We start from the raw sequence: 57,671 nt of genomic DNA, 5'->3' as shown, positions 1-57,671 counted from the left end.
ATTACAAAAACTTCCCACAGAGAGCGAGGAGTGGCAAAAGAGAGCCGCAAAGGCCGCCAGAGCGGTTTTACGAATTATAGACTTAGAGCAGGTTGAGAAATGCCCTCCGGAGAATAATCATTATATATCCGCCTATTGCAGGCTGACACTCATGATGGCGGATCACATCTATTCCGGCATAGGTGAACCGCACAAACGAGAAACATTTGATAAATCGGATAAAGTGCTTGCAAACAAAACAGGCGATCCCCCCCAGCGGCTGGACGAGCATATAATCGGCGTTGAAAAGATGTGCCACCGTATCCTTTTCGAGCTCATGGGAGTTGATAACGCCTTTTCACGTATAGCCCGTCACAAGCTCTTTCGTAAAAACACCAGAGAAAAAAGGTTTATGTGGCAAAACGATGCTTTTGCATTGGCCGAGTCGGTGCGTGAAGATTCGAGAGAGAGGGGATTCTTCGGTATAAATATGGCCTCTACTGGTTGCGGCAAAACCATTGCGAATGGTCGGATAATGTATGGTCTTGCGGATCAGGAGCGTGGAGCGAGGTTCACCATAGCGCTGGGGCTTCGTGTTCTGACACTCCAGACCGGGCAGGCCTATAGAGAGATGATGAATCTTGATGAAACGGACCTCGGGATACTCGTCGGCGGTCAGGCGTATCGTGATTTATATGAGGAGAACGAGAACTTTAAGGGGAGTGAATCCGCAGAGGACCTGATGCCGGAAAACAGTTATGTCCATTATGAAGGCGCATTGGACACCGGAGTTTTAGCTGAGTGGCTTTCGGGCAGGAGAGGGGCAGTAAAGCTCCTCAGCTCACCTGTTCTTACATGTACCATAGACCACCTGATCCCGGCATCCGAAGGGATAAGGGGTGGCCAGCAGATTGCCCCCATGCTTCGCCTTATGACCAGTGACCTTGTTTTGGATGAGCCGGACGATTTCGATGTGGGTGATCTTTATGCGCTTTCGAGGCTGGTATATTTCGCTGGTCTGGCTGGGAGTCGTGTTTTGCTTTCCTCTGCGACTATAACACCATCTATCGCCGAAGCGCTGTATAGGGCATATTCCAGAGGCCGTATAGAGTTCAATAGAAACCGGGGGAGGTGTTGTGCTCCAGTCTGTGCGTGGTTTGATGAGTATGGCTGTACCTCGGACCGGCCCAGTGGTGTGAAATCGTTCATTGAAAAGCATGGCGATTTTGCAAAGCGAAGAATTGAAAGGCTCAAGAATGAGGTTGTACGCAGGCGTGGTGTACTGATTCCTTATGAGCCGGGTGACAATAAAGATAACTCCGGTGAGGCGGAGACGAGACTTGCCGAGCTTGTGGGGGAGCAGTCGGTAAAGTTCCATAATGAGCATCATACAGTGACAGCAGAGGGGAAGCGTATGAGCTTCGGCTTGGTGCGGATGGCGAATATCCGTAACCTTGTTAAAACTGTCCTCTCTTTTGCAAGTCTCGAGCCTCCGGAGGGTGTATGCTTCCATTTCTGCTGTTATCACTCCCGTTATCCGATGATCATGCGCTCGAATATAGAGTTTGTATTGGACGAAATACTCAACAGAAAAAAAGAGTTCAGTCCCGAGAGTAACGAGTTTTTGGCGGAGGCACTCAAGAAGGATGGCATAGATCATATATTTATAGTCTTTGCCTCTCCAGTGGCGGAGGTAGGCAGGGACCACGATTACGACTGGGGAATAGTGGAGCCATCGAGCATGCGTTCGATTATTCAGCTTGCCGGAAGGATCATGCGGCACAGGGAGGTGAAGTGCGAAACACCGAACCTGGGGATACTTAGGAAAAATATCCGTGGAAAGTTTAGCATGCCCGGGTTTGAAAGGTATGGTTTTAAGATAAACAGCCATGACCTCAGCGAGGCTTTAGAGCCAGAGCAGTATGAGGTGATCAGCTCGATTCCCCGGCTATTGGAGCGGGATGTGGAGGACAGATGTGATAACCTGAGCGATTTCGAACATTATGTTCTGCGCAGTCATTTAATCGAGTCTAGCAAGGTACGTCCGGCTAAGAGTTTTTGGGCTACTAAGGCTTATCTCACAGGTGTGATACAGAGTAATACACGCTTCAGAAAGGGTAGTCCTGAGACTGGCTATTTCCTTCAGATTGATGAGGACGGGGAAACATGCTTTTGTGTGACTCCCTATTCGCTGGATGAAATGAGTCAGGCAGATTCGGATAGCACCGCAAAGAGAGACAGCTCCTTTAATCGTGTGGATCTGGAGACACCTGAGCGAAGCAGTACATTTATAAACCTGGATTACACCGATCTCTTAGGGCGTATTGCTGATGAGAAAAACCTTTCGTTAGAGGAAGCCTCACTTCGATATGGAACCTTCGGAGTAAGGGAGAGCGCTAGGGCTCTGCACTTCAACGAGCGTTTAGGTATATGGGATGACTGAAAGCTGGAACTGCCTTGCGGCAGTGGATATATAAAATACAAAGATATAATTCTAAGCTGTCTTCTCGACAGTGATCTATTATACACAATAGCTTATCAAGATCAATTCAAAGAAGGTTCTAAAACACAAATATATAGGCATGTACACGTATAGGGTTATGTGTTAGTCTTGTTGTGAATTAAAATAAGGAGGCGCTTATGCGAGACGACCCGGATAAGGATAGTTTGCCCAAAGATGAGACCGTTAGTGGTGTCATAGAGGCCTTTCTTCTAGAAAAGAAGGAAAAAGAACTAAAACCTGAGAAAAAAAAGCTAGAAAGTGAAGATGATTTTGAGAAGAGGGTGAAGATCCTGGAGAAGATCGATAAGATCAATGAGAAATTTACCCTCGAAAACTGGCTTGAAAATGCGGCTAAAGGAGTTGAGCCGGATAGACTTTCATCCTTAAGACTTGTTACTCATGCGCCTAAATACACTCACAAAGATGCTAAAGCCACAGGTGTGTTTTTACAGAACCCTCTATATAGCTCAGACGAGCTTGTAGGGACACATTCACTGAATGAAAAACCTTTGGATTGTATGGGAAACGCTGCTTATCTTGGAACATTTCCACTTTATAGATCCACAGTTAATGGAGTTCCAATATATGAGCTTTTTATGCGAAAAGATCCTGAATTGCTTAATGCATTATCAGATGATCCAGAAAAGTCAGAGGAGCTTTATAAAGCATTCTATCAAGCTCTCAACATAGGTGAACCCTATGCGGACACTCTGCTGAAACAGCTGTACTTCCCTGTGGGTTATTCATACCATCTCCTAACGCCCCTGTATCCTTCTGTAGTTGTTCATTATGTGCACAGATGTATGAGTGATATCAGGTTCTCCAAAGAAATTAAGGAGATTAGGGATCTGAAATCTAAAAATAAACCACACAGTTGCGGATACCGTTACTACCCTGATCTTGCTTTGCAGGGGGTTGGTGGCTCAAAGCCGCAGAACGCCAGTCAGCTTAACAGCCAGCGTGGTGGGCAAGGGTATCTGTTGCCCTCACTCCCGCCAAAGTGGGTATCAAAAGATACAAAGCCGATTCTGTATATCGAAGACCCCATTGAGAAGGTTTTTTCCAAAAGGAAAGATGTCTGGAGCCAGTTTAAGGGATACCTGCGCATATTGAAAAGGTATGAAGATCGTACAAACCTCGAGATTAGAGAAATGAGCAGCAAATATAGAGAGGCTCTACTGGACGAACTGACCCTTTTCACCTTTGAGATGCGACAACTCGAGCCTGGTTGGAGCAATGATGAAAACTGCCGATTGAACCAGTCTTTCAGGTTGTGGCTCGATTCCGGCATGGAAGTGGGTAACCTGGATGAGGAATATCAGAATATCGACTGGGTAGAGGATGTGGCTACGGCCTATGTGAAGTGGTTCACAAGAACCTTCGATAAAGAGGCTAAGAAGGCTAAGTATGAGAAACCTCTGGGAGATGAAGACATCGTTCAGGTTCGCAAAGAGGCTGCCGAAGTACTGAAGGATCTGGCTAGGGGGTTTGATAATGAGTAAAAAGCCCAATACACTCGTAACTCTGCCCCATGTTCGCATACAGAATGCGAATATGATCTCAGGTCCCTACTCATGGGGATTCCCTGCTGTGAGCAACTTTCTTGGCTTTGTCCATGCACTGCATAGGAAGCTCGGCGGTGCCGAAACCTCCTTCGATGGTGTGGGTATAGTCTGCCACGATTATGAGGCGCAGGTTTATCAGCCTGTTCCCTATGTTCCGCATCAGCTTAAGATAACCCGTAACCCCTACGATAGTAATGGAGACCCCTCCAGTACTCTGGAGGAGGGGCGTATTCACCTTGATGTAACACTCGTTATAGGCGTTTGGACTGCTGATACTACCGAAGCAGGACTTAAGGAACTGGCAGAGAAGGTTCTGGAAGCTTCTCAGTCTATGCGAATAGCCGGAGGTTCCGTTCTGCCACGGAGAAAAGAGGACCCTAAACCCTATGCCAGCCCTCTTTCTGATATTGATGATGAGAGAAAAGAGCAGATTGCTAGGCTGAAACGCAGGCTTATCCCTGGCTTTGTCCTTGTAGAAAGGGGAGATATTCTCAGCGAAAGGCTCAAGGAGATGCGTGTTGAGAACCCTGATTCAACAGCCCTTGATGCACTTCTGGATCTCTGTGCAGTGAAGGTTGAGCCGGAAATGTCGCCGGAGGAATATGAGGATAAGAAAGCAGAGAACGAGGATAAGGATTTCAATGTTACGTGGGGATTCCGCAGAGAACGCCCCGGCTGGCTTGTTCCTATCCCGGTGGGCTTCCTACCCATATCCGAGCTCTATGAGCCGGGTGTGGTCAAGAATGCCCGTGATAATGAGGTTCCCTTCCGGTTTGTGGAGGCGGCCTATTCCATGGGCGAATGGCTCAATCCCTTAAAGCTCAGGAATGCCGAGGATCTCATGTGGTACTACGAATCCGATCCCGAAATAGGGACATATCTTTGTAAACAAAAAAATAAATAAAATTAAGGAGAAATAATTATGAGTAATGTAAAGACACCGACAGTATTGGCGTTTGACAGGAAACTGGATGTATCAGATGGACTTTTCTATGCAGGAAACTGGGAAAACAGAGGAAAAGAAGGGTGGGAGACCATCCCCGTTCGTGAAAAGGCTGTTCGTGGAACAATCTCAAACTGGATGAAGACGAGTAAGCAGGACCCTGCGAAGATGGATGCCGCTGTGCAAAGCCCGAACCTGCAGACAGTGGATATTGCCGCACTCCCCGATACTGCGGATACGCTCAAGATTAACTTTACCCTCAGGGTCCTTGGCGGAACAGGCAAACCTTCAGCATGTAACGATTACGGCTACATGGCAAAGCTTAAAGATATTGTTGATGAGTATAATACTGAACACGGTTTTGGGATACTCGCGGAAAGGTACGCCCAGAATATCGCAAACGGCAGGTTTCTCTGGAGAAACAGGATAGGTGTTGAGGATGCCGAGATCCATGTCTCCAGAATCAAAAAGGGTGAAGCTGTCGAAAAATGGGTTTTCGATGCCCACAAGTTCTCCTTGAAGCGTTTTGGCGATAACAAAAGCGAGGACTTCAAGGCGCTTGTAAAGACAATAGAAGAAGGTCTCACCAGCGAGGACAACTATGTTCTCCTCGATATAACTGCCTACTCCCGTTTCGGTAGAGGGCAGGAGGTTTTTCCTTCCCAGGAACTTTCCCTGGATAAATCTAATGTAAAGGGAACAAAGAGCAAACTTCTTTATACTGTAGAGGAAACCGCCGCCATGCACTCTCAGAAGATAGGCAATGCAATCCGCACCATAGATACATGGTATCCGGAGGCGGATGAGCTCGAGCAGGGACCCATCGCCGTTGAGCCCTATGGCTCTGTTACATCCATGGGCAAGGCTTTCCGTCAACCTAAGATAGGTAAGAAGGATTTCTATAACCTCCTTGATAACTGGATGGAGAAGGACAAAAAGCCCGAAGAAGAACAGCAGCATTACATTATGGCAGTTTTTGTTCGAGGCGGAGTTTTTGGAAAAGGAAAGGAGAAGTAAGCCATGACCCACTATGTTGATATAAAGGCGGTGCCTCCTTCGGAGGTAACTGTTCCGGTGGTTCTTAACAAGGTTTTCTCAAGGTTTCATAAGGCCTTGGTTCAGGAGGACAGCCCCGAGCTTGCCGTCAGCTTTCCTAAGGAAGGTGTGAAGGACACAGGCTCACCCCTTGGCGATGTCATTCGTGTCCACGGGGAAGAGATGAGCCTTAAAAGGTTCATGGAGACAGGCTGGCTGGGTGGCATGCGTGACTACGTTCAGGCAGGGATGGTGAAATCTGTCCCCTCCGGTGCGGAGCATGTTGCTGTGCGCAGGGTTCAAGTTAAGAGCAGTATGGAGCGAGTCCGCCGCAGACAGATGAAACGCCACGGCTATACCGAAGAAGAAGCTAGAGAAAAATACCCCGATTCAGCAGAGAAAAGGACAAGAAAGCCCTTTATCAATGTAAAAAGCGGGAGCACAGAGCACAGTTTTCGCCTCTTTATCCAGCAGAAGCGTGTTAATGAACCCGGCGAGGGGGGCTTTAATAAGTATGGCTTAAGTAAAGGGGGCACAGTACCCCTTTTCTAACCCTTTTTTCAGAGCATTTTTTAAAGGGTTCCCTATCAGTGATTTAGGGAACCCTGAAAAAAAAAGGGTTTTTGCAACTAAATATTAGATATGGTATAGGTAGTATAGGTTTGCCCGATTTTGGGAACTGTTCACTGCCGCACAGGTAGCTTAGAAATGGACCGCATCAGCCCTCGTACAGCTTACGCAGTTCACTGCCGCACAGGTAGCTTAGAAATGCGCAGAAGGACGGCGGCCCTTCATGGTACGGTTCACTGCCGCACAGGTAGCTTAGAAAAGATGAATCTTCCGGGGGTGGATGATGCCTAGGTTCACTGCCGCACAGGTAGCTTAGAAAGGCAGGCAGATGCTTTTGCTGTACGAGTGCTAGTTCACTGCCGCACAGGTAGCTTAGAAAGAAGCGCACTGCGCCCATATCTTGTGATACCAGTTCACTGCCGCACAGGTAGCTTAGAAATTGAGGGTGGGAAGAAGTATATCAGGACAAAAGTTCACTGCCGCACAGGTAGCTTAGAAAACTGGAAGATTGTTGCCTGGTGGTCGTGTTCTGTTCACTGCCGCACAGGTAGCTTAGAAATCTTTGACAGCCAGGCAAGGACATTAGACGAGGTTCACTGCCGCACAGGTAGCTTAGAAAGTTATCAAGCTCCCCTTCAAGAGTTTTTTCAAGTTCACTGCCGCACAGGTAGCTTAGAAAGCAAGACCGCCGGGCGGCTTAAAGCTGAAGGGGTTCACTGCCGCACAGGTAGCTTAGAAATCATATTCAATAAAGCGTTCTTCACTATTAGTGTTCACTGCCGCACAGGTAGCTTAGAAATCTTAGATCAGCGCCTTTGAGATCGGCGTGCCGTTCACTGCCGCACAGGTAGCTTAGAAAACCGGCACAGGGAAAAGCTTGATCGGGATGTCGTTCACTGCCGCACAGGTAGCTTAGAAAATTCCACCGTAAAAAAGATGCGATCTCTAATAGTTCACTGCCGCACAGGTAGCTTAGAAATGCTGTGGTGTTGTTTTCAGTGATTACAGCGAGTTCACTGCCGCACAGGTAGCTTAGAAAGAAAGGGGCTTACTGGGAGATTGAAGAGGCTTGTTCACTGCCGCACAGGTAGCTTAGAAAATATCGTCGCACTCGCAACAAAATCCGGAGCTGTTCACTGCCGCACAGGTAGCTTAGAAATTTGTTTTGCGCCCGCCCCGCCCCGCAGGGGCGTTCACTGCCGCACAGGTAGCTTAGAAAAGCTCCGGTCCTATCCTTCCAGCTCCGGTCCTGTTCACTGCCGCACAGGTAGCTTAGAAACTTAATAGCAAAGGGTTGTAACAAGGGATACGGTTCACTGCCGCACAGGTAGCTTAGAAACACCGGAACTTACTTCAACGAACCTATCCGCAGTTCACTGCCGCACAGGTAGCTTAGAAACTTCGCAAAAGATTTGACCGCTTTCTAAAACAGTTCACTGCCGCACAGGTAGCTTAGAAATCTGATAGGTGTTATTAATAGTTACAACGTAAGTTCACTGCCGCACAGGTAGCTTAGAAATGTATATGAAACCATAGCTTTTACAATATAGCGTTCACTGCCGCACAGGTAGCTTAGAAAAGATACTTGTGTAGCCGGTGAGTTTATAATGAGTTCACTGCCGCACAGGTAGCTTAGAAACGCTTGAGCAAGCGGGTTCGGCTTGCTTTCTCGTTCACTGCCGCACAGGTAGCTTAGAAAAATGTCAACAAGCCTAGCAAAGTTTTTTGAAGGTTCACTGCCGCACAGGTAGCTTAGAAAACGGGAAGGACAACGTTCTGGGTATAATAACAGTTCACTGCCGCACAGGTAGCTTAGAAATGAGATTAGCTTTCTTCCCACCCTCGCTTTTCGTTCACTGCCGCACAGGTAGCTTAGAAAGGATATGTTTGATGACAAATTCTTGGAATTTGGTTCACTGCCGCACAGGTAGCTTAGAAATTACCAGCACCGACCGATTTTGTAGCACCTGAGTTCACTGCCGCACAGGTAGCTTAGAAACTGGCACGCTGATCTTTGGTGTGCTGATCTCGGTTCACTGCCGCACAGGTAGCTTAGAAACCACATATTTATCAAGGCAAAAACGGCAAACGGTTCACTGCCGCACAGGTAGCTTAGAAAAGACAATGCTACTACTCCGCCCATAGATATTAGTTCACTGCCGCACAGGTAGCTTAGAAAACACCCCGTACGCCCAGTGCCGTATGACATCATGTTCACTGCCGCACAGGTAGCTTAGAAATGTATCATCTGTTATTTCGACTTTGACGGTCGGTTCACTGCCGCACAGGTAGCTTAGAAAATATCGAAAAGTATATGAAGGTGTTTATCCTCGTTCACTGCCGCACAGGCAGCTTAGAAAGAAATCGAGCTTGCGACTAAATATGTCTTTGTGTTCACTGCCGCACAGGCAGCTTAGAAAAAATACACCATCATAATGTGTATCTAGCATTTGTTCACTGCCGCACAGGCAGTATTTTCATTATCAAGATTTGTTTTTAAGGGCCTGGATTCAATAATTAAGTGCAACTTTTAAGTAGTGGTCAAAAGAGGTCAGGTGCGTTAGCATCGTAGCTCTTTAACCACCACGTCAAAGGAGCACCGAATGAAGAACTATACACACCTGACCCGTGAACAAAGGTACCAGATTTATGTGCTGAGGAAAACCGGACATTCTCAGACGGACATAGCTGATTTGCTTAAAGTACATAAATCTACCATCAGCCGAGAGTTACGCAGAAACACAGGAGGTCGTGGTTATCGCCCAAAGCAAGCTCATCGCAAAGCTATTGAACGAAGAATGGACAAGGTCCCAAGACGGATTGCACAAACTGAATGGTATTTTGTTGAACGTCTTCTGCGTGAAGACTGGAGCCCTGAGCAGGTGAGCAATTGGCTAAATCAAAATTATGGAATAAACGTAAGTCATGAGCGTATCTACCAGCACATTCTTGAAGATAAAAGTCATGGTGGAACACTTTATACTCACCTGCGTTGCCGAAGAAAACGCAGGAAGCGATATGGTGTTTATGAACGCAGAGGAGAGATACATGGCAAGTTAAGCATTGAGCAGCGTCCAAGTATTGTAGAAGAGAAAGCGAGATTCGGAGACTGGGAAGTGGATACAGTTATAGGAAAAGGGAACAAGCAGGCGATTGTTTCTCTTATTGAGCGGAAGTCTTATCTGACACTTATACGCAAGGTAGAAAGAAAGACTGCTGTACTGGTGACAAAAGCGGTTATAGAAATGTTGAAACCGATATCACACCTAGTCCATACAATCACTTCCGATAACGGGAAAGAGTTTGCAGGACATGCCGAAATATCTGAGATACTAGGGGCTGAATTCTACTTTGCTCATCCATATGCTTCGTGGGAACGCGGAATAAACGAAAATACAAACGGACTCATTAGGCAGTATGTACCAAAGAGTAGGATGCTTGAAAGTGTTGATGATATAGAGATTCAGAATATTATGCAGAAACTAAACAACAGACCAAGAAAAGCAACTGGATATAAAACTCCTAACCAGATACTATTCTCTATAGACCCCGTTGCACTTGCTAGTTGAATTCAGGGGGGTTTCAGGGGAACTTTTTACATAAAAATATCCACTGAATTAACCAGGGAAATTCGTGATCCTGAGAATTTCCCTGGTCTGATTTTATCTATGGAATTTACCATCCATGGAAATTCCATTGTTGTTCGGGCAAGGAGACCTTACCCTCTCGTACTTCCGGCTACATAAATTGAATAAAATTCAATTTAACTCCGCCTTCAGGGCTTCCATCCTTGGAAGCCTTTTATGCATCAACCTTAAAACTGCTCCCAAAATGGGTTTTTAAGGGGATTCTAAGGGGAAAGTTTTCCCTAAAAATTTCCCCTTAGTCTTTATTTTATTTATGGAATTTACCATTCATGGAAATTCCATTGTTGTTCGGGCAAAGAAACTTTGCCCTCTCGTACTTCCGGCTACATAAATTGAATAGAATTCAATTTAACTCCACCTTCAGGGCTTCCATCCTTGGAAGCCTTTTATGTATCAACCTTAAAATTGCTCACAAAAAGGGTTTTTGAGGGGTGCGGGGAACTTTGTTCCCTAAAAAGTTCCCTGCGTTCTTTTCCTTTCATACTATAATACTAAATTAGGCACAAACTTATTTGTCTTGCGCTTATGCGCCACATACTTTTTAGAAAAGTATGCAAAACTATTCCCTCAGGGTTTTTAATCCGTCATTGTTATCAGCATTTTAATAAAATACTGATAACTGATAACGGTTCCCTCGCTTCGCACTTCCTTTTCCTGAATATTTCCTGATTCTGAGGAGGTTATTAACTTATCACAGATAACCGAAGCCATTATTCATACATTCAGCACTAGTTATCGTGCGGGAAATATTCCGGGCGGAAAAGTAAGCACTTGCTCGGCTTAAAAACATTCGGGGAAGAAACGAAAGGGACGTGGACGCAATATCATAGTGTCGTGAGTTATGATTGCTGGCAAAATAGGTTCACACGGGGCACGTTGTTTTGCTCGCACCGGGCACGTGACAGCATGCCTCTGGCGAATTAATCTGGGAAAATCATAATTCCAAAAAAACCTTTATTATATAATCGTCATATCTTTGGCTTTTTTTATGGCGCCTTTCTTGGATTTCACATGCAGTTTTGAGTATATGTTCTTGTAGTGGGTGTGTACTGTATAGCGGCTGATTCCCATCATTTCGGCTGTTTGGTTATAGGTATACCCTTTATCGGCGTATTCGAGGACGGTTTTTTCTCTGTCTGTGAGCAGTCCGCTGTTGTCGTCCCCTTCTCGAAAGAACTGCAGTACACGTCTTGCGATTTTGGGGCTCATGGGCACTTCGCCGTTGTACAGTTTTTTGAGGTGCTCAAACAGCTCAACGGGTGATGAGCCCTTTAGGATGTAGCCTCTGGCGCCCGCACGGAGTGCATCGAACAGGACTCGACTGTCTTCGTGGACAGTATTAACAAGGATAAGTGCTTCGGGCTGTTTCTCTGTACATGTTTTAACGACGTCCAGACCACTGAGTTCTTCGCCGAGCTCAAGGTCCACAACGGCGATATCAATATCCTTTTTATCTGTGATTTTGCAAAACTCTTCGTGGGATGATGCAACGCCCACCAGTTCGTATTCGTCGGAGGCGTTGTAGATAACACGCATAACCTCAGCGTAGTTTTCGTCATCTTCCACGAGCAGAACCCGTATCTTTTCATTTGCCATTTTTATAGCCCCGATGAGATCTGTACATTTATTGAGGTTCCTTTCTCTGATGAAATACTAATATCGCCGCCAAGGCCTTCTATCCTCTTGATCATGTTCTTAATTCCCCGGCCTCTCTTATTGTCTGAACTAAAGCCTTTACCATTATCTTTGATAACCAGTTTTATATCATTTCCGTCGAAAGCAATAAAGGATTCAATTGCAGCCGCTTCCGAATGTTTAACACTGTTCACCACGCTTTCTTTAAAAAGTCTTATCACGTTTATATAAACTATAAAGCTTACGGATGTTTCGCCATGCTCATTTATATCCTCTGTGTGAGTAAAGTCGATTCCTGTGCCTTCTGTGAAGATGTTTCCGATGTGCCTGAGATCCCCTGTAAGCTCATTCATTGTGGGTTCATCTCTGTCGTAGGAGTTCAACATAAGCCTTATCTCTCGGCTTGTTTCTGTAGCTATACTATTGATGTTGCTGAGCGAAACCTTCATTGACTCCTGATCGCCGAAGGGTGGTGCAGAGATAGCACTGATTACGGATATACTCCCACCGATACCGTCGTGGATATCGCTGATAAGAACCTTCTTTTCTTCAATCTTGTGGATGTCATCCTGCATCTTCAGGTAACGAGTGTGGGCGGTTATATCAGATATATAAAGCATATAGCCGGCAGTGTTGCTTTCATCATCGGTGAAGATGTACAGACTGAGCGAATATACCGCCGAGCCGAGCTCCACATATTTAGAAACCGAACGTTCGAAAAATGAAAATACCTCTTCCATCTCCAGATTCAGTGAATTGAGGAAACCCTTAAGCGTAGGCTTCTCGTTTTTTATGAAGTCGCTGGCCTTCCGGTTTGATTCAACAAACCTGCCTAGCCTGTCGAAAACAAGCACACCTGCATCGATATGGTTCACAACTGCATCCTTGGCGAGCTTTGTTATATCCAGAAAGCCGAAACGGTGGATAAGAAAGTAGTGGATGACAGAGGTAAGAACGATTGTATAGGCAAAAATATCCATATGGGTCTGCCCTGTTACAAAGGGGAGACCACCCACAACTGCAATGATAATGGCCACAAGCTGTGTAAGATGCATAAAACGCTTTGACCCGGAGGACTGTACAGCCTCGTATAGATAAAGAATCATAGTTATGAATATCAGCAGATAGATATAGCCGAGGTAACCTGTAAAAAACCAGATGCCAAGCTCCGGTTTCATAATGGTTACGCCGTAGGAGAGTGTGTGGAGTTCTGCTCCGGTCCTGAAGTAGTGGTTCAGGCTCCCCCATACCATATAAAGGTTAACTACAGCACCGATTATGGAGAAAACGCCCAGCCACATGGGGGGTAGTCTGCGCTGGGTTATCATGTAGCTTGCCGCCAGCCAGGTTGCGGGGACTATGCACATCCCAGAGACCTTTATGTTGGCCCAGAAAACCTTCATCTCAATGGTGACGGACATCGTCTGGAATAGGTATCCGGTGACATAGACAAGCATGCTGAGCATGTATAGCCCGAAGAATCGGTATACGGGCTCTTTGTGGTATTTTAGTGTTATGACAGCTATATACAGTGCTAGTGCGAAGATGAAGAGGACAGGGATGGAGGTTAAGTCTAGCTTGAGGCCGTATAAAGGGGGCATATCTAACATCCAGTATTGCTGTATTGGCAAATTGGCCGTTTTTTACTTATATCATATAGCCCGGCTTTTTGTCATGTTTAGAATAACATAAGCGAGAGAGTGTCCAAAAAAAGGACCCCCGAAAAGGGAGCCCTTTGAGTTTGTTTACTTATTGAACGGTGCCGAGATGCCTTTATGCAACAGTTAAGTGTGAAAGATTTTATAAATGTAGACATATTCTCAGGAAATGTCAAAAAATAACCCGCACACCTGTGAAGGCGTGCGGGTTGATTATATTGATGCGCTGTTATCTTTACTTTGCCGTCTGCAGTATCTTCCTTGATACCTCGGGGGTGACATCTCCCCTTTCGGAAAGGGCTGTCATGCCGTGCTTTTCAAGGTTTGCGATTATTTTGTCGATATCCTCATCGCCGAGATCGTAGCTTGAAAGATCCGTGGGTATGTCGAGGCTGTGGAAGAATTCCTCTGTTTTCTGGATAGCCTTGTCGATCTTCTCATCGTCGGAGCCTTCGGTTATGTTCCATACCCTTTCTGCGTACTGGAGAAGCTTTTCACCCTTATCCTGTTTCTTCACCTTCCAGAGTGCGGGCATAACAACGGCGAGGGTTTTTGCATGGTCTATTCCATAGAGAGCTGTCAGCTCATGGCCGATCATGTGGGTTGTGTAGTCGCCGGGAACGCCTGCGCCGATGAGACCGTTGAGCGCCATGGTGGAACACCATACGAGGTTTGCCCTTGCGTCGTAGTCCTCGGGGTTGTCCATGGTCTTCCTGCCGATCTCGATGAGTGTCTGGAGGATCCCTTCTGCTGTTCTATCCTGAAACCTTCCCTCGGCGGGGTAGGTCATGTACTGCTCTATGACGTGTACAAAGCTGTCCACAATACCGTTTGCCACCTGTGTTGCGGGGAGTGTGAAGGTGAACTCGGGATCGAGTATGGAGAACCTGGGGTAGTTGAGAGGGCTCATTACGGGCAGCTTGTCTTCGCCGTCGCTCACAACTGCGCCCATGTTCATCTCTGAACCGGTAGCGGGGAGTGTGACAACGGTTCCGAGGGGGAGCGCACTCTCAGCGGGAACACCCTTAAAACCGAAGCTGAGGATCTTCTTCTCTTCGCCTACGTAGTTGTTTGCCGCAAGGGCGATGAACTTCGTGCCATCCATTACCGAACCGCCGCCAACTGCGAGGAGGAAGTCGATTTTCTCCTTGCGGACAATCTCAACGGCTTTCATGAGGGTGTCGAACTTAGGGTTGGGCTCGATCCCTTCGAAGAGGAAAACGTTTCTATCGGACTTGGCAAGCTCCTCCTGAACCTTGTCCAGCACGCCGTTCTTTTTAACGCTTCCGCCGCCTATGGTTATGAGTATATTTGCATTTTTAGGAACAAGACCATCGAGCTTTTCGGTCTGTCCTTTTCCAAAAACAATCTGTGTCGGGTTGTAGAAACTGAAGTTAAGCATTTTTACCTCTCATTGATGTTATGATTTTTCAGCCTATCAGAATATAAAAGCTATGCAAAGGTGAGCGAGTGTAAGAATTATATCATTTTACAGCACTCAGTCCTTTAAGCAGGCTTTTGTGCTTAGCTATACATTATATCACATTATCTATGGCTAATTTGGTTTGTTTTTCTGACCAAGTTCTCAGTTTACCAGTTAATTACGTTAAGCATCGACTCAGCATGGGGCTCGAAGGCTTGTTGTCTTGTGAATATTTAGAAAAGTTGGGTTATAATTGTCATATATATGCACATATGACCTATATGGGCAGTGGGGGACTGTTATGACTAAATGTATTAGATTGTTGTTTATATACTGTTCTGCATTCATTATGGCATCATGCGGCGCTTCCATTGATGATATTACGCAGGACTCAGAGGTTGAGCCCGTTGTTGTGGGTGTGGACGAGCTATCTGGCCCTGAAATGTCAATGGCGTCACTTTTCGGATACAGCAGTGATGATAACATGTTTTTCAATCAGCATATCACAACGGGCATGGGTCTTGAGTTAACGAAAGGCTCATGGGATAAGCACCATAAATGGCACCCTATGACAAGCTTTGAACTGGATGGCCGCTACTACATAATGGGGCATAAGGAGAAGGACAATTCATGGTTTATCCAAAGAGTTCTTCCTTCAGGGGATCTTGGGAAAGAGACGGATAGAGGCAGTTGGTCCAGATACTATAAAACCCTTAAGGCACTTGAGGTTGACGGCAAGGTGTTTATCTTTGGCCAGTCTGAGCATGATAACAACCGGTGGTTTCTTCAGGAGGTTTACGGAAATGGAAAGCTGGCCTCCCACGAGTCCGATAACGGCCACTGGCACCATTATTACGGTGCGGTGACACAGGTTCCTGTCTCAAACAGGATGTGTCTTTACCATCAGGATGATAATCACGAGCATGGCAGGGGGTACTTTTGGTCCATAGACTGTATTAATTCGAAGGGGCATCTCTGGAATAAGGACAGCGGCTACTTTGAACATTACTGGCCGACTGTTACAGCGTACAGGCTCGGCGGCAGAACCCATATATTCGGTCACCGTAAGAGATGGACAGGGCATGGTGACTGGTTTCTCCAGCACGTTACCCATACGGGGAGTATGGGTGCCCAGACCGACAGCGGAACATGGAATAACTACTACAAATCGATAACTAGCTTTGAATACAAGGGGAGATACTACCTTGTCGGGCACAATACAGATAAGCATTACTTCATCCAGCATATGACCCACCACGGAAATATGAAGGAGGAGACAGACCACGGAAGCTGGGCACACTTCTATGACTCCCTGCTTTCTTTGGGTTTTGATGAACTTTATTTCAACAAAAAGAACTGGATGGGGAGGCTTAATGAAACCATCGGAGATAGAAAGCTCTCCCAGATTGCCATGCCAGGCTCCCATGATTCTGGGATGAATGCGGACGATAGACACGACTGCCACGATGCCTTTGAGTGTAATACTGTTACACAGCTGGGGGACATTGAGCATCAGCTCCATCACGGTGCACGCTATTTCGATATTCGGCCGACCCTTCAGTACAGCGATTACGGCAACAGATGGTGCACCGCCCATACGACAAACGTGAACGGCGCCTCCTTGGGGTGTAAAGGTGAGTGCAGAGGCTCCATAGTCGATACACTTAATAATTTCTTTGAGGATGAAGACCACAGCAAGGAGCTGGTTATTCTGAAAGTGTCACACTGTAGTTCATACCCGGGGCTGGATTTTTATGATTGTTCCGATGAGCAGCTGGAGGTCTTGGCCCACTCCCTTGCGGAGGATCTTTCCGAATATGTTATAAGGTGCGACGGTTGTGATATCCGGGAGATGACCCTTAACGAGATCCTTGAACACGGCAATATCTTACTTGTATTCACAAGCGGACCGAGGGACAGAAACGCAGGGGTGTTCAGCTGGGGGTACGGCGGCGGTACAGACTATTACCTCTCCGACAACTTTTCCAACACGGAAGATTTTCATCATATGCAGAAGAATCAGTACGATAAAATGAGGGACTCTAAAAATCATTCAAGCGATAAGCTTTTCCTGCTCTCCTGGACCTTAACTCTCAGCACCAAAGACGTTGTGGGGTGTACGGTTATGCCGAATACAAGCATATTGAACCTTGCCTATAAGGCCACACCCAGAATCTTTGAGTATATAAACGAATGGAAGAAGGATGGCGGAATAACTAAAAAGTATTTCCCTAATGTTATCTATGCTGATGCAATTGAGGGCACAGCGGCGAGTGCTTCGATATTTCTTAACTCTGTTTATGATCATTTGCCGGAGTAAGGGCTGATTTTTTTGAGTTTGAGTATACAATGGAGTGGTGTAAATGCCGCTCCTTTTTTGTTTAAACCGTTAAGGATGGGTTGTCTTTCGCAGGTGGTATATATATTCATTGATATAAACGAATGCTTGCAATATTATTTATTAAAGGAGACACAATGGAAGACAGGTGGAATGAGTTTGCAGGTTTTCTGGAGAAATTCAGCGGCCTTTTCTGGGAGCTTGAGCTAAAGCGTTCTCGGATAACCTTCCTGAACGATACCGAGCTTGAGGTTCTGGGTGTGGATACTGGAAGGTTCCTTAAGGATCCGATTCTCCGTGAGAAGCTCATCCACGAAGACGATAAAGCGAAGTTCGAACGTTTCCTCTCCTGTATGAAAGAGAACAGAGATGCCAGCTGCACCTTCAGGGTGAGTTCGGGGAGTGATGAATGGCGCTGGCTAAGGATCGTTGGCTCTCCGGCAGTTTCAAACGGCGGCTACTATTATGGTGTTCTCCTGGACGTTCATGATTCCATCGAAGAAGCTGTTAATGCTGAAAAAAAGAACGAACTTGATTCGTTCTCCATTGAGATGTTCGACTTCCCAGTGCTGCTGGCAGACTTTAAAACGAAGAAGATCCTCTCGGCGAACAGTGCTGCGAGGATGGTTTTTAAGACCGAGCATGAAGAGGTCACAAAGCTGGAGATGGAGGATATCCTCTCGATCCAGTCCTTTCATAATATCAATGATATACTCGAAAGCGTAAGCTCCAAAGGCTCCTGGAACGGCCAGGTTTATTACAAGAGAAAGCCCGATGAGGTGTTTACTGCCAAGTCCAAGTTCAGGCTTATCTACTGCAACGGCAGGTGGATAATCCGCCTCTCAATCATAGATATACAGGATTTTCTCAAGGATGGTGCGCTGGACCAGAAGGTTGAGGAGAGTGAGCTTGCCCGTTATTCCGAGGAGCTTGCACAAAGGATAAAGTCCCTGGATGACCCCGATGAATTCCTTGATGTAATGCTGAACAACCAGCCAGACGGGGTGGGGTACGAGGCGATAATCTTCTCGGATGTATATTCAAAGAAGAACAAGGTTGTTGTTTATCATGCTGGTGACATCTTCTCCACCCTTAAGCAAGGTGAAAGCTTCGCATATATTGGAACCATCGCCCAGGACATGAACCACTTCAGGCTGGAGCATCTCATTGTGGACGATACCCTCGACAGCATCAAGTCCATCGACTGGGCACTTTTCATACCGAAGGGTGTGCGGTCATACTTCGCAAAAGCCTTTTATATCAGGGGTGTGGTTCGTTCTGTTATGATCCTCTGCTCCTCCAGACCCAATGCCTATCATTCGGATAATCTTCCTTTCTATAAGGCACTTTATAAGCCCTTTGAGGTTGGCACCAAGTGCTGGCGCAAATCAAAAAGATAATACCGTTTTAAAACAGAAAAGGTCTTATTTACACGCCGTTGTCTAATCGTGAACCACGTTTAATTGATTATATAAATATTCTCTATAGGCTCATAACTGGCTCTGGATATGGTCCTAAAATAGTCATCTGGTTGGACCAGTTTGTATTTACTAGCCACATTATCAGCAAATATGATAAATAATCTTGACATAAATGCTCCTGCACATATACTCTTAATTAGTCTTAAAATTAAATAGCGTTCTATTTAGTTGCAGGAGTGTAATATGAGAAGGAAGGAGACAGAGCAGAAACTCGCCCGCTATATCATCGAAGAAAACATGAACAACGGTCAACGTTTGCCGGCGGAGCGTGTATTGAAGGGTATCCTGGGCACAAGCAGGAATACCCTGCGTGAGGTTCTGCACTCCTTCAGCAGTATCGGTATTCTCGAACTGAAACCGAGAAGCGGTTATAAATTAAAATCCAAGGAGCTTCTCGGAAAATTTGCCTCCGGCAAGGATATGAAAGAGCGCTGTACGGATTTCATCGCATTTCAGCAGGCTGTACTCCCCGGCATGTTCAGCCGTCTTATGGAAGATATCTCCGAAGAGGTTATCTACTCCTGCGAGGCCATCCTCACAAAGGCCGCCACAGTAACCCTTGAAAACAGCAGGGAGGGGCTGGCCGAATCATATAAAGAGTTCTACCTCCTTCTCTCCTCGGGTACGGATAATGAGTTCGTTGAGAAGTTTCTTGTCTCTACGGGGTGTCAGTTTGAGGAGATGATAAAGGCCTCTTCACCCAGAAAAACAGATTACAGCGGTTTCTTCAGCACATTCACTTCTCTGGTCAAAGCGATGAAAAACAAAACGGAAAGGATCGAAGATCCGGTATGCAGGCATCTTGATGCCATAGAGATGTTTCTGCTGCCGGACAGGAAGGATAAAGGGACTGAACACCCACCGGGCGAGGTTCTCGGTGGCGTTTTCAACAAGCATAAGCATATTAACGGAGGTTAGGCATGAAAAGAAGGACATTCCTTAAGGGTCTTGGCGCATCGGCCGTGGGGCTTGGCGCAGCGGCAACTCTTGGTTCACCCTCAAAGGCACTTGCGGCCAGAGGCAAAGAGGATATAGGCGAATGTAAAAGCCTGAAGATAACAGTTCTCAGCGAAACCAGCTGGTTCAACAACGACCAGTTCAAAAAGGATATCGTAGACAACGGCGGAGCCAGCACAAACCAGTACGCCATCCCCTGGGACAGGGAAAACTCCGGCGGCTATGCCGCACTCCTTGAGATAGAACAGCTCGACGGCACAGTGAACAAGCTCCTGCTCGATACCGGCTGGAACAACGAATGGATGGACTACGTATATGAAAGGCACGGCATCGACAAGATGCTCAAGTCCGGCGAGATCGATACCATGGTTCTAAGCCACTGGCACCTTGACCATTTCTGGGGAATCGAGTCTACCCTTAAGCATAACGACAAGATTACCATGTACGGCCCCGAAACAATGTACGAAGAGGATGAAAAGCTTCTCTACGGCGGCAAGCATGAGGTTGCTGGTTGTGAAAACAACGTACCCTTCAAGGGTAAGCTCATTAAGACGAACCCGAAGGAGTGGTACAAGCTTATGCCCGGTCTGGCCGTTAAGGAGTTTGATGTGCCGATCCTTCTCAGGGTGCGTGGAGAAAACGTTATCTATGTAAACGTTAAGGACAAGGGTATCGTAACGGTAACCGGCTGTTGTCACCCCGGTCTTCTCACCCTTTACAGCACTGCCAGAAGGAATATCAAAGGTGGCGAGAAGATATACGGATGCTACGGCGGACTCCACATATCCCTCTTCGAGAACTGGGATCCCAAGTTCGACGATATCATCAAAGGAGCCGAGCGCTTCGAGCCCGTTAAGATGGGCTGTAACCACTGCACAGGCTGGATATGGGCGGAGAATGCGGCCAAGGCAGGTCTTCCCATCGTTAAGGGTACAAACACCTATAAAACATACCCCAAGCAGTCCTCTGTGGCGAAGGAATCCAACGTATTCCTCACCAACGGAGACACAGTAACCTTCTAAACCCGGCTCTTCGATACGGTGCGTCTGCCCCAGCAGGCGGGCGCACCCCTTATTCACACAACAGGAGGCATCTATGAGTGACGGCAGGCAGTTCAATTATATTTACGGCGTTATTGCCTTTCTGGTGATGATTGTTGTTAACTTTGCGTTGTGGAGGCTTTTTTTCGCCCCCACCAATGGAGTGTTTAAGCTTTTTACACCGATGTATGGTCTATCTTTGGCGGCTTTCTTTATGTTTTCCGTCATGATTGTTGCGGATATATTCGAATACAGAGAAAGGGAGAATAATATCGGCAAGGGGCTTATGCTCACTGCGGTTTCCCTTGTTATCTTCTATGCGGGATACTACGGACTCTTCTGGAATGTTCTTGGAAAATACGGTGTGACCTACTTCAGCCCCCAGGCGATAGTTTCCGCCGGAGGAACCGGAGCTGAGATATGGAACGCAAGGGAGAACGCATCCCTCGCCATACTTTATGTTATAACAGCACTTATATGGGTCAGCATAATATGGAACACAGGCCTTAAGAGCTTCCCATGGCAGAACGATACAAAATGGGTAAGGGGTGTGAGCCGCTTCTTCGGTGTGGCAACGTTTTCTGTGTTTGTTTATGCGATCTTCTTTCACCCGAACGTTACGGCGCTCTTCGTTCCCAAGCAGATTTACGCAGGCGTTCTCCCATGGTGGGAGGATGCGGCGATGACCTCAAGCTCCTTCTATCACCTCGGCTGGATGTTCGCTGGACTCTTCGTTCTTATGTTCATAGAGGACTCCATGGAGGGTTTCCCCCTCGATAAATTCAGCAGCGGCGAGGAGAAGCGCTGGGTATCAGGCATAGTTTCCCTTGTTATCGCAGTTGCGGCGGGCTTCGTGATCCTCTATATCATCGAAGCTATCCTGAACTACTACTGGTATGAGCCTTTTATGGGTGGAAACTACACCGATGACCCACGGTTCAGGCATCTGCATGTGGCTGAGATCTCGGCATTCTTTATGCTCGCCCTTCTCATCATCAAGGTTTATTTCAACAATATTATCAACCTCAAGAGCAGTGCTCTCAACTATCTGGTGCGCTTTGCCGGGGTTTTTGTTCTGGGCATGGTCATCTACTTCTTCTATTACAGCGATACCATAGGGCCCAAGTATATGGACAGGGTTCCCGGTGTTGGAAGTATCGATGACACATCTCTCTGCTGGACCATCATGTCCATGGCGATAATTATGGTTCATGACAAGTTCTTTAACGGATTGCCGTTAAGGAGGAAGGATGGATAGAAGAAGCTTCATAAGGACGATGCTGAAGGACAACATCAAGTCTGTAAAGGAAAGCATATCGGAGATCAATAAGGTTCGTGATGATGTTACCCAGACGATCACCGAGGCTTTAGAGGATATTGACGAGCCCGGTTTCTTCGATTCCTACGAGATGAGTTACTCCCTGACCCTTGCCTATCCGAGAGATATGTTCGAGCAGATGGCGGATAAGGAAGGGATACCCCATGAGGGGCGTGAGACTCTGGAGATCGTGAAAGACCTCCATGAAAGAGGTGTTATATGAGTACGATAGACATAAATCTCGCCATTAGGGATATCGTGGACCATTCTGTGAGCCATCTCACATGGTACGAGCAGGCCTGCTCCGATTTCGGTTTCAAAGGTATAAGCCAGCTCTGGGAGGATGAGCCCTCATGGTACTTCTGGAGCGATGAGATCCCCGGGGCATTCCTGCTCCGTTTCGTGGACGGGGAGATGGTGGAGGGGGAGGGATTTGCGTCCCTTGTTGTGCACTACTTCCCCGACAGGAGCGATGCCGGATCCGTTTCCAGGCTCAGTGATGAGGAGCTTAAGCTTTTTGAGGATGATTCACTATACGACAGTGAGAGTTCATCACCGAGATTTGAGGCTTATAACAGCTTTCTCGCACATTTCAAGGTGGCGGAGCTTGGGGTGCTTTTTGATGGAGACAAATGTGTAAAGATGCTCAGCCTCGCCCGGACAGAGGAGTGGAAGGAGGAGAGCGGTGTTTTCTTCCAGATGTTGATAAGCATATTTAACTTCTACTGGAAGAGCCATCACACTTCGGAGTTCTCACTCTCCCAGGAGGGTGCGGATGTAACTCTCCTTGTGTATGACTCAGACTCCTTTGGGGTCTTCAGGCAGAGCTTCGGCATTGAGGAGCAGGAGCTTAGGATCGACACAGACAGGCGGCTTACGGAAAGGATAAAGCACGTCTCCCATAAAAACTATAAATGCTCCGCAAACGGGGCATGCAGTTGTCACTAGGAGGATAATATGAAGAGGTTTCTTGTTACAATGTTCATGGTTATTGTGCTGGCAAGCATATCTGTTGCGGCTTTCTCCGCTGATTCCAAGGCAAAGGCGAAGATGCTTGAGGAAGGTTATGCACTAAACAGTAAATACTGTACAAGCTGTCATGATTCCGTGGCGGACCCAGAAAAGAGCGGAATGACAAGGGACACATGGTTCCTTGTAATAAATATAATGCATAAGTACGGCATGGAAGGGCTGAGCGAGGATGATAAAGCTACACTGGTGGATTATTTCTACACCATCAGAAAAGGTATTGAGAAATCTGCCGGTTAGGCGACTCTCCTTAGTTTGTGCGTAGTTGCAGTATTGCCGCCCCCTAACGGGCGGCTTTTTTATTATAATTGTAAGTTGAGGCAGTATGAAGATGAAAAGATCTATCTGTTCGGTGATAACGATAATCTTTATCTTGTCGTCAGTTTGTTTCGTACCCTGTGCGGGGGCAGATATAAAATCCTGCACAGATTCCATCGAATCATTAACCGAGATGGACAACGTTTCCATAGGGCTGGAGAAGGGTGCAAATGTTATATATATACTCAAGAACGGTTCGATGGAGATCTACGATTCTGCAGGGGAGATGGTATATTCCGCATCCGAAGATTTCAAAGCATCTATAACCTCAGGCAAGCTCACTCTTTTCGATGAGGAGCATAACAGGATAGCAGGCGAATCCTCCAGCTTAGATAAAAAGCTTGCGATGGGAAGCTACCTTCTGTTGGTGGACAACTCTGGTTCAAATAGCTATGAAAAACTCTCTGTTTCGATGGACTAAAAGACCCTAATAACGATATAATATGTGATATGCAATGCCCCGGCGGGCTCATCCTGCCGGGGTTTTTTTATGCCATAGGCATGGTGTTGCCGTCATCATAAAAGGTATGTGCACGAGGGGTGTATACTATGTTTTTATGCATACAGAGCATAGGAGTAAATCCGACTGGATGTTTCTGAAATCGTCTTACTGAGAGTTTTCTTCCTGAATATCTTGTAAAATATAAAGAATGGGATTATTTCTAGTGGAACGTATACCTGCTCGCTTTAGATGAGATTTAATACCCCGGAGGATTTTTTTGGATATTGTTATCCTTATACTGCTGATACTGCTTAACGGCGTTTTTGCCATGTCGGAGATTGCCCTTGTAACAGCCCGTAAAAGCCGGCTTGAGAAACTGGCGGAAGAGGGGGACCGCTCTGCGGCCACTGCCATCAGGCTTGGTGAGGAACCTACACAGTTTCTTTCAACCCTGCAGATCGGTATCACCGTTATTGGGATTATGAACGGTATCGTAGGTGAGGCAGCGCTTGCCGAACCATTTGCACTGTTTTTGCAGGGCTTCGGTCTTGGAGTTGGAAGCAGTTCGATAATATCAACAACCGTGGTTGTTATCTCCATAACTTATCTTACCATCGTTATCGGAGAGCTTGTTCCCAAAAGGCTTGGGCAGTTCAATGCAGAAGGGGTTGCCAGAACCATTGCAATGCCCATTCAGCTGCTGGCACGTCTCTCCAAGCCCTTTGTTTTCCTCCTCTCAGTCTCTACGGACGGTATCCTGCGGATTATAAGCAAGAATGAAGTGAGTAGTGCTAATCTCACCGAAGAGGATATCCATGCGATGCTCATGGAGGGCTCTCAGTCCGGAGTTATCGAGAAGCAGGAGCATGAGATGGTCAGGAATGTTTTCCGCCTTGACGACAGACAGATAGCATCTCTGATGACACCCAGGAGCGAGATAATATACCTTGATATTGAGCAGGACTTCGAGGCTGAGCTTGAAAAGCTGATAGCCTCCGACCATTCCCGTTTCCCCGTTTGCCGCGGCGGTCTGCACGATCTTACAGGCATAATAACAGCCAAAAGACTCCTGCAGCGGAAGGATGGGGACGATGACTTGAATGTTATAAAAAACAAGCTCCTCCCCGCTGTTTACGTACCAGAGTCCCTCACAGGGATGAAGCTTCTGGAGCAGTTCAGGGAATCGGGTGTTCAGATGGTGTTTGTCGTGGATGAATATGGCGAGATATTGGGGCTTATCACTCTGCAGGATCTCCTTGAGGCACTGGCGGGAGAGTTTAAGCCCACTGATCCCGAGGATGTTTGGGCTGTGCAGAGGGAGGACGGTTCATGGCTTCTGGACGGACTTATACCTATCCCCGAGCTGAAGGACAGGCTGGATCTCAAGTATGTCCCCGACGAAGAGAGGAATGGTTATCACACCCTCAGCGGTATGGTTATGTGGCTTGTGGGGAAGGTTCCCCGTACCGGAGATGTTGCCATGTGGCAGAACTGGAGGCTTGAGGTTGTAGACCTTGACGGAAACCGTATAGATAAGGTGCTTGCCAGCGAGCTTCCAAAGCCGAAGATCGCCGAAGAGTGAGAGGCAGCCTCAGCCGGGCATCTTTAGGTAACTGTTCAGCACTGTAGTTTGAGTTATTGTTTTGAGCCTGTCCTTTAGTATGTGCGCATCTATTAGTAAGTGCGCCCGGTGAACATCTTCCGGCGTATCGTTAAAACCTTTGCTCATCCCCCTTCGAGCAGATGCTTCTCCTTGATAAGGACTTCCAGCTGCTGGCTTTTGATGTCCGACTTAAGGACAAGGGGGCTATCGTCGAACCGGTAAAGCCTTATGGTGTTCCTAATTTCCGGAATGTCGCCAAGGACCGTTGTTGCGCAGTTGGTGAACCTGTCGAATATGCTGTTTTCAAAGGTGCATTCAAAGGAAGTTGGGAAAAGCGCCATGAAGAATATATTCCCCTCAACCAGATCCTGAAAGAAATGGGAACCGAATGAGAGCTCCGGCATAAGCCCCCCCTCTTCAAACTCTATCTCGCCAAGGGCACACATGTTATTAATATCCGAAAAGTTTACAGGAACCCCAAGACTCGGGGTTGATGTTCCCCATCTCCCGGGACCGAGGAGTAGGGTTTGGCGATTACTTGTTTTTATCTCGTTGTTGATTTCCCTTATCCCCCTTACGACTGAGAATCTTTCATTGTCGTTCAGCCGGGAATACTCAGAGGGATTAACAAAGACTATTTGATTAAGGTTCATGAGTGTGTTCCCGCCCATGAAATTGCTTTTGGAACTGAAAAGAGGGGTGTAGCTTTTAAGGTCTTTCTCGTCAAAGCCCGGGTCCTTTGTTATGATACTCGTCTGATGAGGCCTGCATTGCACAAGATTGATCATGAAAGAGCTGTCATCTGTGAAGTTAAGTGTAAATTCGATATCCACAGGATATTCGTATTCACCTTCAAGGGTATTCATCAACCTCGTCATATCCTTAGTGAAGTCTGTCTGTTTCAGTAGTCTATCGAATGTAAGGAGCCAAACATCCTTTTTCGGTCGCCTTCTTTCAGCAAGCCTTCTTTCCGCATCCCTGTCATGGGAGGCAATGTTATTCAGGTTAAAAGGAAAGTCTTCGTTGTAGAGGTCGTAAAGTGATACTGCATTCTTTCCGCTGTGTCTGGTATCAAGAACATCAAGGTCTCTTTGTGAGAATCTCTTGATATCGTCGGTGCTGTTGAGGGGGTTCATGTCAGGTGCATTTAAGGCAACCACACGGGGATAATCATCCTTTACCCTGTTCACAGCTCTTGTTCCCAGTCCGGCCACAAGCCTCAGCATTCCGGAATTTGGGTCGATATCGTCATGCCAGACATAGGTGTTGTATGAAAGGCCCACTCCCGCTACATGGGGGTAGTAGAAATATCCGTGAAAACTGCCGGAAACCCTCTGTATAAGGATACCCATCTGTTCATCCTGATCTGCCAGCCCCTTGGTAATTCTATACTCAAGAGCCTCTGTGCACATAGCACTGGCGTATACCCTTTTAAGATTGTATATAAACTCCGAAAGCCTTGTCTCAGGCGTTCCTTGAACAGAACAGAAGAAGCTTTCGTATTTTCCGGCGAAGGCATTGCCAAAGCCGTCCTCCATAATACTGCTCGAGCGCACAACTATTGGATACTGGCCGAAATAATCCAGCATAGAGCTGAACTGTTCGAGGATCTCAGCAGGGAACTCACCCCCAAGCATGAGTTCCTCAAGCTTTTTGCCAGCCTCCAGATAGCCCTTTTTTGTCCTGTGTTCTATGTATAGATTCCACCATCCGTTATGTATTATGAATGTATGGAAGACGTCCGAGCCAATGAAGTATGAATCGTGATCCTCGAGGAGCCTGCCCCATTTATCTAAATCGTTATTCTCCAGTATTTTCCTTGCCAGAAGCATACCGGTGGATTTGCCGCCTATGAAGCCGGTTCCTATCATTCTTGATTTGATTGCAAGGATATCTCGGATAGTGAAATGCTTTTTAACAAGCCTGAGGATCTTCTCATCTCTGCCGATGATGTGCCTTGCGATTGTGTCAAAGACGTCCGCTCGTTTCTTGACATCTGTGGATGCCTCCACCTCCCTTGCGTGAAGCATCATTCTGTCCCATGCGTCCAGCTTCTTGTGGGGAACCGAGTTTATGGAACAGAGGCTGTGTGAGAGTCCTGTGGCTTCGATGCTGTTCACCACAGGCTTGAAGTCACCTTCCTCTGTGAGCTTGTGGGGGAGGAACATGGTCGGGGAGCTTCTTCCGAAAACCTTATGCGGATGGACGTATGATGTCTCTGAGTAATTGTAGAGCTCTATAAAAATCTGTGTCGTATCTTTTATCTTGTTGATTGTACTGAAGGAATGGTAGTTTTTGAGCGTTGCAAAATATGCAAGTGCCTTCATTTTATAAAGATACGGGCATGTCACAAGGAAGAGATTTGCCACCATAGTGTCCGTTGCCCAGTGGGAGAGGAGTGCAGATAGGCAGTCGAAAACGAAGTAAGCGCCTTCCCCTGCCTGGTTTATCTTTTCGTGTATCTGTTTAGAGAAATTCTCAAAACCGACGGTGGCATCAAGCCTGTGTACTATGACGCCTTTCTCTTTATGGTCGATTACATGAGGGTGTTCCGCAAAGCGGATGTAGTGGATTTCATGTCCGCAGCTCAGAGCCTCATCCACATATGGCTGAACAAACTTTGAGTACTCATTAACGGAAGGGGTGTGCCATACAACATTGTCGCCGGCCCACAGGTAATTCAGTATATGATCAAGGCATTTCTTCCCTGTGCTGATTTGCTGCTGATCAATATTCATGGCACACCCATTGATTATTAATTCTTATATAAGACCGAGGGATATCATAGCATCTGCGACTTTGCGGAAACCTGCAATGTTCGCACCGGTTATATAGTTTCCGGGACACCCGAATTCTTCTGCCTGCTCATAGCAGGAGTTGTGGATATTCTTCATAATATCCTGAAGCCTCTCTTCTGTGTACTCAAATGTCCATGAGTCTCGGCTTGCGTTCTGTTGCATTTCCAGGGCAGATGTTGCTACACCGCCAGCATTTGCAGCTTTCCCAGGCCCGAAGAGGACGTTATTATTAAGGAAGAAACGGGCGCCGTCGGGTGTTGTCGGCATGTTAGCGCCTTCCCCTACGGCAATAAGACCGTTTTTGACAAGTATTTCAGCATCAGCCAGGTTCAGCTCGTTTTGGGTTGCGGAAGGCATCGCTACCTCGCAGGGGATCTCCCAGATGTTTCCTCCCTGCTTGTAAACTGCATTCTTGCGGTATTGACAATAATCCTTGATCCTTCTGCGCTCAATCTCCTTGAGATTCTTTACAAGCTCGAGATCGATACCGTCTTCATCGTAAATATATCCATTTGAATCAGAAAGGGTTACAACCTTGCCACCGAGCTGATTGATCTTTTCTGTGGTATATATTGCAACATTACCGGACCCTGACACCGAGCATGTTTTGCCTGCGAGGCTGTCGTTTCTTGTTTTAAGCATCTCATTCACGAAATATACAGCGCCGTATCCAGTGGCCTCTGTACGCACTAGGGAGCCTCCCCAGCTTAGTCCTTTTCCGGTAAGGACGCCTGCCTCATATCTGTTCGTTATCCTTTTGTACTGGCCGAACATGTAACCGACCTCTCTGCCGCCAACCCCTATATCACCTGCGGGTACATCTGTGTATTCGCCAATGTGCCTGTAAAGCTCTGTCATGAAGGATTGACAGAAGCGCATGATTTCATCGTCGGAACGTCCTTTAGGGTTAAAATCGGATCCACCCTTTCCGCCGCCTATGGGTAGTCCGGTGAGGGCATTTTTGAAGATCTGCTCGAATCCGAGGAATTTAATGATACCCAGGTAAACGGACTCGTGAAACCTCAGTCCCCCTTTGTATGGCCCAAGTGCAGAGTTGAATTCTACACGGAAACCTCTGTTAATGTGTATGTTTCCTTTATCATCAGCCCAGGGGACCCTGAAAATGATCTGGCGCTCAGGCTCGCATATGCGCTCAATGATTTTATGATCAGCATACTCTGGATATTTTTCGATAACCTGTCCCAGTGATTCAAGAACTTCCGCTACAGCTTGATGAAACTCGACTTCGCCCGGATTTCTAGAAATTACCTGCTTATAGATATCTTTAATCTTCGGTGTCATGTTCTCCATATGTGTCTCTCCTTCTATCGTTATCCTTGAGTCTATATTTGTATTATATTTTAAGCTGAATTGTCATTATGAAATTAGATATTATTGTAAGAAAGATTACAATAACTTTATTAGATAGGTAAAACAATAGGTCTGCTCCACACTACTTCCGAAGTTTCCTGCGGGATGACAATACCCTAGAGCTCCTTACCCAAGAAACATATGGAACGCCTATTTCTGGCGTGACACTTGCATGCAGTACAATTTTGTACAAGAATATTTCACCCCTCACTGGCTGAGAACCCCTTTAACCGTATGGAGCAGGCATCCCTTCCTGACTGTATCTGAATAGTGAACCTCATTAAATATCAATATCTTGTATCGAATGGTTCATTCCGGCCATTATGCTGAATGCACCGAAATGACACGGTTTGCAGAATTGTGCAGAAATGCCGGAGTATCTGTCTAACGGTTTTGCACGTGTAGCTATTATACTTAAATGGCAGAACAAAGAGGTGCGAAATGAAGATTACAAAGAGAGGAACACAGGGTTCTTTACATGGTCCGCGCGAATATTTCACAGGCGAGGTTCGTATCGATCCTTTGTTTCTGGAAGCGGAGGAACCTTCAAGGGCTACAGGAGCTCTTGTCACTTTCAAGCCTGGCGCCAGGACAGCATGGCATGCCCATCCGGCGGGGCAGTCCCTGATTATAACATCTGGCGAAGGCCGTGCCCAGAGTGCGGGTGGCGATATCCGGACTATACAGGCAGGTGATGTCGTATGGTTTCCTGCCGGTGAGAAGCATTGGCACGGTGCTTCACCGGACGCTGAGATGTCTCATATCGCTATCCAGGAAAAGATTGAAGACTCCTCTGTGGAATGGATGGAGCATGTGACCGACAATCAGTATCACGGCAATGAGGTGAATAATGAAAATACGTAAGTTAATGACAATAATGGCCACAGCGGTTATCACATTCGCTGCGGCGGCTGGAGCCCATGCAGAGAAGTATGAGGCGCTTTCGGGTAAACAGTTGAGTATAATAGAGATATCCGCATTCACGGCCAACGGTAACCTCGAAAAACTCGAACCCGCTTTTGTGGATGGTCTTGAAGCAGGACTCACAGTTAATGAGATCAAAGAGATGATCGTCCATATATACGCCTATGCCGGCTTCCCAAGAGCACTTAACAGCCAGACGCTCTTCATGAAACTTATGGATAAGAGAAAGGGGCAGGGGATTAAGGATGAGGAAGGAAGGTCCGCAAGTCCCGTTCCGGAGGATCTTAACAGGGATCTCTACGGTGCAAAGGTTAGGGCGAAGCTCTCCGGTGTTGATGAGATACCCCCGGAGGCGAAATGGCAAAGGTTCAACCCTGTCATGGATCGGTTCCTGAAGGAACATCTCTTTGCTGATATATTTGTCCGTGATGTTCTTAGCCATAAAACAAGAGAGCTGGTTACAATCTCTGCACTGGCAAGCATCAGCGGGACAGCTGGGCAGCTAAGGTATCACCTTAATGCTGCTATGAATGTTGGCAACAGTGAGAAAGAGTTAAAGGACTTTGTTTCTGTTATCAAGGATAAGGTTGGTTCCAAGGAAGGGGGAATCGCAGAAGAGGTTCTCTCTGACGTGCTTGAAAGCAGGAAATAAACTTTGAAAGCCCGCCTACACACCCGGGCGGGCTTTCTTCTTAACTTCATATAAGGATTTTAATAATGAAAAAGCTAATATTGACCTTAATGCTGGTTGCTTGTACAGCGTCAGCTTCTCTGGCAGACGGCAGTTTGGTGAGCTTTCCCGATGACTTCAAAGAGGGGGTCTTGTACTTCACCAGGGACAGGGGGGCGCTCACCGAGTATCTCTACACTACCAGGAAAGCTATTGAAGCGGCAAAGGCAGACGCACCCTTTCCCAGTGGAACAGTTATAACCCTTGTGGAGTATTACAGAGACAGTGGTGAGCTGAAACGCTACGTTGTTATGGAGAAAAGAGCGGGATGGGGGAGTGAATACCCTGAGGATATAAGAAACGGCGAGTGGGAGTATCAGGCTTTCAACCCTGACAAAACCGTACAGAAGGATGAGTCGTTAGAAAGATGTTTCTCATGCCATAAGTCAATGGCTGATAACGATTATGTATTCACCGTAGACGAAATGAAAGACGAGTAGCGCAGCGGTGATAAAAAAAACAGGAACCGCTGTGGTAAAGATTTTTAATGACGAGGATTTGAGTCCTGTTCCACAGCGGCGCCTTTATTGGTTAAACTATTCCTTCTCTATCTTGCACATCAACGCAGAGTGGGGCCAGCTTCCTATCTCCGGACTACAGAACTCGTGATCGTCCGGGCATAGTATATTCGCATTGGATTCAAAAACGCCGAACAGCTCAGGGAGAGCCTCCTTCCGCTCGGGGAACCACCATGAATGTTGCGCATCCACCATGTCCGGCTTCATCGCATCACTGAGCTTAACACGCTGTCGTATCGAGCCGAGGGGTGTTGATATCACTGCCCAGTCACCCTCAGAAAGGCCTAACCTTTCAGCAGTTTCCGGATTTATAGAAACCAGAGGTTCTGGCATACGTTTCCGGGCCTTTTCTATCTGCCTCTGCTCGGAATGATACATTGGCATGAACCGGCTTCCCGTTATCAGTACAAGGGGGTATTCCTTAGAGATCTCCTGATTAGGGCTCCATTTTGGTTCCTTGTATCTGGGCAGAGGGTCTGCTCCGAGCTTTTCAAATATTGATGATTTCAGCTCAACCTTTCCTGAGGGGGTTCCGAAACCGTATTTTTCATATCTGCGGTATTCCATATCGCCGAAGAATCCGTACTGCTCCACAAGCTTATTGAAGTTCAGCCCCACTGGTTCGAGGCAGTGGTCGTAAACCTCTTCGATGGTTTTCCATGGCCAATGTTCTTCCTGACCAAGACGTATGCCGAGCCCTCTATAGAAGTCGTAGCTGTTTCTCCTTTCATACAAAGGCTCAACACCTTTCGGACATGCAACGCAGAAACGGTTTGTGAGCCAAAGCTCCGATGTCTCAACGGTTGAAGCCGCTGGGAATACATAGTCTGCCATGGCCGCAGAGGGGGTCATGTAGTAATCGACAACAACATAAAGCTCCAGTTTTTTTAAAGCCTTGAATACTTTATTTGTGTCAGGCAGGGCGAGAAGAGGGTTATTTGCCAAAGTAATGGCAGCTTTAACCGGGTAGGGCTCTTCAGTTATTATTGCATTCATAACCTCTCTGGCGTGGGCAAGGTTTGAATGCCATCCCTCCGGAGGAGCCATGTAGCCTTCGGGCAGTTTCTCGTTTGCCGCAGAATTCATCTCCCAGCCGGGAAACCCGAAGAAGGGGTATTTATCTGCGCCGATCTGCTTCTTCCTCTGGCTTTCGGGGAGGACGTCGTTAGCTTCGAGGTATGTCCAGTCTCTTATTTTGCCCACATCGCCGGCTAGGGTGAAAACCTCTCCGCCGGGGATTTCAAGGTTTCCTGTGATCGCTCTTAGGATAGCCCTTCCCCTTGCGCATTGGGTGGAGTTTATGCCCTGCTTGTCTAAGCCCAGTCCGAAGGGGATTACTGCGGGGCTGGTTATTGCGTACATCCTTGCAGATTCAGCAATAAGCTCAGGTTCAATAGAAGTGATCTCAGAAACCTTTTCAAGTGTGTATTCCTCGACCTCCTTCTTCAGTTCTTCGAAACCGGTTGTCCAGTTTGAAACGAATTCATGATCGTACAGGTTCTCTTCTATGATTAGCCTGATCCATCCAAGCATTAGTGCAAGGTCTGTCCCTGGACGTATGGAAAGCCAGAAGTCGGCTTTCTCTGCTTCCTTTGTCTTTCTGGGATCTATGACAATGAGTTTTGCACCGTTATTGCGTGCATGAACGATGAAGGGGTAAAGCAGGTTTGGGTTCGACTGGGAGGCGTTACATCCCCAGAGGACTATACATTTTGCTCCCGGAACCTCACTGCCGAGTATCATTCCGCCGTAGGTGGCGTATTCTGTGGCGTAGCTCGGGCACATACATATGTTATTTACACCGCAGGTGTTCGGCGAGCCGAAGAGGTTATAAAACCTTCGGCAGTCCCAGTGGTATGTCCGTTTAGTGCCATGGGTGAAGGTGAGTGTCTCCGCTCCGTATTTATCCTTAAGCTCAGACAGTTTCTCTGCGACCTCGTCAAGGGCCCGGTCCCATGATATACGCTCCCATTTACCCTCCCCCTTCTTTCCGACACGCTTCATCGGGTAGTTCAGGCGGTCGGGGTGGTAAAGGTGGTCAAGCATAAGTTTGCCCCGTTCACATAGTTTACCTTTATTTATAGGATGGTCCGGGTCTCCGGTTACCTTGACAACCCTGTCACCTTCGTAGTGAAGAAGGGTTCCGCATCTTGGATGACAGAGACCGCAGTAGCTCCTGCGAACTTTGTTCATGTTGTGCCTCCTGTTGTGAGTCTCTGGTGCATTGAATAAAAGGCTTTCTGGTGCGTAAGTTTCGCTTTGGCCTGCTTCTCAGCGTATTATTCATAATACTAAGCCTAGGTGATAATAGACCGATAGTCAATTTAAAATAGACTCGTGGTCGAAAAAAGTTGAAAAAGAACGCTCATATGGGTATAGTAGCCTTGGTGAAAATATTATGAAAAACACTCAGGAAACCGGGTATCAGGCACGGAAGCAAACCAGAAGAACAGGGGCCCCTTCCGGCCCCAGAAAGGCAGAGGAAAGGCGTGCAGCACTTATTGATGCTGCGTCCCGTCTTTTTGTGGAGAAGGGCTACAGCCATACCACCATGGAAGAGATAGCGTCGGCGGCCTCCTTTGCCAAGGGGACGCTGTATCACTATTTCGCAAACAAAGAGGAGCTTTTGAAGGCTCTGCGTGGGGATTTTGAAAGGAAGGTAATGGCAAGGATCCGCCCCGCTGTTGAGAGTTGTGGGGAGGACGACTGGATCGGAAGGCTGAAGGCGTGGATACATTCAGCCGTTGATGCCTATTTCGAGATGCATGAACTCCATGATACGGTTATTTATGGCTCCGGTATGCCCTTTCGCAACGCTATGGCGGATGCGGAGATAACCCGGTATCTGCAATCCCTGATTAGTGAAGGAGCTCAGGCGGGGGCATGGGACGCGGGGGATTCCCATTGGACTGCCGTTGTTATGTTCTACAGCTTCCGTGGGGGGTGTGATGAGGCGATCCTCGGAGCACAGCCCGCAGAAAGGATACCCGAAAAGCTGTTTGACCTCTTCTGCCGGATTCTAGGCATCAGAGACTGAGCCATAACCTTAAACGGATTAAAGAACCGCCTTGTGATTCAGTTCCCCTTTTTTATCCTTATTGTACCTGACATCTCTTTGATATTCTCTGTCCCGGATACCGCTTTGCCAAGCTCATACAATCCTGATGCTGACCCGAAGTCCTTATAGAACATCACAACATCACCCCATGGGGCAAAATAAGCCAGGCTCCCCTTTTTGCTGTCTGCCTTTGGGGTATTTTCAGTGCTGAGCTTCTCCGGCGGATAGAAGATCTTCTCATCATTGCTGTAGTCCTCCACCTTTATATCCATAGGGAGCTGGTCATACAGCTCTAGAGCCGCATCACTACCGTTCAGCTCGAAAACTGTAGTTTTTCCGTTTGATTCAACACTTATCCTCATCGCATTATTACTCCCGTCTGTCTTGTCTTCGATTCTCTCAACGGTGATACTGCCGGACATGTGTTCGATTACCTCTTTTCCGGCAAGGTTAATCCCGAGTCTGTGCATATTGTCGCCAGCGTAGAAGTCCTTGTAGAGCATGAACACATCGCCCCACGGGGCGTAGTAGCTAAGTTCACCCTTTTTACCGTCGTGGTAAGCCTCTTTGGCTGTAACACTAAGTTTCTTCGGAGGATAAAACATCCACTGGGCATCACGAAAGTTTGTGAGCTCAAGCTTGAGGGGGAGTTGTTCGTAAAAATCCTTTGCCCCCTTCGTATCGTAAAGACGGAATTTCGCTGTATGCTCGCCTGAGGTTATCCGCACCTTCATATTCGAAAGGGGGAGGCCGTTTCTCATCTCCGTGGACAGGGCTGTGCCGGTTGTGAAGAATGCCGCGAGTACAATTATAAGGGCAATAAGTATCTTTCCGTTCATAAATCATGCTCCGTTACTGAGAATATAGCATCTTGTAATTTTGATATCTCTGCCGATTCATATATTGGGCCCCGCATGGAGCGGGACCCGTCAGAGAAGGAACTGCTATTTCAGGTTTTCATCAAAGAACGTCTTGAGTTTATCAAAGGGTATAAGATCCATCTTGTCATAAAGGTCTACATGCCCTGCACCGGGAACGACATAAAGCTCCTTCGGCTCAGCCGCCATTTCATAGGCATCCTCGGTGAAGTAGCGTGAGTGAGCATTCTCACCCATGATGAAGAGGATGGGGCGGGGTGATACCTTTTCAATATGGTTAAAGAGTTGATAGTTCATAAAGGAAGCATCGCTAACCATTGTAAAGTGAGTAGTGGATCTGGGGTGGAAGCCTCTGGGCATCTTGTAGTATTCGTAGAACTCCCTTGTGATGGGGTCGGTGTCCTCATCGATGTAGTCCGGGAGGCCGAGAGTTTTCACTTCTCCACCGTTGAATTCCTTCCAGCGCTGTTCACCTATGGCATCAAGATGAGCTCTGCGCTGTTCTTCGGTCATGGAGTCCTTCCATCCCTTTGCCTTAACCCTGGTCATATCGTACATGCTTACAGTGGCCACAGCCTTGATGCGTGTATCAACCTGGGCAGCACTGATTGAGAAAGCTCCGCTTCCGCATATTCCGATGGCGCCGATTCTTTCTCTGTCAACGAAGGGGCGGGTTCCGAGATAGTCTACTCCGGCGCTGAAGTCCTCTGAGAAAACATCGGGTGAGGATACCTGCCTGGGGTAGCCGCCGCTCTCACCGTTGTATGAGGGGTCGAAGGCGATGGCAACGTAGCCGAGTTTCGCCATTTTCTGTGCATACCTTCCGGGGCCCTGCTCTTTAACCCCTCCGTAGGGAGGGCCTACGACCAGTGCGGGGTGTTTCTTCGATCTGTCCATCCCCTTGGGAGTGTATAGGTCGGCTACTATCCTTATCCCGTATTTGTTGTGGTAGGCTACCTTCTCGTGGTAAACCTTGTTGCTCTTGTTGAAGGTTTTGTCCCATCCTTCGGGATTTTCGGCGTAGGCTATGCTTCCTGATACGCCAACCAGCCCTATACTAACCGCTGCCATCATTACGAGCTTTGTAAGAAAGGTCTTTGAAATGAATCCTTCTTTTCTCATCATTAATCCTCCAGATAACTTTTTTGAGTCATTTGTTCTTATGCAGATAATATATATCCGGAGGGGGAGGGGGCGTTAGACCGTTACTGCAGAATAATTGCATAATCCTGCACATCTTGCCCGAAGGTTACTCTTTTGGCTGACTTATGCTACTGCATGTTCATGAGCTTGATGTCACGCAGGGGAGGGTTGCCGAACATCCTTTTGTACTCTCTGCTGAACTGGGATGGACTTTCATAGCCCACCTCAAAGGCCGCATTAGAGACATCCATCCTCTCTGTCAGCATCAGTCTGCGCGCTTCATGGAGCCTTATCCACTTCTGATACTGCAGGGGGCTCATATTCGTCATCTCACGGAAGTTGTGATGAAGGGAGGAGGCACTCATCATGACATGGGATGCAAGGCTTTCGATTCTCAACTGTTCGCTGTAATTCTCTTTAAGCCAGTCAATCGCACGGGCTACCTGATTCTCTCTGCTTCCGTTCCGGGCAATATCACGAAGCCTCGGACCCTGCTCACTCCCGAGAAGTCTTATCAGAAGCTCCTTATGATAAAGGGGAGCGAGGATTTTTATCTGCTCCGGCTCCTTAACAAGGTTTACGAGGTTAAGGAAGATATTCAGCATCGGCTGAGTCACCTCGCCTACGGCCATACTGGCGCATGGTTCCTTGCATGGTTTGCTCGGAAGATCCGTATCCACAAGGAGATGGGCAATTGCCTGTTTATCCAGATGGCATGTTATGCCTAGATAGGGTTTATCCTCGCTTGCCTCTAAGATGTTTGCGATGATGGGGAGATCGAGTGAGGATACGAGAAAATGATTGTCATCGTAGATGTACGTCTCGCTGCCGAGGACAACCTGCTTCCTTCCCTGTGCTATTACGCATATGCTTGGGTCGTGCATGTAACTCACAGGCTCTGTGGGGTAGTTCCATCGATGCAGGATCACTCCGGGAATGCCGGTTTCAAGCATATTCTTCCCTTTTGTCAGTTCATCAATGGTGTCTGCAAGTTGCCTTTGAGCCGTGTGATAATAGTTGTTGTCCATGTTGCACCCCTTATGATGAGGGTAATATAGATAAATATCTGCACTTTACAATACACAAGGGCTGGTTTCTGGAGTATCAGGCAATAATTCAGTAGTATCAGGCAGAGGCGGGTCGGGATGATTTGGGAGGGCGGCAGTCCATCTTATTTCTGTGGCAATTATTGCACAGGAGGCAAATAATGTATAGACAGATGTGGCTGTTCGGGGTTATGGATGTGTTAAAGAGGTATTGCGTATTAAGAGATTCATATAATTGATGAGGTGATAAATGTTTGTGGAAAATCTTGAGAATATCGATTCAGTTGAGATGAATATTGAAGGGGCTCTTAATGTGATGAAGCAGGCCGCTGTGGGCAAGAAAGAGGGGTGGGGCGATCATGTTATGCGTGTTTTCACCATAACTGACAAAGGGCATACCCCTAAGCATTCCCACGAATGGCCGCATATTAACTATATAATCGAAGGTGAAGGTGTTCTGCATATGGACGGGGTTGATCATCCTGTCAGGAAAGGCTCTGTGGCGTATGTCCCTGCCGGGACAGAGCACCAGTTTAAGAGTGCCTCGAGCGAAGTGTTCAGGTTTGTATGCATAGTGCCGGAGGAAGGTGAGGGCTGAGATCTGCCAACGGAACCATTATTTAGCACTATTTCCGCTGGGGTAATATACTGATGGTGTTTGTGGAGATGACGATATCTATCGATACCAAAGCGCTTATCTTCAAGCTTATCGATGTCAAAGCCCATCTGATTGACAGAGCGCCCCGCCCGGCTTATTTTTTTAATAAAACCGCCGACGGAGGCGCCTATGGCTACTGTAAGTGAAAGATTTTCCATTCTCACAAATCCTTATCTTATCTACTTTTTCAGCTATATAATTGCGCTCTTCGCCCTTCTTCTTAACCACACGAACGGTGTAACACCGTTGCACCTCATTCCCTTGGGAGCCTTTTTCTCAGCATTACTTGTATTCCCCTTCCTTTCGATACCTATACATGCAATTTACTTTTTCCTTGAAGGGATCAACGATTTAAAGCACTAGTACATATCTCAAGCGACTTTCTAAAACCTTCCGGCGCCATATCTGCGTAGAACGCTGCGCTTATGTTTCAATCCATGCACCCGCGAGGGGTGCGAATGTAGCACAGCTCAGCAATGTGGGATTTTCTTTGGGATATTCGGAGTGCGCAAATCATCTGAAATACAATTAGAAAAAAAGCAATATTAAATAAATGGAGGGTGCGTCGTCGAAAAGCAACCGTTCTCCGTTTTTGAGCTTCTTCGTATCTCATTGATTTAAAATCGGTTGCATCACACTTTCTAAACCGCTCTCAAAGCTGGAAAAGGAAACCTATTAAGCCCGATTTCCTTTCTCTGTTTTTTCGGACAGGTTGTAAGCGAAATTCCCCTCACCATTTTTGATGTCGAAAACCGAGTCCGAACATTGCAATTTTGATGTTTTGATCATCCGAATTCTCCGGAACTCGTATGATCTTCGGATTTTGTGGATTTATAGGGCTGCGGTACTACGCGGGTATTTGGGAATTGGAAGAGGCCTCTATATGCGTACAAAGTTTGTGTGTACAAAAAGCCATCCATCTGCAGAATCTTCGAGGCGGTCTACAGTCTCTATCTTTTGCTCTACTGCAATGCCCTGAATGCATAACTGTATCTTTTCTTGTATGAATTAGGGGATAGTCCAGTTGCCAGCTTAAAGATTTTCCCAAAGGTGCTGCTGTCTTCATACCCCACGGTGTAGGTGATTTCATCAAAGGTTGTCCCGCCTTTTTCAAGGAGCTGTTTTGCATGTTCAATTCGGATTCGCTGAATATATCGTAGGGGCGAATAACCCGTGGCATTTTTAAAACGACGCTCAAAGGTTCTACGGGTCATGGCCGCTTTGTCGGCCAGCAGGTCCACGCTGATTGGATTCCTAAAGTTCTTCTCGAGCCAATTCTGAATTTTCAGAACCTCCTTGTCCCCATGAATCTTTTCGATCCGGAACATCAGATATGGAGCCTGAGAACTGCGATCCATATCCATCACCATGACTTTTGCCGTTTGAAAGGCAGCCTCTTTTTCAACGTATTTCGCTATGAGATACAGCGCCAGATCTCCCCCGGCGTTCGCACCGCCAGCGGTAAAAAGATCGCCTTCATCGGTAATCAGTTGATCTGTGTCTAATTTGATATTTGGGTATTGTTGGCGGAACCGGTCGGCATATCCCCAGTGTGTGGTTGCGTGTTTATTTTTTAGAAGGCCGGTTTGTGCCAACAGAAAGGTGCCCAGGCAGAAACTGGCGATATGCACGCCTTTTTGGTGCGACTCGATGAGCCATGATATGGTTTCAGGCGCCAACGTCAGATCCGCATCTGAGGGCGGAATGATGATGGTTCCGCTTTCCTCGGCTTCATGAATGGACATGTCCGGTTTAACATCCGTCCCGAAGTAGGTTCTGACCGGATTTCCGTCAAACGTCACGGTCTTGACTTTAAAAAAAGGGGTCGGCTCTTTTTCATTCAGCATATTCCAGAAAACACCGGCGGCGTTAAAAATATCCAACGGGAGTGCGAGAGATGAAAGCATGACATTGTCATGCAGCAATATGGTGATGTTTCTCATAACCTTTCCTCTGGTTGGCGCATGTGAACCTTTTTATGTCGTATATGCCACTTTCGCAGCATAAGCACAACTGTTAATATGTGAGAACAAATGGAGAGAACGTATGAACTTTAAAGAAATGCATAATCAGGACAAGCCGCTCATCCTGTGCAACGTATGGAATGCGGCCAGTGCACAGGCGGCAGAGAAAGCCGGATTCTTGGCCATCGGAACCTCAAGCGGGGCGATTGCCGGATCGATGGGTTATGAAGACGGCGAAGTAATCACGCTCTCTGAAATGATGCATATCGTCAAAAGTATCGCTCAGGCCACAAGCCTGCCTTTTACGGTGGATTTTGAGTCTGGATACAGTACGGATCCTGCCGAAGTTGCGCGGAACATCGAGGCCCTTGCGGAAATCGGTGTGGTAGGTATTAACCTTGAGGACAGTCGCGGAAGTGCCGACCGGTCTTTGATACCTGCGGAAGTATATGCGGAAAACCTCGAAACAATTCGATCGCTGCTCCAAGCGTCCGATACCGAAATGTTTATCAACGCACGAATCGACACGTATATCATGGGCGTACCCGATGCGCTTGCCGAAACACAGCGCCGCATCAAACTGTACGAAGAGGCCGGCGCGGACGGTGTTTTTGTTCCTTTCGTTCAAAGCACCGATGATATTTCCGTGTTGGCCAAGTCAACAGACCTGCCCCTCAATGTATTGCCACTGCCCCAGTTCCCTGACTTTGACGGCTTGAGCAAGCTGGGAGTGCGCCGGATCAGCCTGGCGGATTTCCTGTTCAAGCATATGACCACGGCCATGGAATCCGCGTTTAGTGAAGTTGCGAACGGGGAATCGTGTTCGAGTCTCTTTGCAGGACAGAAATAAGGATCATTTTGACGCAGATTGTAATAGCAATCTTATCACTAATATGAAATAAAAAAGGCTCATGCCATGCAGTCTTCACCACAAAAACTTTCTCCCGAAGGAGGAGCACAGCAATGAGCCATAAGCATCTTAGCATTAGAGATCGAGAAATACTAGAGCGTCTACTTCGCCAGGGATACTCACAACGTAAAATATCCGCAATATTAGGCATTACACAATCTGCTGTAAGTCAGGAAATCAGTCGTAATAAGGATTGCTGTAACAGATATCGAGCTAAAGCATCCCACTCTCGAGCCTTACGTAGGCGCAAAAAGACTAAGGGCGGATTTCGTAAGGATAAGGGATTTTTGTTAAACTATGTCCGAGAGAAACTAGAACAACACTGGTCACCGGAGCAGATATCCGGTCGTTTAAAGAGAGATTATCCGTGTGAGTCAGATAAACATATATCATTTAAGAGCATATATTTATGGGTACGCAAGGGTATTGACCATGAGTACAGGGATGTTCCCTTACGTGGCTACCACAAGTATTTCAGGACACACCGAGGTCGTAAACGCACTATAGGTATAAAGGCAGGAAGTCGTTCAGCCAAGACAGACCTTCCTCGCATTGAGGACCGTCCAGAAGAGGGTTTTGGAGTATGGGAGAGCGATCTTATAAGTGGTTACAACAAAAGCGGTTATATAGCAACTTTTGTAGAGAGAAGTACTGGTTTTATATGGGCTGAGAAACTTGAGAACAAGTCTATAAAAGAATATAACCGCTCAGCAATAGAGTGTATAAGGCGCTTTGGCAGCTCTAAGTTTAAATCCATAACAGTAGATAGAGGTAAAGAGTTTTACGGTTATAAGTCAGTAGGAGTACAGTTCTATTTCTGCAATCCGATGAGTCCTAATGAAAGAGCACTTAACGAAAACATGAACGGGCTTCTTCGGCAGTATTTTCCGAAGAGAACAAGCTTTAAAGATGTAAAGAGTGAAGATGTATACAGGGCAGTAGAAGAGATCAACAATAGGCCTAAGAAAAGATTTGGGTATATGACAACTATGGAAGTACTTGATAGCATGGGCATAGAGATGTGATAAGATTCAATTTACAATTCGCAGAAAAAAGTAATCAAAGGAAAAGAATGACCGCACATACCACAAGCATAGATGAAATCATGGAACTTGAACGTGAAACGTGTCGACGATTCCGATCCGGAGATATCGATTTTTGCATGGACCAGTTCGCCGAGAACGTAGCGCTGCTTAACCCCGGCTCAAAAATTCTTGCCGGGAAGGAACACGAACGGGCGGCTTTAACAGCAGCGATGGAAACAGAAGGCCTTGAGATGTCCTGGGAGCCGACGGAAGTACATGTCAGCGCATCTGAGGATATGGCCTACGTCATTGGAATCATTAATATCAAAACACCGGACAATGTTGTGATGACGGAGAAATACGTGACGATCTACAAGAAGATCGATGGCCAATGGAAACTCGCACTGCAAATCCGCAACTCTAACCAATAACGAATAATGAGGCACCCAAAGGAAGGAGACACTCAGCATGAACGAATTGAATAACAAAAAGCTGCAGGCGGAAAATGAGATGGACGATATCATCAAAAGAAGGGTTTATGGAAACGGAGTCACCGAAATTACCGAGGAGCTGCGCGAAAAAATGATTGAAATTATTTCGTCCTGCAAGGATATGGCCATCTCAACGATCCGTGAAGACGGCTGGCCGCAGGCCAACACCGTCGGCTTTGTAAACATGGATGAAAACATCTTCTTTGAAACGTTCGCAGGCTCGTCCAAAGCGAAAAATATTGAACGGGATCCTCGCGTCTCCATCGCCATCTGGCCACCCTATGAAAATGTGGGCAATGGTTGTGGGATATCCATGGCGGCATATGCCGAAAAAGTAACCGATGAAGCCACTGCGAAGGAGTGCAGCCGGTTGTTGCTCGAAAAGATGCCGGAGCTTGCTGAAATTTCCTATAACGATGGCGATCCGGTTTTTCCCGACCCCAACATCACCAAGTATCGCCTTCGCCCGGTCGTGATCTCAATCCTCGACTTCGAGAAGGGATTTGGCCATGCTGATTTTGTTGTGATGAATGAAGAATTCGAACGATGAAATTAGAAGTCACATCCTGGAATCCGTTTACCGGCTGCACTAAGATTTCGCCAGCCTGCAAAAACTGCTATGCGGAAATGTTTGCGCAAAAGCTGCATAAATGGGGAACCGCCGGATATGAGGACGGATTTAAATTTACAGTCCATCCCGAGCGCCTGGAAAAAGCGGTGCCGCTGCACCGGAAAAAACCGACGCTCTACTTTATCAACAACATGAGTGATACCTTTCATGAAGACGCGCGTAATGAAGACATCGACCAACTGATTGACCTCATCAAACAGGCTCACTGGCACAACTTTTATTTCCTCACCAAACGCAGTGCTCGCATGAAAGCCTACTTTGAAAAGGACGCCGCGCCCGACAACCTGTGGCTCGGCGTAACCGTTGAAGACCGCAAACACGGCCTGCCACGACTCAAAGACCTGCAAGAAACCAACGGCAAACATAAGCATATCTGCTGCGAGCCCTTGCTAGAGGATCTCGGCGATATCGATCTATCGGGAATCGAACTGGTGGTCGGCGGAGGAGAGAGCGGCCCCAACGCACGTAAAACCGAACAGACCTGGGCGGAATCGCTGGTGCGTCAGTGCGAAACGCAGAACGTGCACCTCTACTGGAAGCAGTGGGGGAAATATGCCCCAGACGGCACCACCGGCTCCAAAGCCAAAACCGGATGCAAGATCAACGGCAAAACCTATCTCTCATTTCCCGATAACCTGATGCCGCAATTATCGGAGCTTTTTTAGTGAATAACGTCCCCGGCCCTGCCGCGATGGCCGTCCTGCTACTCTGCCTCGCGGAGGGGCCATTCAGGGGAAGGACATAGGAAACAAGGTACTGTAGCCCAGCTCATCAGCTAAAAGCGCAGGAAAAATCATGCGCCATAAAGCCTACGACGGTGTGCTCCCATGGTATGAGCGAGAGGCAGCCTAAATATTTTAAACTTAACCCGACACATTCTCTGCCTCTCCGGTAAGTAACTCTCGAACCACAACCCAAAGGAGAAAGCGAATGGATATAAACGATTTGTTTGAAGGAATTGCAGACGCATTTCGCCAATATCAGGAAGAAACAGGGATGTCTGTTTCCGGACTTGGCGAGAGCGCAGCTGAAAAAATACAGAGAACAGAGAAGCAGATGAGCGAAGAAATCGAGGTTAATCGGTCTTCTGGGGGAGAATTGCCAGAAGGTAAGTTCGAGTAGCGAGTGTCATAACCGTTTTGTTTTGAAAAAGATAAGGCCAGCGCCCTTTTAGTGGAGAGGGCATTGGCCTAAAGAAAGTGGTGGAGGCGGCGGGAATCGAATTATGGATGTAAATATTTGCTAATGATTGGTTCTTTAGGTTTGATTATGCGAAAGTACTGTAAAAAGTACTGTTGTATATTCGATGTTAGAGCCTTTTGCTGCTTGTTTCTTATATATCTTAAATAGCAGTCAGTATGGAATTATTCAAGTAATAATATCACCGGATAGCAGCCAGCTCACCGGCTGTCTCAATATACCATTCAGCGTTGCTTTTTATTACTGAGACCAACTCAGCCGCAAAGTCCTGCTCATCACTTTTTAGGCACATCTCATTCGTTAGTGACTCAAGCTGAAGAACTGTCTCCCTTGCGAGCTTCATTAACGCCCTTGATACAAAACGGTTCTGTAGGCCGCAAGAATCGCACATTTCAGCTAAGTCATATGCATAGACCTTTTCATTAAAGGTGTTGCCTATTGCTATGGCGAGGTTACGGTTGTATTTATCTCCGTAAATGGATACGCAAAGCATATCGTAGAACGGCGCAACATGTACGCCCTCTTTGCTGTAATGCCAGGAGATATTTTTGCCGTGAGCATCACAGTTTCCGATTATCAGGTTAAAAAGAACCCAGTTTAATATGTCCCTTGTTGCTGCGGCAGGCACACTGCATGCCTCCGCCGATGAGAAAAGCTTTGGTAGCGTTGCGCCCACACGGTAATCCTTAACGTCTCTTCCGTCACCGTATGCCCTTTCATACTTATAATGGGGCGGTATATCCAACATCTGGCAGCCGTCAATTACATGCAGTCTATCGATTCTTTTATCGGCGGGATTCCTGTCAAAACGCTTTACAGAAAGCACTGGTTCGCCAAGTCTCAATAATTCTGTCTGGGCCGCTGGAAGCTTTAGCTTTGATGCAAGAGTCATGCATATATGTTCGTTAAGAACCATATGCTCATTGGGGTTCTGCCCAAATTTGAGAATATGTGTCGAGGCTAGATCTCCTTCACCAAGGCCGTATTTCCCGTCGCTGTTGATCATAATAGGAAGTTTTTCCTGAACACCAGCAACGGAGAGCCTCGGCTTGTTGTCCCATATAGTTATGGACTTCTCTTTTCTTATAGCGATTCTTTCTTTTAGTTCAGCAATATTGATCTCTCTGAAGGAAGTACTTTCAGAATGCTCTGTTTCAGGGTGGAAGGTGAGGGCACCTGTGGTTTCTATACCAATAGCCCTGATAAGCCCGAAAATATTGGACTTCGATACGTGCATAAGGTTAGAAAGCTCCTCCAATCCCTGTCCCTCTGGAAGAAGATTCATAAGAAAACGCTGAATTGATAAAGAACCTGCGCCACTGAACACGTGTGGGGACAGCTTGATACTTTCATCATCCAGGCTCAATTCGAAGCTTTGCTCCTGAGCAGAGTGGGAGAGATAACCGATGTCTTTACCGTTAAGCTTCAGGAGGAGCCTGCCTATCATGCTTCGATCCTAAGCGTTATTCCAAGCATTTTACATACCTTAAGGACTGTGCTTAACTTCATATCCCCTTTAGCGTTTTCTATCTTCGTCATAGTGCTTACTGATACTCCGCATATAGCCGCAGTATCATGAATAGTAAGGGAGCTGTTAGTTCTTGCCGCTCTGATAAATTTGCCCAGTATCGTTGCATCTGTCAGCTTTTGTGGCTGTGGGGTCTCTTCTTTTACAATGACCTTTGCCATAGTTCGCCTCGTCAATAATTCTACTATAGCAGTATTTAATCATGTTTTTTTCTGAAATGCAATATAAATACTGATGTAGCAGTATTTATAATAGAGATTAAGGTATGATCTTTAAAAATATCGTTGCAGTAGAATTATTGAATGGCTAAAAGTTTAACATGCCTTATTTCGTAATTGATGAAGCATATTGAAAGTGGGTGGTGTGAATGCTAAATCCGATACTGTTGCCAGAAGCCTCAGCGGTCTCTTCTACCTCGGCTATTGTATTGTCCAGGGATAGCTTTTGAATTCGTTGTTGTCGGCATCTATGATCTCTAGTGAGTATTAACACCTGCGATACCCATAGGAGAGCCAACTGGTTTTTCAATAGGCTTACTGGCATCATAGACTGTAGGTATAGTTCCAGTTTAACACAAACGGTACTTCTCTTGTGTGTATAAATATACATATATAGCACCAGTAAGCTAGGTGAGAAGTTTCCTGACCAGTCTAATTGAGAATGGGTATCGATATTTCTTGTGGAATTTAATACACAAGAGAAAAATCTACATGTTTATATCTAAATAAACACGTTCTGAAAAAAATAATTGCATAAGCACTCAGGTGCAAAAAGCTATAAACATCTATTGCGAGGGTATTACTCAGTATTTACAGATATATAACTAATACAATGAGAGTATTCTAATTCGCCCTTTCTTGAACTATAAATAAAACTAATAGAAGAAAGGGGAGTGACACAATGAAAAAGTCTAATCTTTGGCAGTTCGTAATTGTTATTATTATTACAGCATTAACGCTTTCTATCACAGCTTGCGGTGGGGGCGGTGGCGGAGGTTCGTCATCCGGCGGCGATGACGGCGGGGGTGGTAACGATAGTATAACAACTTATGCGATCAGCGGTCAAATAAATGGACTGCAGGGGATTCTAAAGATTTCAAACAATGGTAGTGTATTAACGCTTAATGAAGGTGACTCAGACTTTCAGTTTTCAGAAAAGTATCCTGACGGTTCTAGCTATAACGTAACTGTAGACTCTCAGCCATCAGGATATGAATGCACAGTTACTAATGGCAAAGGTGTTATAGACTCAGGTAATATTACTAATGTATATATCAACTGCCTTAGCTATTCTGATAAAAGAGTTAAGTTGTCAGAAAACTCTACTAATCTTATAAGCTCAATGGATAATGATTCGATTATTTTTTCAGGCACAACAAACGAGTTGAAAGGTATTCAACAGGGTGATGTTATTGTTGCTCAAGCTGATAAAAAGGCAGAGTATGGAGTGTTTAGAAAAGTTGTATCTGTTAGTGATGTTGGCGGAAATGTGGTAGTTGAGACTGAACAAGCACTCGTTACTGATGTTGTGCAAGACGGAAAGTTCAAGTCAGTAGAAGACATATCTCCTGATAGTCTGATTGAAACCAGATATAAAAATGAAAAACTTAAAGGAAAGATCAAAACAAGAAGCGTATACGGGGCTGAAGATTATTGCAACAATAAAAAAACTGACTATGTTACTGATTTTGAAGATGTTGAAGTATCAGATGGCATTTTTGTTAGCGGGTGTTATGGATTTAGTCTAAAACTTGAGAAAGAATTAGATATTGGATTTGGAAGAATAAAGCTTTTCAGGCTGGCCTATGAAGTTGCTTCAGCTAATGCTACTGAAATTTCTATAACAGCATCATCCGACACAGAAAGGATTACTTTCGAAGAAACATTAATAAGCTATACATTTTTTACACCTCTCGGGTATATTCCGGCAACCACTGTTGTAGGTATAGCCCTTTCGGGGAGTTCAGATGGTGAAATAACTCTTAGTGCAGGCGTGTCAAGATCAAACTCTAATAAAATCGGTTTTGAACTAAAAGATGGAGATATCAATGTTATTAAAGAAAATAAAGCAGATTTTAATGTCTATGGTCCTGATTTAGAGGGTTTCAGTTTTATTGGGTCAGTCGGAGTAGGACCAGAGCTTGCTTATAAGATTGGTGGAATGGTTGGCCCCCAGATCGCTCTCACAGGTTATGTTGGAACAGAGGTTGATATTAACCAGAACCCATGGTGGAAAATATTGGCAGGAGCTAAACTTACTTTGGATGTAGTATTAAGTGATCCAGGCTTGATTCCCGGGTTAGGTTTTATGGATTTCGGCGTAGATATCAATCTTGGTTCTCATACACTCGTTGAAAAAATCTTAAAACAGTCAGCTGGAGGTTATGAAAATATAGAATACAATGTAACAGCATCAGCTGGAGCAGGAGGTTCTGTAAGCCCACCTTCTAAAACAGTTGTTGAGGGTGAAACGGCCTCATTCTATGTGACTCCCGATACTGACTATGCCATAAACAATGACTATGTTGGTGGAACGTGCCCTGAAGGTTCATGGAGTGGTTCAACATATACAACCGGATCAGTTAATTCAGACTGTTCAGTAGAATTCTATTTCAATTATGTAGGTATAACAACATATAACGTAACAGCCAGTGCCGGAACAGGCGGTTCAGTCAGCCCGTCATCAATAACAGTCGAAGAGGATGATACTGCTTCGTTCACAGTTTCAGCAGACAGTGGGTATACAATTGATAAATATGATGTCGGCGGAACATGCCCCTCCGGCTCATGGAACGGTTCAATATATACTACTGGCTCAATAAGCTCAAGCTGTTCAGTAAGTTTCAGTTTCGATGTTGAAGTTTCAGCATATAGTGTAACAGCCTCAGCCGGAGTTGGTGGTTCAGTGACTCCATCATACAGGGCTGTTGTAGAGGGAGACACTGCTTCATTTACCGTTTCAGCAAATAACGGTTATACAACAGATAAAAACAGTGTAGGCGGAACTTGTCCATTTGGTTCATGGAGTGGCTCAACATATACTACTGGAGCAATAAGCTCTAATTGCTCAATAAGTTTCAGCTTCAATGAGGATTATGATGATTCAGCTGAAAGACTTGTTTCTAATGAGGCTGTAGCAGATCTTTCAGGAAGTATAGAGAGTAAAAAGTATTTTTATATTGAAGTCCCAGAAAACGCAATTGATCTTGAGTTCTGGACATATGGAGGAACGGGAGATGTTGATATATACATTAGTCATGAAGTTTTGCCTACACTTGGGGACTTCGACTATAGAGGTTACACTGATGGAAACAGCGAAATGGTCGGTATTGACAATCCTGAAGAAGGTCGATGGTATTTAATGCTTTATGGTTTTGCTAGCTACTCCGGTGTATCAGCTTATGCAGAGTATGAGAGTAGGGATGTAGAGACGGAGTTTACTGTGACAGCACGTGTAAATAATACTGGAACTGTAACTCCAGAGACAGCAGTTGTTGTTGAAGGGGAAAGGGCTGAGTTCGTTCTTGTTCCAAACGATGGTTACTATGTTGTCCCCACTGCATCGGGAACATGCGGTGCAGGTACTTTTAGCGGAAATACCTATACTACAGATGTGATCATGCAAGACTGCTGGGTAGCCTTCAGTTTTGTGGAGGAAAAGGAAGAGCCTGTGATACCGGAGTCTAGTCCGAAACTGAAGAAAACCGGACAGACAACTTCCTACGCAGATTATGATGACGGCTGGTATCAAGCTGGTGTTGAGCCGAGCTACAGCAGAGCGAATGATATCGTTACAGACGAAGTGACCGGGCTTATGTGGCAGGATGATGCGGATGCAGGTTCAGTAGAAAAAGACTGGCAGGGTGCTATCGATTACTGCGATGCACTTAGCCTTGGGGGACATTCCGACTGGAGACTCCCGTCAATTGAAGAACTGGAAACTATAGTGGATTTTGGCAGAGTTTTACCTTCAATTGATCTAATTTTCCAAAATGTAGATAATTCGTACTATTGGTCGTCCACTACAAATGCCTATAATAATCTTATATTTCCAAATGCTGCATGGAGTGTGAGCTTCAGCTACGGCAATAGTGGTAGCCACGACAATAAGTCCAATACAAACTTCTTACGTTGTGTTCGTTCCGGAGAGTGAGTAATTCAGCCCGAATTTATAACATTCATACTTAAAAAAGAGGAATCGAATGTACTGCTTTGAAGAAATATACAGTGCATACATAAATTGCAGAAAGAAAAAAAGAAACAGTGTAAATGCCCTCAAATGTGAATAACTTTAAACCCTGGATTCAATAATTAAGTGCAACTTTTAAGTAGTGGTCAAAAGAGGTCAGGTGCGTTAGCATCGTAGCTCTTTAACCACCACGTCAAAGGAGCACCGAATGAAGAACTATACACACCTGACCCGTGAACAAAGGTACCAGATTTATGTGCTGAGGAAAACCGGACATTCTCAGACGGACATAGCTGATTTGCTTAAAGTACATAAATCTACCATCAGCCGAGAGTTACGCAGAAACACAGGAGGTCGTGGTTATCGCCCAAAGCAAGCTCATCGCAAAGCTATTGAACGAAGAATGGACAAGGTCCCAAGACGGATTGCACAAACTGAATGGTATTTTGTTGAACGTCTTCTGCTTGAAGACTGGAGCCCTGAGCAGGTGAGCAATTGGCTAAATCAAAATTATGGAATAAACGTAAGTCATGAGCGTATCTACCAGCACATTCTTGAAGATAAAAGTCATGGTGGAACACTTTATACTCACCTGCGTTGCCGAAGAAAACGCAGGAAGCGATATGGTGTTTATGAACGCAGAGGAGAGATACATGGCAAGTTAAGCATTGAGCAGCGTCCAAGTATTGTAGAAGAGAAAGCGAGATTCGGAGACTGGGAAGTGGATACAGTTATAGGAAAAGGGAACAAGCAGGCGATTGTTTCTCTTATTGAGCGGAAGTCTTATCTGACACTTATACGCAAGGTAGAAAGAAAGACTGCTGTACTGGTGACAAAAGCGGTTATAGAAATGTTGAAACCGATATCACACCTAGTCCATACAATCACTTCCGATAACGGGAAAGAGTTTGCAGGACATGCCGAAATATCTGAGATACTAGGGGCTGAATTCTACTTTGCTCATCCATATGCTTCGTGGGAACGCGGAATAAACGAAAATACAAACGGACTCATTAGGCAGTATGTACCAAAGAGTAGGATGCTTGAAAGTGTTGATGATATAGAGATTCAGAATATTATGCAGAAACTAAACAACAGACCAAGAAAAGCAACTGGATATAAAACTCCTAACCAGATACTATTCTCTATAGACCCCGTTGCACTTGCTAGTTGAATTCAGGAACAGAAAAAAGCACAGTATCTGTATTTTTACGATAAATCTGAAGAGAATATTAGCAGAGAGGACGTTATCGCTTCATTCAGAGGACACTGTAAACATGCAGACAGCTACTGACTAATAAATAAAATCGGAGGAATATATGAAAAAGATCCATTTGGTTATGATCGTGATGCTTTTAATGACATCTCAAGTGATTGCTGAGCTGACAAGGAACGATTCGAATGAAACAGTAACTGACAGCTTAACCGGTCTAATGTGGCAGGATGATTCTTATGCAGCTTCAGTCAAAAAAAACTGGCAGGGAGCTATAGACTACTGCGAAACATTAACTCTCGGCGGGTATAACGACTGGCTGCTGCCTAATAAGAGAGAGCTTCTTTCAATTGCAGACAGGTCAAAATCTGGACCTGCAATTGATAATACATTTCATAACTATTCTTCTACCTACTATGTGGACTATTGGTCGTCCACTACGGATGCCGGTAATAGTAATAATGCATGGGGAGTGTACTTCGGAGACGGCGGCTACAGCTTCAACTTCCTTAAGTCGGGTACACGTTATGTTCGCTGTGTTCGTCCCGGACAGTGACTTGATGCGGGGCTTTTTGCCCCGCTTTTCTTTTTTAAGATGATAGATATTTTAAGTTTTGAGTAATCTGCCTCTTGGTTCTTTTGAGGTTCAGGTGTTAAGAATTTACATTTAGCATGGTACACCTGCCCAAGACACCATACTTATCTTGGATGGTATTCTTGTATCTTTTGAGCATCTTTAAGTGTATTGTATTCATGATTATTTCGCCATATTCCTCCATCGAAGCATGTGGCAAACAAGAACCTGCGCTCAAATCTTCCGTTTTCAAGGCTGTGGCCGTTTTCCTAATCCAATTACTTGTTTTCTCTATGATCCATGGCCTTAAAGGCATTTTGTGCTCATTAAACAAATCCCTTGTTTAGATCACGTTTAGATAATTTATGTGTTACCTTTGCATATGTTCACGTCAGAATGTGACGTCTTCATTTATTATGAAAGGGTATGAAATTGAATAAACTGTATGTAGCGATATCGCTAATCCGTTTGCTTAACGAGAGAAAGAAAGTTACTGCCAGAGAGGTTGCTGATGAGCTGGATGTAAGCCTCAGAACCGCTCAGAGGTACATGTCTGACATGAGTTATCTGCCTGGTGTTTGTTATGATGAGGACACCCATGAGTGGTTTTTGGCTGAGAAGTACCATCTAAGCGACAGCTATATAAGCTCAGTTGAGCTCAATATCCTTAATGCACTCTTTGAGTATGCGAAGAAGATAACCAATAAAGACAGCTCAATAATCGACAAACTGAGGCGTAAGATAATCACAGCTTCTGCATCCAGACCGATGGTGAGTATTATCGGTGATGACTCAGAGGATTTTGACGGTTTGCAGGATAAAATTGAGCTTCTTGAGAAGTATATAGATGCATCAGAAGAGATAAGCTTTTACTATACGAACAAAGAAAAGAGTTACACAGTAAGCCCGCTCAGGTTTATCTTCCATAACGGTTTCTGGTATCTGGCCGCTAAGCACGACGGAGTTATTAAGAAGTTTACCCTTGAATATATCGAGTCGGTTAAACCGACTGGTAAAGCTTTCATTGTTAATTCAGAAGAGTACGAACATGCCATAGACAGTGCGAAAAGCATATTCTTTGGTGATACTGAGCGATGTGAGGTCGTTGTCACTTTAGGTAATGCAGTCGCAGACTATTTCAGGCGAAAGGAGTTTTTGCCCAGTCAACGGATCATCGGCGAGAATGAGGACGGAATCGTTATCAGTTTTGAGCCAGGAAACAGATATGAATGCGTTAACCTGCTTATCGGCTGGCTACCCCATGTGCGTATAGACAGCCCCCATGAGTATAGAGAAGAGTTCCTCAAGGTGCTTAATGATACCGTTGCATTCAATAACCGAGCCAGCGACAAGAAATGACGCAGTGATAGGGTAGGGTTATGAATCAAGTGTTTGCTTGAAATGTGTAGGTGTGGGGATTTGTTTATGAACAGTAATAAGAAGAAATCACTGGAGCACTATAAAGGCTGTTTAGTCGGTGGCGCTGTTGGGGATGCTCTAGGAGCTCCGCTGGAGTTCATGAGTAGCACAGAAATTATCTCAAAATATAATTTTGACGATAGCTTAAGCTATGTAGAGTTCGGATCTGAATATGGGGAGTTTACAGATGACACACAGATGACCTTGTTTTCTGGTGAAGCTGTCCTTAGGTCAATCCATAGAGCTGTTTCAAAAGGCCTCTGGGGTGCAATTAATCAGATCGCTTTTGAAAGTTACCAGCGCTGGTTGTTCACCCAGGGCTATAAGAATGACATTCGGCTTGATGGATGGCTTGTTTATGAGAAGTTTCTTTACAGAAGAAGGGCCCCGGGAAATACATGCCTTGCCGCATTAAGCGCAGGTATACAGGGAGGTCTTGATGTGTCAATAAACTTCAGTAAAGGTTGTGGAGGCGTCATGAGGGTCGCTCCAGCCGGATTAGTGTTTTCTGATCAGCCCTATCATGCATTTGAGAACGGTGCGATCTTGGCAGCATGTACTCACAGTCACCCTACAGGGTATCTCACAGCAGGTTATTTTTCAGCTCTCATTGCCTTGGTTAACAAAGGTGAGAGCCTTGGTGACTCAAGCTTGGAAGCACTAGATATTCTAAATAAACACAATGATTCAGAAGAAACGGCGATATTCGTTAAGAAAGCTATGGAAATGGCCAACACAGAGGAGCCAACAGCAGAAAGTATTAAAACAATAGGTGAAGGCTGGGTGGCAGAAGAGGCTCTTGCCATTGCCTTATACTGTTCATTAGCGTATGCGGATGATTTTAGGAAAGGGGTTGGTGTATCTGTATTGCATGATGGAGATAGTGACAGCACCGGTTCTATCACCGGGAATATCTTAGGGTTCATAAATGGTTATGATTCAATCCCTGAGGATTGGAGAAAAGGGCTTTGTGGTGTTGATATTGTTTTAAGCATGGCAGAGGATCTTTATGTCGAATATGAGGTTGATAAAAACCATCCTTTGGGTTTCTCTACCGATGACTGGAATGATAAATATCCGGCAGGGTAACATCTAAAAAAAATACACTTTAAAGATGTTTCTAAATATATATGGTGATTTAATTTTATGCATCTTTTGATAAACTGAATTGAAGCAAATGTTGAGTGATCTAACTAATTTATGTTTAGGCGGAATTTAATATGATGAGCGATATGGGAGCTGTTTCTAATAAAGAAAAACTAAAAAAATACTTTATTCCCATTTTAGAACAGGATTTAGAATTGAGTCACCTATTGAATTGTCTAGGCTTCGCCGTTTTGCTGTCGAGAATTGGGAACTAACCTTAGAACTGACAGATGAAGAGCTAAAAAGTGTATATTGCCACCCCTTGTCAAGACAGCATAAGTTGATTTCTTAATGTGTTTCTATGCCGCTATTCTCACCTGATTCATATGCACATCCATAGGTCTCTTGTAACCCAAGGCTGAGTGCAGTCGTTTATTGTTATAATAATCTGTATACTTGCCGATCCCGGCTCTTAATTCACTGATAGTTCTATAATCTCTTACATATATATCATCATACTTCAATGTACGGAAAAATCTCTCAATGGCAATGTTGTCAATAGAACGTCCCGTGCCGTTCATGGATATCTTTATATTGTGCCCCTTAAGGATCTCTGTATGGCGATAAGAGGTGTACTGACTGCCCTGATCTGAATTGAAGATTTCAGGAGTGCCGTGCTTATAAATAGCTTCCTCAAGAACATCACATACAAGTGATGTATCCATAGTGTTTGAAAGCTTCCAGGATAGAATAGCCTTGCTGTGCCAATCGATAATAGCAGCCAGATACATAAACCCTCCGGCTGTTGGAACATATGTTATATCGCCGCTCCAGACCTGATTGGCATATTTGGCAACAACCTGCTTCCTGTCGTTCTTTAAGGCTGTAAGCAGATATGGGTAAGTCTCATGTTCAATGCTTTTGATTGATGTAAGCTTTTTCTTCTTAGGATGAATAGACTTGATACCAAGCTCACGCATAAGCTTCAGCACTTTATTCTTACCGACCTTAAAACCCTCATCTTTCATCTGATGATAGATCATTCTATAGCCAAGCTCTGAGTGATCTGTATATAAACTGCTAATACGTCGCTTAAATAGCTCATCCTCAAAACTGCGGTCAACGTGCTTATAGTAAAAGGTACTCCGGTTTATATCTAAAAGCTCACACTGCCTTGCAATATTAATATCTTCCAGCTCAGGCTCCACAAGACTCTTATTTGATGAGCCCAAGCTGACGAGCTTTTTTTGCACAAACTCCAACTCAATGGTCGCTTTGCCTAGAGCCTTGTGTAGGGCTTCTATTTCTTTGTCTTTATCTGATAGCTCTGTCTTATACTCCTTTACAACTTTCAATGGCTCCATAGCAATAGATGCATTATCTAAAAACTGTTTCTTCCAGTTCTGGATGACATTAGGGGCTATTTCATATTTGCTGGCAATCTGATTCAGAGTCGAATCACTCTGAAGGACTTCAAGTACAATCTTAGTCTTTTGTTCGGCAGAAAACTGCCGTCTCTTCTTGCTCATGTGGACCTCCGATTTCTCTTAAGTATTTTAATGCAAAAAACACTTAGAAATCTACTCCTACTGTCTTAATTCGTCGGTCCACTATAGTGATATAAAAAAAGTAGGAGTCTTGTTTGATAAAAAGGTTTACGTAATACCATCTGAAACAACCATAAAAATTCGTGTAATTATTGAAGAACTCTTTTCAGATGGAGTAAGTTTGATATTTTATGAAAAATTTTATGAATTAAATGAAGAATGGTTGTTTGATGGAAGTATTGTTTCATGCGAGATGTTGAAAAGCATTTTAGAAAATATGTTTCCAGCATATTCTTACAAAAAGAACTACTTTACTAATAATGTTCTAAGTAAACCCGAACTTCAAAGAATTCATAGTGAAATATCTAGGGTTTGGGGAGATGTAATATTACTCAATTATAATAAAATTGCTGAACGTTTACCATATATCCCAATAGAAAAAATCAAATCTGCACTGAGTCAATCCAATACATTTCTATGGAACAGTGTTGAAACTTACGCCAATATAAATAAAATTCTAGTTAGCGCAGATGAACTAACTAGAATTCATGAATGCGTGAGTAAAGTTTGTGCTGAGCATGGGTATGTTTCTATCAGTGACGTTCCTCTAGCTGAGATTATAGAAAATAATGATGACTTATCTGTTACTGCGATTCACAGTGCCATATACAATCTTTGTCTTGAAGATGAATTTGATAAGAATGGTAAAATGCTCGTACACAAGGGAGATACGGCTAGCGCTTTGCAAATAATTAAAGAATATTGTGAGAAAATTGATAAGTGTTGGTAATCTCCCCGTAAAAAGGAAGTATTTATAAGTAGAATTTTCTCGTTATAGTAAAAGGAGGAGATTTTACATGAAGAAGTCACGATTCAGCGAGAGTCAGATATTTAAGATTTTAAAGGAAGCCGAGAATGGTGTACCAGTACCTGAATTATGCCGAGAATATGGCATGAGCAGCGCAGCATTTTATAAATGGCGCTCTAAATATGGCGGTATGGATGTATCCGCGATGAATCGCCTAAAAGAGCTTGAGCAAGAGAACAAACAGCTCAAAAAGATGTACGCAGAATCTCAGCTCAAGACAGAGATTCTGAAGGATGCGCTAGAAAAAAAGTTTTAAGGCCGTCTCAACGGAAAGAGATGGCCGTGTCAGCGGTTGATAAGGGTCTCTTAAATATTCGTCAGGTATGCGAAGCATTCGGGATCAGTGAAAGTTGTTATCGATATAAGAGAAAGCTTTCTGATGAGAATGGTCTTATTGCAGACTGGCTCATACGGTTGAC

General features: G+C 45.6%; 47 protein-coding genes, 1 pseudogene and 1 CRISPR repeat array (1 of these 49 running past the window's edge). Of the genes and pseudogenes, 35 read left to right on the top strand and 13 right to left on the bottom strand.

All coding sequences use genetic code 11. The annotated features are described in order from the left end of the window. From cas3f to K300_RS14830, 6 genes are all read left to right on the top strand, one after another. On the top strand, positions 1-2,422 hold the 3' portion of the coding sequence (gene cas3f / locus K300_RS0106525) for a type I-F CRISPR-associated helicase Cas3f (RefSeq protein WP_022850862.1). 782 nt of this gene lie to the left of the window's left edge; the window shows 2,422 of its 3,204 coding nt (coding positions 783-3,204); its start codon lies beyond the left edge, outside the window; its stop codon occupies positions 2,420-2,422. Positions 2,423-2,619: 197 nt separating this feature from the next. Further along, positions 2,620-3,984, top strand: coding sequence for a type I-F CRISPR-associated protein Csy1 (gene csy1 / locus K300_RS0106520; RefSeq protein ID WP_022850861.1), 1,365 nt, complete (start codon positions 2,620-2,622; stop codon positions 3,982-3,984). After that, positions 3,977-4,951 (top strand): type I-F CRISPR-associated protein Csy2, encoded by a 975-nt coding sequence (gene csy2, locus K300_RS0106515; RefSeq protein ID WP_022850860.1) that lies wholly within the window; start codon positions 3,977-3,979, stop codon positions 4,949-4,951. The genes csy1 and csy2 overlap by 8 nt, the downstream gene beginning before the upstream one ends. An 18-nt stretch (positions 4,952-4,969) precedes the next feature. Continuing rightward, entirely contained in the window at positions 4,970-6,007 is a 1,038-nt protein-coding gene (csy3, locus tag K300_RS0106510; RefSeq protein ID WP_022850859.1) for a type I-F CRISPR-associated protein Csy3, read from the top strand. Positions 6,008-6,010: 3 nt separating this feature from the next. After that, a complete protein-coding gene (gene cas6f, locus K300_RS0106505) occupies positions 6,011-6,577 on the top strand; it encodes a type I-F CRISPR-associated endoribonuclease Cas6/Csy4 (protein WP_022850858.1) in 567 nt (188 codons plus the stop codon). Positions 6,578-6,706: 129 nt separating this feature from the next. Further along, a CRISPR array of direct repeats spans positions 6,707-9,015; the repeat unit is 28 nt; unit sequence GTTCACTGCCGCACAGGTAGCTTAGAAA. 183 nt (positions 9,016-9,198) lie between these two features. Further along, the gene (locus tag K300_RS14830; protein WP_022849865.1) at positions 9,199-10,164 is read left to right on the top strand and encodes an IS30 family transposase; all 966 of its coding nucleotides are present in this window, start codon (positions 9,199-9,201) and stop codon (positions 10,162-10,164) included. A 1,035-nt stretch (positions 10,165-11,199) separates the two neighbouring features. Here the strand turns inward: K300_RS14830 and K300_RS0106495 are convergent. From K300_RS0106495 to K300_RS0106485, 3 genes are all read right to left on the bottom strand, one after another. Beyond that, positions 11,200-11,838 carry a response regulator gene (locus K300_RS0106495; protein ID WP_022850857.1) on the bottom strand — a complete coding sequence of 213 codons (639 nt, stop codon included), beginning with the start codon at positions 11,836-11,838 and terminating at the stop codon, positions 11,200-11,202. A gap of 2 nt (positions 11,839-11,840) precedes the next feature. Next, positions 11,841-13,478: a sensor histidine kinase gene (locus K300_RS0106490; RefSeq protein WP_022850856.1), complete on the bottom strand. Its 1,638-nt coding sequence runs from the start codon at positions 13,476-13,478 to the stop codon at positions 11,841-11,843. Positions 13,479-13,770: 292 nt separating this feature from the next. Next, positions 13,771-14,937 (bottom strand): iron-containing alcohol dehydrogenase, encoded by a 1,167-nt coding sequence (locus tag K300_RS0106485; protein WP_022850855.1) that lies wholly within the window; start codon positions 14,935-14,937, stop codon positions 13,771-13,773. Positions 14,938-15,307: 370 nt separating this feature from the next. On the opposite strand from K300_RS0106485, the gene K300_RS0106480 reads away from it, so the two are divergent. The 10 genes from K300_RS0106480 (at position 15,308) to K300_RS0106430 (ending at position 25,463) form a co-directional block, all read left to right on the top strand. Continuing rightward, positions 15,308-17,278 carry a PI-PLC domain-containing protein gene (locus tag K300_RS0106480; RefSeq protein ID WP_162139862.1) on the top strand — a complete coding sequence of 657 codons (1,971 nt, stop codon included), beginning with the start codon at positions 15,308-15,310 and terminating at the stop codon, positions 17,276-17,278. Positions 17,279-17,433: 155 nt separating this feature from the next. After that, complete coding sequence (locus K300_RS0106475) at positions 17,434-18,696, top strand: PAS domain-containing protein (protein ID WP_022850853.1); 1,263 nt, start codon at positions 17,434-17,436, stop codon at positions 18,694-18,696. A 264-nt stretch (positions 18,697-18,960) separates the two neighbouring features. Next, positions 18,961-19,695 (top strand): GntR family transcriptional regulator, encoded by a 735-nt coding sequence (locus tag K300_RS0106465; RefSeq protein ID WP_022850852.1) that lies wholly within the window; start codon positions 18,961-18,963, stop codon positions 19,693-19,695. A 2-nt stretch (positions 19,696-19,697) separates the two neighbouring features. Then, positions 19,698-20,756, top strand: a complete 1,059-nt coding sequence (locus tag K300_RS0106460) for an MBL fold metallo-hydrolase (protein ID WP_022850851.1) — start codon at positions 19,698-19,700, stop codon at positions 20,754-20,756. Between the two features lie 73 nt (positions 20,757-20,829). Next, positions 20,830-22,032 (top strand): hypothetical protein, encoded by a 1,203-nt coding sequence (locus tag K300_RS0106455; RefSeq protein WP_022850850.1) that lies wholly within the window; start codon positions 20,830-20,832, stop codon positions 22,030-22,032. Further along, positions 22,025-22,315 carry a hypothetical protein gene (locus K300_RS0106450; RefSeq protein ID WP_022850849.1) on the top strand — a complete coding sequence of 97 codons (291 nt, stop codon included), beginning with the start codon at positions 22,025-22,027 and terminating at the stop codon, positions 22,313-22,315. Before K300_RS0106455 ends, K300_RS0106450 begins: the two co-directional genes overlap by 8 nt. Further along, the gene (locus K300_RS0106445) at positions 22,312-23,040 is read left to right on the top strand and encodes a hypothetical protein (RefSeq protein ID WP_022850848.1); all 729 of its coding nucleotides are present in this window, start codon (positions 22,312-22,314) and stop codon (positions 23,038-23,040) included. Before K300_RS0106450 ends, K300_RS0106445 begins: the two co-directional genes overlap by 4 nt. Before the next feature lie 9 nt (positions 23,041-23,049). Beyond that, on the top strand, positions 23,050-23,361 hold the full coding sequence (locus K300_RS0106440) for a c-type cytochrome (protein WP_022850847.1): 312 nt from the start codon (positions 23,050-23,052) through the stop codon (positions 23,359-23,361). Between the two features lie 85 nt (positions 23,362-23,446). Further along, complete coding sequence (locus K300_RS0106435) at positions 23,447-23,860, top strand: hypothetical protein (protein ID WP_022850846.1); 414 nt, start codon at positions 23,447-23,449, stop codon at positions 23,858-23,860. A 298-nt stretch (positions 23,861-24,158) separates the two neighbouring features. Further along, positions 24,159-25,463: a hemolysin family protein gene (locus K300_RS0106430; RefSeq protein ID WP_022850845.1), complete on the top strand. Its 1,305-nt coding sequence runs from the start codon at positions 24,159-24,161 to the stop codon at positions 25,461-25,463. A gap of 143 nt (positions 25,464-25,606) precedes the next feature. On the opposite strand, the gene K300_RS0106420 is transcribed toward K300_RS0106430, so the two are convergent. Then, positions 25,607-28,222, bottom strand: a complete 2,616-nt coding sequence (locus K300_RS0106420; protein ID WP_022850843.1) for a PEP/pyruvate-binding domain-containing protein — start codon at positions 28,220-28,222, stop codon at positions 25,607-25,609. A gap of 24 nt (positions 28,223-28,246) precedes the next feature. Beyond that, positions 28,247-29,593 carry an NADP-specific glutamate dehydrogenase gene (gene gdhA, locus K300_RS0106415; protein WP_022850842.1) on the bottom strand — a complete coding sequence of 449 codons (1,347 nt, stop codon included), beginning with the start codon at positions 29,591-29,593 and terminating at the stop codon, positions 28,247-28,249. Positions 29,594-30,094: 501 nt separating this feature from the next. Between gdhA and K300_RS0106410 the strand changes: the two genes are divergently transcribed. The 3 genes from K300_RS0106410 to K300_RS0106400 all read left to right on the top strand — a co-directional run bounded on the left by K300_RS0106410 (position 30,095) and on the right by K300_RS0106400 (position 31,747). Then, on the top strand, positions 30,095-30,517 hold the full coding sequence (locus K300_RS0106410; protein ID WP_022850841.1) for a (R)-mandelonitrile lyase: 423 nt from the start codon (positions 30,095-30,097) through the stop codon (positions 30,515-30,517). Then, positions 30,504-31,229: a carboxymuconolactone decarboxylase family protein gene (locus K300_RS0106405; RefSeq protein WP_022850840.1), complete on the top strand. Its 726-nt coding sequence runs from the start codon at positions 30,504-30,506 to the stop codon at positions 31,227-31,229. The genes K300_RS0106410 and K300_RS0106405 overlap by 14 nt, the downstream gene beginning before the upstream one ends. A gap of 89 nt (positions 31,230-31,318) precedes the next feature. Next, on the top strand, positions 31,319-31,747 hold the full coding sequence (locus K300_RS0106400) for a cytochrome P460 family protein (protein WP_162139861.1): 429 nt from the start codon (positions 31,319-31,321) through the stop codon (positions 31,745-31,747). A 96-nt stretch (positions 31,748-31,843) separates the two neighbouring features. Here K300_RS0106400 and K300_RS0106395 read toward each other — a convergent pair whose 3' ends face one another. After that, positions 31,844-34,018: a molybdopterin-containing oxidoreductase family protein gene (locus tag K300_RS0106395; RefSeq protein ID WP_022850838.1), complete on the bottom strand. Its 2,175-nt coding sequence runs from the start codon at positions 34,016-34,018 to the stop codon at positions 31,844-31,846. Positions 34,019-34,223: 205 nt separating this feature from the next. On the opposite strand from K300_RS0106395, the gene K300_RS0106390 reads away from it, so the two are divergent. Further along, positions 34,224-34,862, top strand: a complete 639-nt coding sequence (locus tag K300_RS0106390) for a TetR/AcrR family transcriptional regulator (RefSeq protein ID WP_022850837.1) — start codon at positions 34,224-34,226, stop codon at positions 34,860-34,862. Positions 34,863-34,900: 38 nt separating this feature from the next. Here the strand turns inward: K300_RS0106390 and K300_RS0106385 are convergent, their stop codons facing one another. The 3 genes from K300_RS0106385 to K300_RS0106375 all read right to left on the bottom strand — a co-directional run bounded on the left by K300_RS0106385 (position 34,901) and on the right by K300_RS0106375 (position 37,932). Continuing rightward, positions 34,901-35,722, bottom strand: a complete 822-nt coding sequence (locus K300_RS0106385) for a cyclophilin-like fold protein (protein ID WP_022850836.1) — start codon at positions 35,720-35,722, stop codon at positions 34,901-34,903. A gap of 105 nt (positions 35,723-35,827) precedes the next feature. Continuing rightward, complete coding sequence (locus tag K300_RS0106380) at positions 35,828-36,886, bottom strand: alpha/beta hydrolase (RefSeq protein WP_022850835.1); 1,059 nt, start codon at positions 36,884-36,886, stop codon at positions 35,828-35,830. Between the two features lie 146 nt (positions 36,887-37,032). After that, a complete protein-coding gene (locus K300_RS0106375) occupies positions 37,033-37,932 on the bottom strand; it encodes an AraC family transcriptional regulator (RefSeq protein ID WP_022850834.1) in 900 nt (299 codons plus the stop codon). 268 nt (positions 37,933-38,200) lie between these two features. On the opposite strand from K300_RS0106375, the gene K300_RS0106370 reads away from it, so the two are divergent. Together K300_RS0106370 and K300_RS0106360 are read left to right on the top strand one after the other, a co-directional pair. Then, positions 38,201-38,548: a cupin domain-containing protein gene (locus tag K300_RS0106370; protein WP_022850833.1), complete on the top strand. Its 348-nt coding sequence runs from the start codon at positions 38,201-38,203 to the stop codon at positions 38,546-38,548. Positions 38,549-38,737: 189 nt separating this feature from the next. Next, on the top strand, positions 38,738-38,971 hold the full coding sequence (locus K300_RS0106360) for a hypothetical protein (protein ID WP_022850831.1): 234 nt from the start codon (positions 38,738-38,740) through the stop codon (positions 38,969-38,971). Positions 38,972-39,570: 599 nt separating this feature from the next. Here the strand turns inward: K300_RS0106360 and K300_RS0106350 are convergent. Continuing rightward, entirely contained in the window at positions 39,571-40,551 is a 981-nt protein-coding gene (locus K300_RS0106350; RefSeq protein WP_022850829.1) for a GlxA family transcriptional regulator, read from the bottom strand. Positions 40,552-40,654: 103 nt separating this feature from the next. Between K300_RS0106350 and K300_RS0106345 the strand changes: the two genes are divergently transcribed. The 6 genes from K300_RS0106345 to K300_RS0106320 all read left to right on the top strand — a co-directional run bounded on the left by K300_RS0106345 (position 40,655) and on the right by K300_RS0106320 (position 44,751). Then, positions 40,655-41,422, top strand: a complete 768-nt coding sequence (locus K300_RS0106345; protein WP_022850828.1) for an isocitrate lyase/PEP mutase family protein — start codon at positions 40,655-40,657, stop codon at positions 41,420-41,422. Between the two features lie 113 nt (positions 41,423-41,535). After that, positions 41,536-42,507, top strand: coding sequence for an IS30 family transposase (locus K300_RS0106340; RefSeq protein ID WP_022850132.1), 972 nt, complete (start codon positions 41,536-41,538; stop codon positions 42,505-42,507). Positions 42,508-42,554: 47 nt separating this feature from the next. Beyond that, positions 42,555-42,938, top strand: a complete 384-nt coding sequence (locus tag K300_RS0106335) for a DUF4440 domain-containing protein (RefSeq protein ID WP_081646905.1) — start codon at positions 42,555-42,557, stop codon at positions 42,936-42,938. Between the two features lie 37 nt (positions 42,939-42,975). Beyond that, positions 42,976-43,548, top strand: coding sequence for a pyridoxamine 5'-phosphate oxidase family protein (locus K300_RS0106330; RefSeq protein WP_022850826.1), 573 nt, complete (start codon positions 42,976-42,978; stop codon positions 43,546-43,548). Further along, positions 43,545-44,294: a DUF5131 family protein gene (locus K300_RS0106325; RefSeq protein WP_022850825.1), complete on the top strand. Its 750-nt coding sequence runs from the start codon at positions 43,545-43,547 to the stop codon at positions 44,292-44,294. Before K300_RS0106330 ends, K300_RS0106325 begins: the two co-directional genes overlap by 4 nt. Positions 44,295-44,559: 265 nt before the next feature. Then, positions 44,560-44,751 (top strand): hypothetical protein, encoded by a 192-nt coding sequence (locus K300_RS0106320; RefSeq protein ID WP_022850824.1) that lies wholly within the window; start codon positions 44,560-44,562, stop codon positions 44,749-44,751. Between the two features lie 259 nt (positions 44,752-45,010). On the opposite strand, the gene K300_RS14825 is transcribed toward K300_RS0106320, so the two are convergent. Continuing rightward, complete coding sequence (locus tag K300_RS14825; protein ID WP_022850823.1) at positions 45,011-46,276, bottom strand: HipA domain-containing protein; 1,266 nt, start codon at positions 46,274-46,276, stop codon at positions 45,011-45,013. Then, positions 46,273-46,518: a helix-turn-helix domain-containing protein gene (locus tag K300_RS0106310; RefSeq protein ID WP_022850822.1), complete on the bottom strand. Its 246-nt coding sequence runs from the start codon at positions 46,516-46,518 to the stop codon at positions 46,273-46,275. Before K300_RS0106310 ends, K300_RS14825 begins: the two co-directional genes overlap by 4 nt. A gap of 739 nt (positions 46,519-47,257) precedes the next feature. On the opposite strand from K300_RS0106310, the gene K300_RS16085 reads away from it, so the two are divergent. The 5 genes from K300_RS16085 to K300_RS14810 all read left to right on the top strand — a co-directional run bounded on the left by K300_RS16085 (position 47,258) and on the right by K300_RS14810 (position 54,840). After that, entirely contained in the window at positions 47,258-50,509 is a 3,252-nt protein-coding gene (locus K300_RS16085; protein WP_022850821.1) for an Lcl domain-containing protein, read from the top strand. Between the two features lie 244 nt (positions 50,510-50,753). Further along, a complete protein-coding gene (locus tag K300_RS14815; protein ID WP_022849682.1) occupies positions 50,754-51,719 on the top strand; it encodes an IS30 family transposase in 966 nt (321 codons plus the stop codon). Positions 51,720-51,864: 145 nt separating this feature from the next. Further along, positions 51,865-52,314 (top strand): Lcl C-terminal domain-containing protein, encoded by a 450-nt coding sequence (locus K300_RS0106290; RefSeq protein ID WP_022850820.1) that lies wholly within the window; start codon positions 51,865-51,867, stop codon positions 52,312-52,314. Between the two features lie 486 nt (positions 52,315-52,800). Then, positions 52,801-53,691, top strand: a complete 891-nt coding sequence (locus K300_RS0106280) for a helix-turn-helix transcriptional regulator (protein WP_162139859.1) — start codon at positions 52,801-52,803, stop codon at positions 53,689-53,691. Positions 53,692-53,757: 66 nt separating this feature from the next. Next, positions 53,758-54,840 (top strand): ADP-ribosylglycohydrolase family protein, encoded by a 1,083-nt coding sequence (locus K300_RS14810; protein WP_022850817.1) that lies wholly within the window; start codon positions 53,758-53,760, stop codon positions 54,838-54,840. A gap of 356 nt (positions 54,841-55,196) precedes the next feature. On the opposite strand, the gene K300_RS0106265 is transcribed toward K300_RS14810, so the two are convergent. Further along, positions 55,197-56,366 (bottom strand): IS3 family transposase, encoded by a 1,170-nt coding sequence (locus K300_RS0106265; protein WP_022850815.1) that lies wholly within the window; start codon positions 56,364-56,366, stop codon positions 55,197-55,199. A 109-nt stretch (positions 56,367-56,475) separates the two neighbouring features. On the opposite strand from K300_RS0106265, the gene K300_RS0106260 reads away from it, so the two are divergent. Together K300_RS0106260 and K300_RS16945 are read left to right on the top strand one after the other, a co-directional pair. Beyond that, entirely contained in the window at positions 56,476-57,174 is a 699-nt protein-coding gene (locus tag K300_RS0106260) for a hypothetical protein (RefSeq protein ID WP_022850814.1), read from the top strand. A 67-nt stretch (positions 57,175-57,241) separates the two neighbouring features. Then, positions 57,242-57,671, top strand: a pseudogene (locus K300_RS16945) (transposase); the annotation flags it as partial.

The sequence above is a fragment of the Limisalsivibrio acetivorans genome, from assembly GCF_000421105.1.
GTDB classification, from domain to species: domain Bacteria; phylum Chrysiogenota; class Deferribacteres; order Deferribacterales; family Geovibrionaceae; genus Limisalsivibrio; species Limisalsivibrio acetivorans.
This window is presented reverse-complemented; position numbering and strand designations above follow the sequence as displayed.

What these genes read in the sequence shown, in the direction of transcription:
- csy1 (WP_022850861.1), top strand. Translation starts at nt 2,620, where the DNA reads ATGCGAGACGACCCGGATAAGGATAGTTTGCCCAAAGATGAGACCGTT.
- csy2 (WP_022850860.1), top strand. Translation starts at nt 3,977, where the DNA reads ATGAGTAAAAAGCCCAATACACTCGTAACTCTGCCCCATGTTCGCATA.
- csy3 (WP_022850859.1), top strand. Translation starts at nt 4,970, where the DNA reads ATGAGTAATGTAAAGACACCGACAGTATTGGCGTTTGACAGGAAACTG.
- cas6f (WP_022850858.1), top strand. Translation starts at nt 6,011, where the DNA reads ATGACCCACTATGTTGATATAAAGGCGGTGCCTCCTTCGGAGGTAACT.
- K300_RS14830 (WP_022849865.1), top strand. Translation starts at nt 9,199, where the DNA reads ATGAAGAACTATACACACCTGACCCGTGAACAAAGGTACCAGATTTAT.
- K300_RS0106495 (WP_022850857.1), bottom strand. Translation starts at nt 11,838, where the DNA reads ATGGCAAATGAAAAGATACGGGTTCTGCTCGTGGAAGATGACGAAAAC.
- K300_RS0106490 (WP_022850856.1), bottom strand. Translation starts at nt 13,478, where the DNA reads ATGCCCCCTTTATACGGCCTCAAGCTAGACTTAACCTCCATCCCTGTC.
- K300_RS0106485 (WP_022850855.1), bottom strand. Translation starts at nt 14,937, where the DNA reads ATGCTTAACTTCAGTTTCTACAACCCGACACAGATTGTTTTTGGAAAA.
- K300_RS0106480 (WP_162139862.1), top strand. Translation starts at nt 15,308, where the DNA reads ATGGCATCATGCGGCGCTTCCATTGATGATATTACGCAGGACTCAGAG.
- K300_RS0106475 (WP_022850853.1), top strand. Translation starts at nt 17,434, where the DNA reads ATGGAAGACAGGTGGAATGAGTTTGCAGGTTTTCTGGAGAAATTCAGC.
- K300_RS0106465 (WP_022850852.1), top strand. Translation starts at nt 18,961, where the DNA reads ATGAGAAGGAAGGAGACAGAGCAGAAACTCGCCCGCTATATCATCGAA.
- K300_RS0106460 (WP_022850851.1), top strand. Translation starts at nt 19,698, where the DNA reads ATGAAAAGAAGGACATTCCTTAAGGGTCTTGGCGCATCGGCCGTGGGG.
- K300_RS0106455 (WP_022850850.1), top strand. Translation starts at nt 20,830, where the DNA reads ATGAGTGACGGCAGGCAGTTCAATTATATTTACGGCGTTATTGCCTTT.
- K300_RS0106450 (WP_022850849.1), top strand. Translation starts at nt 22,025, where the DNA reads ATGGATAGAAGAAGCTTCATAAGGACGATGCTGAAGGACAACATCAAG.
- K300_RS0106445 (WP_022850848.1), top strand. Translation starts at nt 22,312, where the DNA reads ATGAGTACGATAGACATAAATCTCGCCATTAGGGATATCGTGGACCAT.
- K300_RS0106440 (WP_022850847.1), top strand. Translation starts at nt 23,050, where the DNA reads ATGAAGAGGTTTCTTGTTACAATGTTCATGGTTATTGTGCTGGCAAGC.
- K300_RS0106435 (WP_022850846.1), top strand. Translation starts at nt 23,447, where the DNA reads ATGAAGATGAAAAGATCTATCTGTTCGGTGATAACGATAATCTTTATC.
- K300_RS0106420 (WP_022850843.1), bottom strand. Translation starts at nt 28,222, where the DNA reads ATGAATATTGATCAGCAGCAAATCAGCACAGGGAAGAAATGCCTTGAT.
- gdhA (WP_022850842.1), bottom strand. Translation starts at nt 29,593, where the DNA reads ATGGAGAACATGACACCGAAGATTAAAGATATCTATAAGCAGGTAATT.
- K300_RS0106410 (WP_022850841.1), top strand. Translation starts at nt 30,095, where the DNA reads ATGAAGATTACAAAGAGAGGAACACAGGGTTCTTTACATGGTCCGCGC.
- K300_RS0106405 (WP_022850840.1), top strand. Translation starts at nt 30,504, where the DNA reads ATGAAAATACGTAAGTTAATGACAATAATGGCCACAGCGGTTATCACA.
- K300_RS0106400 (WP_162139861.1), top strand. Translation starts at nt 31,319, where the DNA reads ATGCTGGTTGCTTGTACAGCGTCAGCTTCTCTGGCAGACGGCAGTTTG.
- K300_RS0106395 (WP_022850838.1), bottom strand. Translation starts at nt 34,018, where the DNA reads ATGAACAAAGTTCGCAGGAGCTACTGCGGTCTCTGTCATCCAAGATGC.
- K300_RS0106390 (WP_022850837.1), top strand. Translation starts at nt 34,224, where the DNA reads ATGAAAAACACTCAGGAAACCGGGTATCAGGCACGGAAGCAAACCAGA.
- K300_RS0106385 (WP_022850836.1), bottom strand. Translation starts at nt 35,722, where the DNA reads ATGAACGGAAAGATACTTATTGCCCTTATAATTGTACTCGCGGCATTC.
- K300_RS0106380 (WP_022850835.1), bottom strand. Translation starts at nt 36,886, where the DNA reads ATGATGAGAAAAGAAGGATTCATTTCAAAGACCTTTCTTACAAAGCTC.
- K300_RS0106375 (WP_022850834.1), bottom strand. Translation starts at nt 37,932, where the DNA reads ATGGACAACAACTATTATCACACGGCTCAAAGGCAACTTGCAGACACC.
- K300_RS0106370 (WP_022850833.1), top strand. Translation starts at nt 38,201, where the DNA reads ATGTTTGTGGAAAATCTTGAGAATATCGATTCAGTTGAGATGAATATT.
- K300_RS0106360 (WP_022850831.1), top strand. Translation starts at nt 38,738, where the DNA reads ATGGCTACTGTAAGTGAAAGATTTTCCATTCTCACAAATCCTTATCTT.
- K300_RS0106350 (WP_022850829.1), bottom strand. Translation starts at nt 40,551, where the DNA reads ATGAGAAACATCACCATATTGCTGCATGACAATGTCATGCTTTCATCT.
- K300_RS0106345 (WP_022850828.1), top strand. Translation starts at nt 40,655, where the DNA reads ATGAACTTTAAAGAAATGCATAATCAGGACAAGCCGCTCATCCTGTGC.
- K300_RS0106340 (WP_022850132.1), top strand. Translation starts at nt 41,536, where the DNA reads ATGAGCCATAAGCATCTTAGCATTAGAGATCGAGAAATACTAGAGCGT.
- K300_RS0106335 (WP_081646905.1), top strand. Translation starts at nt 42,555, where the DNA reads ATGACCGCACATACCACAAGCATAGATGAAATCATGGAACTTGAACGT.
- K300_RS0106330 (WP_022850826.1), top strand. Translation starts at nt 42,976, where the DNA reads ATGAACGAATTGAATAACAAAAAGCTGCAGGCGGAAAATGAGATGGAC.
- K300_RS0106325 (WP_022850825.1), top strand. Translation starts at nt 43,545, where the DNA reads ATGAAATTAGAAGTCACATCCTGGAATCCGTTTACCGGCTGCACTAAG.
- K300_RS0106320 (WP_022850824.1), top strand. Translation starts at nt 44,560, where the DNA reads ATGGATATAAACGATTTGTTTGAAGGAATTGCAGACGCATTTCGCCAA.
- K300_RS14825 (WP_022850823.1), bottom strand. Translation starts at nt 46,276, where the DNA reads ATGATAGGCAGGCTCCTCCTGAAGCTTAACGGTAAAGACATCGGTTAT.
- K300_RS0106310 (WP_022850822.1), bottom strand. Translation starts at nt 46,518, where the DNA reads ATGGCAAAGGTCATTGTAAAAGAAGAGACCCCACAGCCACAAAAGCTG.
- K300_RS16085 (WP_022850821.1), top strand. Translation starts at nt 47,258, where the DNA reads ATGAAAAAGTCTAATCTTTGGCAGTTCGTAATTGTTATTATTATTACA.
- K300_RS14815 (WP_022849682.1), top strand. Translation starts at nt 50,754, where the DNA reads ATGAAGAACTATACACACCTGACCCGTGAACAAAGGTACCAGATTTAT.
- K300_RS0106290 (WP_022850820.1), top strand. Translation starts at nt 51,865, where the DNA reads ATGAAAAAGATCCATTTGGTTATGATCGTGATGCTTTTAATGACATCT.
- K300_RS14810 (WP_022850817.1), top strand. Translation starts at nt 53,758, where the DNA reads ATGAACAGTAATAAGAAGAAATCACTGGAGCACTATAAAGGCTGTTTA.
- K300_RS0106265 (WP_022850815.1), bottom strand. Translation starts at nt 56,366, where the DNA reads ATGAGCAAGAAGAGACGGCAGTTTTCTGCCGAACAAAAGACTAAGATT.